A 57,671-nucleotide genomic window follows, 5' to 3' on the forward strand; every position below is an offset into this window, starting at 1 on the left:
GCGGCCTGTCATCCAGGACACCGATCTCGCCGCCATCTTCGCCTATCATGCCCGCCTTCGTGACGTGTGCGACAGCCTCGAAGCCTGTGCCGACGCACTCCCCGATCGACCCTCGGACGCAGCGGCGTTGTGGCTGAGCCTGCGCGGTGTGGTCGCCAGTCATGACCGGGAAGAGGCTACGGTAATTGACACGCTGTTCGCGTGCGACCTAGGCGATCCGCTGACCGCGGCGCTGCTTGGGCGAGTGCAGGCGCGGCGCCTGAGCGATGCGATCCATGCGGACGACGTCCTCGCGGCGCTGTCCGAACTATCGACGTCCGAGCGATGGCAGCCCTGTGCGGAAGCGTTCGGCTATATGTTGCGCGGCGTTTTCGACAACTGCCGGCTGACGATGGACTTTACCGAGCTGGCGATCCTGACGCTTGGCACCGGACGGCTCAGCCGCAGCGCACGCGCGATGCTCATCGACGGGCTGTGCGCGCGGCAGGCGAGTTAGGCGGCTTCGGCGCGATCCTGTAGCGCGCGTTCATCGGAAATCGTGACCGCGCGGCCGCCCGGCAGGGCGATGATGCCGGCGATCTTCAGCCGGGTCATCTGGCGGCTGACCGTCTCGATCGTCAGCCCGAGCACGTCGGCGATCTGTCCGCGCGTGAGCGGCAGGTCGAACGTCATCGGTGCGTCCGGCGTCGCGCGGCACCGGCTCGCGGTGGCGCGCGACGCCATGTCGAGGAGGAAGCCCGCGATCTTCTCCTGTGCGGATTGACGCGCGAGCGACGCGATCCGCGTGCGCGCGACACCTAGCGCCGCCAGCGTCCGCTGTAGCAACAGCCGCTCCATCCGCGCGTGATCCTCCAGCACGCGTTCGAACGCGTCGCGTGGGAAGATGCATAGCTCGGCATCGGTCAGCGCGGTGATCGTGAAGTCGGCCTGGCCGGCATAGGGCTGGCCGACGAAATCCGCGGGGTACAACAGCCCGACGATCTGCTCGCGACCATCGGGCGACGCCGCCACCAGCGTGAGGACGCCCGACAACAAATTGGCGCAGATGATACTCTCATCGCCCGCCCAGATCAGCGTCTGGCCGCGCGTGATCGTGCGACGGCGGCCGAGTGTATTCAGCGTCGTCAGCTCGCTGTCGCTGAGACTGCTGCACAGGGCCTGGTCGCGGATCGCGCAATCCGTACAGATATCGATGTGAGCCATCCGCCGGCTATAGTGTACGCGACCCCAAAACCCGCCTGAATTCTTTCGCTGCCGTTACGAGTTTGCGGCTGCATCCGCATCGTCTTCGATCGGCAGGTGGAATTCATGCCAGATGCCATTGAGAATGCCGAAGCCAAGCGCGAGGCCGAGGCCGAGGATCCAGGTGAAATACCACATGATCAGATGTCCTTGATGTTCGGGGTCAGTAGAAGTCGGGGTTGGTCGCGACCTCGTGCGCCGTCACGCGACCGAACATCACCTTGTACGCCCAGGCGGTGTAGGCGAGCACGATCGGCAGGAACACGACGGTGACGACCAGCATGATGCCGAGCGTCCTGGCGCTCGACGATGCGTTCCAGACGGTGAGGCTGGAGTGCGAGTCGATGCTCGACGGCAGGATGAACGGGAACATCGACAGCCCGACGGTCGCGATGATGCCGATCGCCGAGGCGGACGAGCCGGCGAACGCGGCGGTTTCCGACCCGCGGCGAATGCCGAACACGGAGAGCGCTGCGCCGCCGAACCCGAGCAGGGGGGCGATCATCATCCAGGGGTAGAGGCCGTAATTGACGAGCCAGCCGCCGCGTGACGCTTCGCTCGTGGTGTGCAACGGATTGGACGGGCCCGCCGGATCGATCGCGCCGACGATATGGTAGCCGATATCGCCATAGGCGACGAACGCCCAGCCTATCGCGAACAGCACGAGCGAGGCGAGTCCGGCGACCGTCCCGAACGTACGCGCGCGATCATGCACCGCGCCGTGCTCGACCTTGATCGCCAGCCATGCGCTGCCGTGCAGGACGAGCATCGCCACCGACAGCAGCCCGCACAACAGCGTAAACGGCGTGAACAGTCCGAGGAAGCTGCCGTCGAAGAACGTGCGCAGGTCGTTGTCGAGGCGGAAGGGCGCACCCGACAGGACGTTGCCGACCGCCACGCCGAACACGAGCGCAGGCACGAACCCGCCGACGAACAAGGCCCAGTCCCATCGCGACCGCCACGCGGCATCGGGCCGCTTGGACCGGTATTTGAACCCGACCGGACGCAGGATCAGCGCCGCCAGCACGAGGAACATCGCCAGGTAGAAACCCGAGAAGCTGATCGCGTAAACGAACGGCCATGCCGCAAAAATCGCACCGCCCGCGAGGATGAACCACACCTGGTTGCCCTCCCAGGTCGGGCCGATCGCGTTGATCACCATCCGCCGCTCGGCATCGCTGCGCCCGACGAACGGGAGCAGCGCGGCCACCCCGAGATCGAAGCCGTCGGTCAGCGCGAACCCGATCAGCAGCACGCCGAGCAACCCCCACCAGATCAGACGCAGCGTTTCATAATCGAACATCGTCATGTCTCCAGTCAGGCGGTGAGGGCGGGGGCGGCCGCATGTTCGGGCGCATGCTGCGGATCCTCGTCATGCTCGAACGGTCCCTTGCGGATCGTCGCGAGGATCAGCCGCACCTCGATCATCGCGAGCGTGCCGTAGAGCGCAGTGAAGCCGACGATCGTCGCCCACAACACCCCGCGGGTCAGCGACGACGCGGCCAGGAACGTCGGCAGCACGCCCTCGATCGCCCAGGGCTGGCGGCCGATCTCGGCGAGCATCCAGCCAAGTTCGATCGCGATCCAGGGGAACGGGATCGCGATGGCGGCAAGCTTCAGGAACCAGCGAGTCTGCGTGTGCAGCCGGAGCGAGGTCAGCACGAACGCGGTGCCGAACAGCGCGATCATAAAGAAGCCGATGAACGCCATGATCCGGAAGCTCCAGAACATCAGCGGGACGTTGGGCACCACGTCCCACGCGGTCGAGGCGATCAGCCGCGGGCTCGCCGTTCGCGGGTCGGCGACGTGGCGTTTCAGCAGCAGCGCATAACCAAGGTCGCGCTTGTGCGCCTCGAACCGCGCGCGCTGCGCAAGGTCGGTGCGATCGATCTTGAGATGCTCGACCGCGTCATAGGCGATGACGCCCGAGGTGATCCGTTCCTGCGCCTTGAGCACCAGTTCGGACATCCCCATCACTTCCTTGTCGAGGCTGCGGGTGGCGATCAGGCCGAGGACCCAGGGGATCCGGACCTCGTAGCGCGTCTCGCGCGCGGCAACGTCGGGTATTCCGAACAGCGTCAGCCCGGCGGGAGCGGGGGCGGTGTGCCAGGCAGCCTCGATCGCGGCGAGCTTCATCTTCTGGTTGTCGGTGAGTGCGTAACCGCTCTCGTCGCCGAGGACGACGACCGACAGCGATCCGGCAAGGCCGAACGCCGCAGCGACGGTCATCGAACGGCGCGCGACCGCGACGTAGCGTCCGTTGAGCAGCCAGAAGGCGGAGATGCCGAGTACCACGACCGCGGCGCAGACATAGCCCGCGCTGACGGTGTGGACGAACTTGGCCTGCGCGATCGGGTTGAACAGCACCGCGCCGAAATCGCTGACTTCCATCCGCATCGTGTCGGTGTTGAACACCGCGCCGGTCGGGTTCTGCATCCAGCCGTTCGCGACCAGGATCCACAGCGCGGACAAATTGGTGCCGAGCGCGACCATGAACGTGACGATCAGGTGGCCGAGCTTCGACAGGCGATCCCAGCCGAAGAACATCAGCCCGACGAACGTCGCTTCGAGGAAGAACGCCATCAGCCCCTCGATCGCGAGCGGCGCGCCGAAGATGTCGCCGACATAATGCGAGAAATACGACCAGTTGGTGCCGAACTGGAATTCCATCGTCAGCCCGGTGGCGACGCCCAGCACGAAATTGATCGCGAAGATGCGCCCCCAGAACCGCGTGATCACGCGCCAGATCGGCCGGTTCGTCATGACGTACACGGCCTCCATGATGACGAGCATCATCGACAGCCCGAGCGTCAGCGGCACGAACAGGAAATGGTACAACGCGGTCAGCGCGAATTGCAGCCGCGACAGATCGATGACCCCGAGGTCCATAGTGATGCTCCCCACATGGCCAAGGAGGTCATGTCCGGAGCGCGATCTAGGCGCCGGCCGCGGCCCGAACATTGACCGCGGTCAAAGACGCGCACGGGCGCCCCATCGATGGCGGCGGACATGACCAGTATCACGAAAGACCGCGCGCGCGTCTCCAGAACCTATCTCAAGGAGATGGTCGCCGACGGCGGGAGCGTCCGGACGTCGACGAGCCTGCTCGTGTTCGACACGGTGGCGGCGATCGGGTTCGCGGCAGGGCTGGCCGGCGGTGTCGTCGCGGTATCGTCCGGCGTTTCGGCGATGCTGCCCTGGGCGGTGCTGGCGGGCGCGTCGGGGATCGGGCGCGGGGCTTGCGCGATGCTGGCGGCACGTGTCGGCGCGGGCGGTGCGTGCCGGGCGAAGACCCGGTTGCGGCGGCGGATCGTCACCGCGGCGCTCCACCGATCGCCCGGATCGGACGCCACGACGGGCACGCTGATGAGCGCCGCGGTCGACGAGGTCGATGCGATCGACGGCTATGTCGCGCGCTTCCTGCCCGCGCGGATCGCGGCGTCGATCGCGCCGCTGATCGTGCTCGCCGCGACCGCAGTCGCCAGCCCGATCGCGGCGGCGATCCTTGTCGCGACGTTCTTCCCGTTCGTCGGGGCGATGATCCTAGCGGGCGGCGCCGCGGCGGACGCATCGCGCCGCCAGTTCGTCGCACTCGCGCGTCTGTCGGGGGTGTTTGCCGACCGGATCGGGGCGCTGCCGATCGTGCTCGCGTTTCGCGCGGAAGCGCGCGAGGCGCGTGCGCTTGGCGAGGCATCCGAGGATCTCGCGCGGCGAACGCTCGGCGTGCTGCGTGTCGCCTTCCTGTCGTCGGGGGCGCTCGAGTTCTTCGCGGCGCTGTCGGTCGCGCTGGTCGCGGTCTATGCCGGGTTCAACCTGCTGGGTCTGCTGCCGTTCCCGGTTCCGGAGACGCTGACGCTCGGCCGCGCGTTCTTCGTACTCGCGCTTGCGCCCGAATTCTACGCGCCGATGCGGCGACTGGCGGCGGCCTATCACGATCGGCGGGCGGCGGAGACCGCGGCCGAGCGGTTGGCGGCGGTCGAGCAGGCGAGCGTGGCATCCGCGACGGTCGTGCCGACATGGCCGGAGGCGCTTCCGTCGATCCGCTTCGACTCCGTGTCGGTCCGCTATGACGGGCAGGACCGTGCCGCCGTGTCGGACGTCTCGTTCGAGGTCCGCGCTGGGACGATCGTCGCGCTGGTCGGCCCCTCGGGAAGCGGCAAGAGCAGCCTGCTGCATCTGCTGCTGGGCCTCGCCCCCTTGTCCGGGGGGCGTGTTTCGATCGGCGACCACGACCTTGCCGAGATCGGCAGCATCGCGCCAATCGCCGCGTGGGCGGGCCAGTCGCCGCTGATCCTGCCGGGGACGATCGGCTCGAACATCGCGCTCGCCGATCCGACTGCGTCGGCCGAGCGGATCGCCGAGGTTGCGCGGATCGCCGGGCTGTCGCCGATGCTGTTGGCGCGCGGCGGGCTGGGCGCGACGATCGATGTGCGGGGTGGTAGGATATCGGGCGGCGAGCGGCGCCGGATCGCGCTTGCGCGCGCGCTGTTGAAGCCCGCGCCCGTCATGCTGCTCGACGAGCCGACCGCGCATCTCGATGCGGACGCCGAGGCGCGCCTGATCGAGGTGATCGCGCACGCCTGCGCCGGGCGTACCACGATCATCGCGACGCATAGTGCGCGGCTGGCCGCGATCGCCGATGTCGTCGTCGATCTGGGAGCGGTCGCATGACGGCGTTCGATACGCTGATCGCCGGCGAGCGGCGTCGTCAGCGTCGTCGTCTGTGGCGCGCGAGCGGCTATGCCGCGGTCGTCGCGCTGGCCTCGGTCGTGCTGCTGGGGCTGTCGGGATGGTTCATCACCGCCGCCGCGGTTGCGGGGCTCGCGGGCACGATCGCTGCGCAGGGGTTCAACTACGTGCTGCCTAGCGCGGGGATCCGCCTGCTCGCGATCCTGCGGACCGCCGGGCGCTATGGCGAGCGGCTCGCCAGCCACGACGCGGCGTTCGGCGCGCTCGCCCGCATCCGCCCCGCTTTGTTCCTCGGTTTCGCAGCGGGCCCGGCGGACCATGCTCTGGCGCTGACGCAGGGCGAGGCGACCGCACGCATCGTTCAGGACGTGTCGGTCGTCGAGGCGCAGTTCGTCCGGCTGTCCGCCGTGCCGGGGATGATCACGGCACTGTCGAGTGGTCTGCTCTTGTGCGCGCTCGGGGGCTGGCGTCCCGCGCTGGCGCTTGGCGTGTGCCTCGCCGGAGTGCTGGCCCTCGCGACCGTCCTTGCCCGACGTCTCGAAGCGCCGGGACGCGAGGTGCAGCGCGCGAGCGGCGCGCTCAAGGACGCGTTCGCCGGCGTGGCCGATGCGGCCGCGGAACTGCGCTGCTATGGCGCCGAGGCGGCGGCGTTGGCGGCGGTCGATGCCTGCAGCCTGCGTCTCGCCGAGGCCCAGCGCGCGCAGGCGGGCGTCTCGGGCTGGTTCGACTTCATCCAGGCGGTGGCCCTCGGCGTGGCGGGCGTGTCGGCGTTGCTGCTTGCAGGCCCGTCGGGTGCGCCGATCGCCGCCTTGTGCGCATTGGCGGCGGTGATGACGGTCGACGGCGCAGGACCGGTCCTGCGCAGCCTCGCTCAGCGCAGCGCGGTGCGCGAGGCGACCGCGCGGCTCAACGAGCTGCTGCCTGACGCGGTGGCGGAGGCGCAAGTGGCCAATTGCGGTGCCGCGCCGTCGCTCGCTCTGCTCGGCACGCATTTGCCCGCAGGCGCGCGTGTCGCGCTGATCGGCGCATCGGGGACGGGCAAGACGACGCTCGTCGAAAGCCTGCTCGGTTTGCGCGCGGTGACGGCGGGGACGGCGTTCATCGACGGGACCGACATTGCCGCCATCCCGCTCGCTATCCGGCGCGCGACGTTCGGCTGGGCGCCACAGGATGCTGCGCTGCTGGCCGGCACCGTGCGCGATACGCTCGCGCTCGGCGATCCGCTCGCCGACGAGGCCGCGATGTGGGCGGCGCTTGCCGATGTCGCGCTTGCCGACGTGGTCGCGGCGATGCCGCACGGCCTCGACAGCTGGGTTGGCGAGCATGGCGTGCGGCTGTCGGGCGGCGAACGTCGGCGGCTGGCGCTGGCGCGTGCCTATCTCGTCCCGGCCCCATGGCTATTGCTCGACGAACCGACCGAGGGGCTCGATGCCGCCACCGAGCGACGGGTTGCCGACGGTCTGGCCGCGCGCCTCGAAAGGACGAGGCAGGGGCTGGTCATGGTCAGCCATCGTCCGGCGATGGTGGCGCTGTGCGACCGGCACTGCCCGATCGTGGCGGCACCGGGTTTGGTCGTCACGCTACCCACGGCTACCGAGCCGCAACCGCGTCGCTCTCGCCGACGGTGATGACCGCCGGAGTTTGCCGGCGGTCGGACGGGCGGCCAGAGGCGGGATTCTCCACCGCCGGGTTGTCCGGCGGGAGGAGGGCCGCTCCCCCTCGCCGCGGTTACAGCCGGATGCCGAGCCCAACGCCCAGCACCAGCGGATCGAGGCTGATCGCGACGTGCTGCGTGCCCGCCGCGGTCGTCCGCAGGCGCGCGGTCGTGTCGATGTCGATATATTTGACGTCGAGGTTGAGGAAGACCTTTGGCGTGATGTCGATGTCGACGCCGGCCTGCGCCGCCCAGCCAAGGCTGTCCTTCATGTGGACGTCGGTCGCGCCGACGGCCTTGACGAGCCCGTCGGACGCCCTCTCGTTCCAGAAGATCGTGTAGTTTACGCCCGCGCCGATATAGGGGCGGACCTTGCCCGTCGGGTTCAGATGATATTGCGCGGTCAGCGTCGGCGGCAGGACCCAGGTCGAGGCGAGCTTGCCGATCGATCCGGTCGTGCCGGTGCGGCCGTCGGCGTGATGCTTGGTGGTCGCGGCGATCAGCTCGAAGCCGATGTTATTGGTCGCCATATAGGTGACGTCGACCTCGGGCATGACGCTGTTGTTCACGCGGACACGCTCGCCGGGAAACGCGGGCAGGACGCTGCCGGATTTCTCGTTCGGCGCGACCAGGATGGTCCGGACGCGCAGCAGCACGTCGCCGGCGGCGATGCCCTGGCGCGGGGCCGCGTCGGCTCGCGCCAGCGCGGGGGTGGCCATGGCCATCCCGGCAAGCGCCGCAACGATGGCTAGGCTAGTGTTCGACGATGTCATGGTCCGGCTCCTGCAATCCAAGGCCATCGGGCTAGGCGCAGGGGGCAGCAGTGGCGTTGACCGCGGACAAGGATCGGGTTGACCGCGGTCAAAGACGGCGCGTGGTTCGCAACCGCAGGGCTAGAACGCCGTCACGTGCCCGATGCCAGGATGCAGTACACAAGTACTGGCACGCCAACCAACAGGATCAGGAAGAAAAGATTGAGCTCCATCAGCCGGTTGAGCCAATTCGGCGTTACGTCATGCCCGTCATGGGCATCGGCCTTCGAATAGTGCTGGACGATCGGCTGATCGAATTTCCCGGGAAACGCGTGGCCCGGCCTGGATCCCGAGACTGGTATGGCCGGAGCGGGCTTGGCCTGCTGTCCGGTGTCGGCTGAAGCATGCGCGTCGAATTTGGAGATAGGGTCTGCCACGACAGGGTTTCCGCTTACTCGAGAACATGGGTGTGCAGAGCACATCACAAAGGTCAGATCGAATAATGCCCGAACTCAAACGGCTATTGGCCGCGAGCTCGGGCTAACCCCGTGCGGCGAGTTGGCCGGCGTGGTCGATAAAACGCTTATGTGTCGCGGGAGCGTACATGCGAATACAATCGGGGAACCGCCGCGTGTTGTCAACATCGGACGGATTTGCGCCGCCGGACTTGATCTCCACTGATGAAGCATTAGGTTGATACTGCGGGCCGGGCCCCTCTGGCGTTCGTCTTGGGACGAGCGTGATGTCGGACCGCATCGGGTGAGCCCGGTGGTAAGGCCTGGCCTGATTGCCTCTTGTCATCGCGGCTGATCCGATCTTCCAATCGTCGATCGGAGCGCGGCTATGACCATTTTCTCGTACAAACTGACACAGTTGCACAAGCGGCTGGACGACCAGATCCGGGCCGAGATGAAAGTGCGCATGCCCGATACGCTGCGCCTCCTGCGGCTCAAACGGTTGCGTCTGAGCGTGAAGGATCAGCTGCACGCACGCGCCCTGCGCCAGCAGGTCTGCTGACGCGACGGGTCGACAGGTCGGCATCGACCATCGTCCACACAGATGAGCGTTACCGGTCACGATGGACCGGAAAGGCAAAAGAAGGAGAGCGAACATGGCCTATTATCTACTCGCCGGATTGGCGCTCGCCGCCACGGGCACCGCACTCGGGCTGACAGTGGATCATCAGAACCAGGTGGATCATCATAGCGGTCCGGTCGCGGTCCAGTATCGCGGCGATGTCGCGATCACGCACAAACAGGTCGGCGCGGTTGCGCCTGGGGGAAGGGCGTCGTCGCTGCGTTGCGACTGGGCGGCGACGATGACGGTCGCGCGCCATGCCGTCGCCTCGTCGGGCACGACGCTGGTCCGTACGATCGACAGCGAACCGCTGGTCTCGGGCACACGGCCTGGCTGGTGCGCGACGAGCCACCGCGCGATCGCCAAGGAAGTCGCGGGCAAGACAGTCGCCATCCGGGATCATCTGGTGGTCGTCGCCGGGCAGGACGAGGCGATGCTGCGTGCCGAGCTGGACCGGATCCACGGCCCGCAGCGCGCCGGATGATCCGGGCATTGAAGCGCGCAGGCGTGCTGGGTGTGGCGACCTGCGGACTTGTGGCGCCCGCGTTTGCACAGACCGCCCGGTCGGCCACTGTCGAGGGCATGACGGACGAGGAACGGCGCGGGCTCAGCTGGAGTGGGGGACGCGCCGCCTTGGCGGGTGACGTTCGTGTGTCGCTGGGGCGGCTGGACGCCTCGGCCCGCGCGGTGACGACGCGCGGCAGCGCGCGGCATGGTGGCGCCGATGCGGTCGTCGACCTCGGCATCGGCACGGGATGGGATCTCGGTGCGATCCGGCTACGCGCGGATGCCATCGGGCATGCGTTCGCCGGTGCGCGCGGGCGGATGGATTATGTCGAGGGCGGCCTGTCGGCGAGTTACGGCTATGGCCCGCTCTACGTGACGCTGGGTGCCATCGGCGCGCCGTCGCAGCGCGCGATCGGCGGCAGCAACGTCTATGCCTATGCCAACGCCAATGCGGGTATCCCGGGGACGCCGTTCACCGTCCTCGCCGAGGTCGGGCATTCGTCCGGCAGTGTCCGCAATCCCAATCATGCCGAGCGCCTCCGACCGGGCGGCGATTACACCAACTGGCGGCTAGGGCTCGAACATCGTCGTGACCGATTGACGGTCGGCGTCGACTATATCGGCACCGATGTCTCGCGCTCCGGTGAAGCCAGCCGGTTTGCGGATCGGCGCAATGCGGCGGACCGGCTCATAGGGCATGTGCAGCTGTCGTTCTGACCGGTGTGCATTTTGTAGAGGGACTTCACGCCTCGCCGAACAATTCCCGTTGGGCCTTGTCCAGTTCATCGGCGTAGCGGCGTCGGACGTAGGATTCCGACAACACGCCGAGCACGGTTCCGTCCCCCGTCACGACGGCCATCTCGTCGGCACCGGCCGCGTCGAAGGCGGCCATGACGGTCGTGATGTCGGCGTCGGGGGCGAGTGTCTCCTGCCGGTTGATCGCAAGCGTCCCGATCGGTTCGCTCGCGACCACCGCCTCGGCAAACGCGCTCGCGGTCTGCACGATGCCGGCATAATGCTCCGCGCCGTCGACCAGCACGATCCGGCTCGTCGACCCTAGCGGGAACAGCCGCCGAAACTCGGTCACGCTGATGGCTGCGGGCGTCGCGCGCTCGACCCGGCGCATCATCTGCCCAGCGGTCAGCGTGCGGACCCAGCCAATGTCCCGCGCGCTCTTGATCGTCTCGCCACGCAAATGGAGCCGCCAGGTCGAGAAGGAATAGCCGAACGTTTCGCGAACGATCGTCGAGGAGACCAGCGCCGCAGCGATCGTCGCCCCCGCGAGCGAGAAATCATGCGTCGCCTCGAGCACCAGCATCGCCATCGTCATGGGACCGCCGACGACCGCGACCGCCAACGCCGCCATGCCGACCAGCGCGGCGTTCTGGGGATCGACCAGCGGTTGCCCTGCGATCCACGCCAGTCCGCCCGCATAGAGCTGTCCGAGCAGGCTGCCGAGGAACAGCGAGGCGAAGAACAGCCCGCCGCGAAAGCCGAAGCCGAGCGAGACGACTGAGGCCGCGCACTTGATGATGAAGATTGCCGCAAGAAAGGTCAGCGGTACGGCGAAGGCGAGGTCGAGGTGGAGAGCGCCGTGCCCGGCCGACAAGACCTGCGGCGTCAGCCATGCGAGCGGGACGAGCAGCGCGCCGCCGACGACAGGACGCCATGTCGTCCGGATCGGCAGGCGGCGGGTCAGTGCCTCGACGTCCGCGACCGCGCGCATCAGCAGAATCCCGACCCCGGCTGCGACCGCGCCGAGCCCGGCATAGATGAGGTAGTGATGAGTCTGGACCTGCTCGCTGACCATGGCGTCGACCAGATAGGGCTCGGCGCCGAACGCCTGCGCGACGAGCACCCCCGACAGCGACGCCGCGGCGACGGGGGCGATCGCGGCGGGGGTATAGGCGCCGATGACGATCTCGAACGCGTAGAAGGCCCCCGCCAGCGGCGCGCCGAACGCGCCTGCGATCGCGGCGCCCGTGCCCGCCCCGACCAGGATCCGCAGGTCCGCACGCCGCAGCCTGAACCACCCGCCCGCGATTGATGCGATGACCCCGCCGAGCTGGGCATAGGCGGCCTCGAGTCCGACCGAGGCGCCAAAGCCGTTCGAGATGATCGTCTGCCCTGAAATGACGATGCTGTCGCTCCACGACATCCGGCCGCCGTGCAGTGCATTGGCTTCGACCGCATCGACCATTTGCCGGTTCCGCGCCTTCGTCGCCCAGGAGAATAGCACCAGTGCGAGGCCCCCGACCGGCAGCGCGACGAGGACCAGCACGGGGATCGCGGGCGTCGCGCTGAGCCGCTGTCCGATCGGCAGGCCGAAGAGCAGATGCTGAATCGTCCGCGCAATGGCACCCTGCGCGACGCTCAGCAGGCCGGCACCCCCACCGATCGCCACCGCCAGCAGGATCAGCACCGCCTCGCTCGCGCGCAGGCGGCGGCGCAACCACGACGTCGCCGATCGGATGGCGGCGATGTTCAGCGTCACGCGACCTTCGTCCGCACCACCGTGCGACGGCGCGTGGTCGGCGGCGGTGCAAGGGCAGGGGAGCGAGGAGGGCGCATGGCTCCGGTTAAACCCAACGCTGCATCCGGGCTATGCCAATCTTGCCGGTGGCGGCTTGCCGGCGTCGCTGCGCCGAGCGGAGTGTGTCGCACGGCGAAGTCCCTGCGCGCCGGTTCCGCTCCGGGCGCAGGCGCTTACAAGACCTGAAAAGGGAAGTGTCGTTGCCATTTGAATCGCTGTTTCGTCGCATCGGCATCGTTGCCGGTCTGTCCGGTCTCGCGGCCTGCGTCCCCGCCGGGCGCGAGACGCTGTCGCCCGCAGCGCTGCCGATCACGGTGCAAACGACCACGCCCGCGCGCACGCCGCCGACGCTTCCCGCGAGGCGATCGCAGCCATCGGCCGACCTGCTCAACGCGGTGCAGGCGCTGGGCGCGGGGTTCGATGGCGCGGTCGGCATCAGCGTCCGCGATATCGACGAGGGCTGGGTCGTCGCGTGGGAAGGCGATACACCGCGTCCGCAGCAAAGCGTCAGCAAGCTGTGGGTCGCGATCGCGGTCATGGATGCGGTCGATCGCGGCCAGATGTCGCTCGCCGATCCGGTGACCGTCACGCGGTCCGATCTCACCGTCTTCCACCAGCCGATCCGGGCGCTCGTCGGGCCCGACGGCTACAGGACGACCATCGGCGCGTTGCTGAGCGGTGCGATGACGCGCAGCGACAACACGTGCAACGACGTGCTGCTCTGGCGCGTCGGCGGACCGGTTGCGATCAACCGGATGCTTGCGGCGAAAGGCATCGCGGGCGTCACGTTCGGCCCCGGCGAGCGCCACCTGCAAGCCCGCACCGCAGGCCTCGAATGGCGATCCGAATGGGCCGGCGGCTGGGGGTTTCTGCAGGCACGCGCCGCGATGACCTACGAGGCACGAGACAGAGCCTTGCGCCGCTATCTCGCCGCGCCGATCGATGGCGCGTCGAGCAATGGCGTCACGCTCGGGCTATCGTTGCTCGCGCAGGGCAAGCTGCTGAGCGCGCGCTCGACCACGTCGCTGCTAACGTTGATGCGTTCAAGCAAGACCGGCCCGCTCCGCCTCAAATCGGGGCTTCGGCCTGGCTGGACGCTCGCGCACAAGACGGGGACGGGGCAGGAGCTCGGCACCCTGTCGACCGGGTATAACGATGTCGGATTGCTCGTCGCGCCCGATGGGCACCGCTATGCGATTGCCGTGATGATCGCCAGCACGCGCAAGCCTATCCCTGCGCGGATGCGGCTGATGGGCGACCTCACGCGAGCCGTCGTCGCGGCGGCGGATCGGTAACATCACAATCATGTCGTGATTGGAGATCCGCGTGCGAGCCGGGAAGCTCGCACGCGTGAACGTCACGGCTGGCCGCTACCGCCCGCGGCGCCATAGATCTGGCCATTGGCATAACTCGCGTCCGCCGCGGCGAGCTGGACGTAGATCGAGCCCAGTTCGGCCGGCTGCCCGGGGCGGCCGAGCGGGGTATTGCCGCCGAACTGCTGCAGCTTCTCCATCGTCGCGCCGCCCGAGACCTGGAGCGGCGTCCAGATCGGTCCAGGGGCCACGCCGTTGACCCGGATACCCTTCGGCCCGAGCTGCTTGGCCAGCGACTTCGTGAAGTTCATCATCGCCGCCTTGGTCATCGCATAGTCGACCAGATCCTTTGATGGATCATAAGCCTGTTCCGACGTCGTCTGGATGATCGCGGAGCCGGGCTTCAGATGCGGCAGCGCGGCCTTGGTGACGTAGAACATGCCGTACAGGTTGGTCTTCATCGTCGCGTCGAAATCCTCGTCGGTGATATCGAGCAACGACTGCTTCTGCTGCTGCCGGCTGGCATTGTTGACGAGAATGTCGAGGCCGCCGAGCTGCTTCACCGCGGTATCGACGAGCTGCATGCAATAGGCACGGTCGCGCAGATCGCCCGGGATCGCGACCGCCTTGCGCCCAGCCTGCCGGATCAGTGCGACGACTTCGCGCGCGTCGGGTTCCTCCGCGGGGAGGTACGCGATCGCGACATCGGCGCCTTCCCGCGCGAACGCGATCGCCGCCGCGCGGCCCATGCCGGAATCACCGCCGGTAATTAGTGCTTTGCGTCCCTTGAGCCGGCCCGAGCCCTTGTAGCTGGTCTCGCCGTGATCGGGGCGCGGGGTCATCTTGCTCGCAAGCCCCGGAAACGGCTGCGACTGGCGTGCGAATGGGGGCTTGGGATATTGCGTGGTCGGATCGGTCAGCGGCGTATCGGACACAGCCGCTGCGCCCTGGCCGAACGCGGGGACGGCAGCAGCCGCGAGGCCGACCGCCGCGCCGCCGACGAGACCGCGCCGGCTCACATGGTCGGACCCGCTCACGACTTGGCGCTGCCCGGCTCGGCCATCTTGCGATGCTGTTCGGCGAGCACCGATCCGGGGATGACGTTGGCCAGCACCCCCTGGACCTTGGTCATCAGCCCCGAGAACACCGACGGCTTGCCGCTCATCAGCGCATCCCAACCGTCCTTGGCGACATCGGCCGCGTCGCGCTTGTTCGGATCGGTGCCGACCGAGGTGTCGTTCATGTCGGCGCGGTCGAAGAATTCGGTGTCGACCGGGCCGGGCATCAGCGTCGTCAATGTGACGCCGTCCGCCTCCTTGATCTCGTTGCGCAGCGCTTCGGTGAAGCTGTCGATGAACGCCTTCGAGCCGTTATAGACCGCCTGGAAGGCACCGGGGATATAGCCTGCGACCGATCCGGTCACGAGCACCTTGCCGTCGTTGCGCGCGACCATCGCGGGCAGCACCTTCTGGACGAGGTAGAGCGTGCCGGTGATGTTGGTATCCACCACGTTGCGCCAGTCGGCGAGCGCCTGGTCGAGGAAGCCGTGGCCGAGCCCTTGGCCGGCGTTCGCGCAAAGCACGTCGACCTTGCGGCCGTTGGTGGCGGCGAGCAGCGCGTCGACGCCCTCGATCGTCGAGAGGTCCGCCTCGACCGCGGTGACGTCGGTGCCGAACTGTTTGAAGTCGGCGGCGGCGGCCTGGATCAGCGCTTCGTTGGCGACGACGAGGATGTCGTAGCCATCCTTTGCGGCGAGCGTGGCAAGTTCGAAGCCGATACCCGTCGAGGCACCGGTGATGATTGCGAATTTATCGGCCATGTCGTCAAATCCTCTCAATTGAAGCCGGGTTTCAGCACGACTTTGGTCACTTCGTCCTGGTTGTTCTTGAACATGTCATAGCCCTTGGGGGCGTCCTCCAAGTCCATCCGGTGCGAGATCAGGAAGGTCGTGTCGATCTTGCCTTCCATGATCGCGTTGAGCAGCGCGGGCATGTAATGCTGGACATGCGTCTGGCCGGTCTTGAGCGTCAGGCCCTTTTCCATGAGCGCGCCGAGCGGGAACTTGTCGATGAACCCGCCATAGACCGCCGGCATCGACACGCGCCCGCCCTTGCGGCAGGCGATGATCGCCTGGCGGATCGAATGCGCACGATCGGTACCGAGGAAGGTCGACGCCTTGATCTGGTCGAGCACGTTGTCGACGAAGAACCCGTGTGCCTCCAGCCCGACGCTGTCGATCACCGCGTCGGGGCCGATCCCGCCGGTCATCACCATCAGCGCCTCGTAGACCGCGCTTTCCTCGTAATTGATCGTTTCGGCGCCGAACTTCTTCGCGAGTTCGAGGCGGTGCGGGAAATGGTCAATCGCGATGACGCGCTCGGCGCCCATCAGGAATGCCGACTGGACCGCGAACAGACCGACCGGGCCGCAGCCCCAGACCGCGACCGTGTCGCCGGGCTCGATCTGCGCATTCTCCGCCGCCATCCAGCCGGTCGGCAGGATGTCCGAGAGGAACAGCACCTTCTCGTCGTCGACGCCGTCCGGGATCACGATCGGCCCGACATCGCTGAACGGCACGCGGACATATTCCGCCTGACCGCCGGCATAGCCGCCGGTCATGTGGCTGTAGCCGAACAGCCCCGCCATCGGCTGGCCGTACAGTTCCTGCGCGATGTCCTGATTGTCGGCGGGAAGGCCGTTGTCGCATGCCGAATATTGATGCTTGCTGCAGTGATAGCAGCTGCCGCACGCGATCGTGAACGGCACGACGACCTTCTGGCCCTTCTTCAGCGTCGACTTCGCGCCGACCTCGACGACCTCGCCCATGAACTCGTGGCCGAGGATGTCGCCGGCCCGCATCGTCGGGATATAATTGTCGTAGAGATGCAGGTCGGAGCCGCAGATCGCGGTCGCGGTGACCTTGATGATGCAGTCGCGTGGGTTGATGATCTCGGGGTCGTCGACGGTATCGACGCGGACGTCATGCTTACCGTGCCATGCCACAGCGCGCATCAGGCCATCTCCTCTTCGTGCTGCTTGCGGGTCATCGCGGCGGTCGCGATCTCGCCGGTTTCCATCAGTTGCTTGAAGCGCCGCAGGTCGCGGCGCGCCTGGATCGCGGGTTCGCGCTGGAACAGCTTGGCGATCAGTTTGCCGACGATTCCGCCGGGCGGATCATAAGCAATCGTCGCGGTGACGACGGTGCCGCGCGCGCCGGCGTCGCGAAACTCGACCCGGCCGCTGTTCGCGACATCGGCGCCGGGCTCGGACGTCCAGGCGATGACGCTGTCCTGCGCTTCCTCGGTCACCACGGCGTCCCACTCGACCGTCTTGCCAGCAGGGGCCTTCACGACCCAGTGCGACCTTTTCGCGTCGAGAATGTCGATCCGCTCGACATTTTCCATGAACGTCGGCAGGTTCGCAAAGTCGCGGAAATAGGCGAAGACTTCACCGACCGGCCGATTGATCGTAACCGCGCGCGCAACCAGAGAGTTTCCCTGCTCACCGGGGATTGCGGACTCCGCCAGAGCATCGCCTTTCTTCCACGTCGTCGGTGGGGCGTCGTCGGTATGATCGGTTTTCCTATCCGTCATGTCGGTTGATCCTCTGTTTGGTGAGCGACGATCAAATCAAGATCTGACTTCGTCACGATGCTATTTTTGCAGCTGTTACTCTGGTGAACGGCGGAACCTTTAGGACTTCGCTATGTGCGCAGTGGCCGGTTCGACCGACTTCCCCGCAGGGAAGCGCGCCGTCGTTATTTGGTATTTACCATGTTTCTCCACCGCGAGTAGAACAGCGGGAATTGTTGTTCGTTCCGCTCGTCCGCAGATAACAAAATTGTATTGATCGAGGTTGTGAGCGTCTTGCCTCAGGGCGAGCAATCGGATTGCTGTGCGATCAAAATACGCAGCGCGCGGCCAGCCCGCTTCCCGGCACGCAGCCTGCAGGCGCCACGTTGCTCAAGGACGCCGTTCGGCATAACAGAACTCATGGAACGGCGGGCGGCCACCGGCACCGCCCCGCGTTCCAGCGAACGGGGCAAGGAATTCGAAGGCAATGCGGTTGGGGGTAACGAGGCACTGGTCGATCGCGATCGCGCTGACGGCATCTCTTGCGTCAGCGGCCAATGGCCAGACCGCGCAGACCGGACCGACCGCGCTGAGCTTCGACGCGGCGCAATTGCGGTTCGATCGTAGCTCGCGCGCGATCAGTGCGGCCGATCACGGCGTCGATGCGGCGAAGGCTGGGGCGGATGCGGTGCGGACGCTGCACCGGCCGATCGTCACCGCGTCCGCGCAATATCTGGTTTACCAGAAGACTCTGTCGGTCGACGTGACCGGAGAGAAGAGCGCGGCGCTAGGCAACACGCAGGACTTCCTCGCCGCGTTTCCCGGGAGCGTACCGCCCGCGTTCCAGCAGATCGCGAGCGAGATCAGCGGCCGTCTCTCGCAGGCGCTGCCGGGACTGTTCGATGCGATCCCCGATCAGCTCAGCTACCGCTTCCGCGACGAGGTGTTTCGGCCGACCGTGCAGGCCGCACTGCCGATCTATACTGGCGGCGCGATCCCCGCGGTCCAGCGCGCCGCGAAAGGCGGCGTCGCGATGGCGGAAGGGCGTCGTGCGCAGGTCGTCGATCTCGCGCGGCTCAACCTGATCCGCGCGTATTTCGGGCAGCAGGCCGCCGCCGGACTGCTGGAGGCGGCCCGGCGGAGCCGCGACGCGCTGGACAAGATCGCGTCGGATTCACGCAAGCTGGAGGCGGCGGGCGTGATCCCGCACGCGCGCACGCTGGAGGTGCAGGTCGCACGCGACACCGCCGAGCGGACCTATCAGCGTGCCGAGCTGTCGAGCGCGACTGCGCGCGACGAACTGGCGCGGCTGCTCGATCTCGACACGGTGGTGCCGACGACAGCCTTGTTCGTGCAGACCCGCCCCCTCGCGCCGGTCGAGACGTTCCTCGGCAGCGAGGGCAGCGCGCCCGAAGCACGGACCGCGGATGCCGGGCGCCAGATCGCCGATGCCGGCGTCGCGCTCGCCCGCTCCAGGCGTCTGCCGCAGGCCTATGCGTTCGGGGAATATAATCTCAACCGCTCGAACGCATTGCCGATCGAGCCCGACTGGATCGCCGGCGTCGGCGTCCGCTACACGATCCTGTCCAACATCGATCGCAGGCGTACCGAAGATGCCGCGCGCGCGCAGGCTGCGGCGGCGGCCGACACCGCCGCGGAGGCCCGTCGTATCGCCACCAGCGCGACGATCCGCGCGTATAATCTCGTCGAGGGCGCGCGGCGGTCGTTCGTCCTGCTCGACAGCAGCATCGCCGCGGCGCGCGAGAATGTGCGAGTCCAGTCGGTCGCGTTTCGCGAAGGCGAGGGGACCGCGACGCCGGTGATCGCCGCGCAGGCCGCGCTCGATACCGCGGAGGCGCAGCGGATCGCGGTCGCCTATGAATATGATCTCGCGCTCGCCGGGCTGCTCGCCTCGGCCAGCCGGCTCGACGCGTTCGGCAGCCACTTCGCGCGCGCCGACCAGCGCCTCGTCTACGGAACCGGACAATGAGTGATCCCACCGCACCCCCCACACGCCGCGCACGCATCCTTCTCTATGTCGGCCTCGTCGTCGTCGTGGCGATCGTTGGCGTAGGATTATGGCTGGCCAGCCGCCCGGCGCCCGAACAGATCCAGGGCATGGTCGAGGCGGACAGCGTCAACGTCGCGACCAAGGCGCTGGCGCGGGTCGACCGGCTGCTCGTCGACGAGGGCGCGCGCGTGAAGGCGGGGCAGGTGCTGGCGACGCTGTCGAGCCCCGAGCTGGGCAATGCCGAACGTCAGGCGCAGGGCGCGCTCGACACTGCGCGCGCGCTGGACGCGGTCGCGCGTGCGGGGGCCCGCAGCGAGGATGTCGGGTCGCTCCGCGCGATCTGGCAGTCGGCGCAGGCCGCCGCGACGCTCGGTGCGACGTCGAGCCGCCGCGCCGACACGCTCTATGCCGAGGGCGTCATCGCGGCGCAGCGGCGCGACGAGGCACATGCCGCGCGCGACAGCAGCCAGCGGTCGGCGGAGGCCGCGCGGCTGCAATATGAAAAAGCGCTGGCGGGCACGCGGAGCGAGGACAAGCAGGCCGCCGCCGCGCAGGTCCGGATCGCGCAGGCGGGGCTGTCGACCGCACAGTCGCTGATGAACGAGACCAGGCTGGTGTCGCCGATCGCCGGCGAGGTCTCGCGCAAATTGCTCCAGCCCGGCGAGATCGTCAGCCCGGTGCTACCCGCCTATCAGGTGATCGACATCGATCATCCGCGCGTCGAGATTACAGTGCGGGAGAGCCACTATGCCGGGATCCACCCCGGCGGGATCCTGATCGGCCATGTTCCCGCGCTGGCGCGCGACATCCGGTTCCGCGTCTTCCGGATCGCGCCGGAGGCCGAATTCGCGACCGTCCGCGCGACGCGTCAGTCGAGCGGCTACGACGTGCGCGCCTTTGGCGTGCAACTGCGACCGGTCGAGCGCGTGGCCGATCTGCGGCCGGGTATGAGCGTGCTGTTCGACTGGCCACGATGACCGCGTTCCGCGCCGCGCTGGTCGAGGAGCTCGCGCATCTGTGGCGCGACCGGTTCGATCTCGCGCTGCTGACTCTGGTCCCGTTGGTCTGCTTGCTCGTTATGGGTGGGATGATGTCGCAGGGGTCGCCGCGCGGGCTCGGCGTGGTGATCGTCGACCAGGATCGCAGCACCGCGTCACGCGCGATCGTACACGCCGTCAGTTCGGTGGCTACGCTGAGCGTGATCGATAGCGTATCGACGCCGTCGGAAGCGTTCGCGGCGATCCGTCGCGAACGCGCGGTCGCGGTCGTCGTCCTGCCACGCGGTCTTGGCAGCGCCCGGCGTGCGGCGACCCCGCCCACGGTCGAGATCTTCTACCAGACCGCGTTCCTGTCGACCGGCGCGCTGACCTCGGCACTGCTCCAGGCGACGATCACCGCGGAGCTCGCCCGACAGGCGCCGTCGCAATCCGGGCTGGCGGGGGTGGCACTGCTCCGCGTGCCGTTGCCGGGGGTGGAGGTGACGTTGCTCGGCAACGCGTCGGCGAGCCTCGAATGGTATCTCGGCCTGTTGATCGGTCCGGCGGTCCTGCATCTGCTGATCGCGGTGACTGCGGCTGCATCGCTCGGGCGCGAGCTGGTCGACGGTTCGCTCGGGGGCTGGGCGGCGCGGGTCGGTTCGCCGGTGCTCGCCGTCGCCGGGCGTCTGGTGCCGCATGTCGCGATCGGTACCGCCTGGCTGTGCCTCTGGCTGGTGTGGCTCACGCTGGGGCAGGGCTTTGCGTTCACCGGCGCGATCGGGCTCGTCGCGATCGGCGGGCTGCTGCTGTTCGTGGCAAGCGCGGCGATCGCGGCGCTGCTGATCCTGCTGACCGGCGAGGTCGCTACCAGCCTGTCCGCCAGCGTGATCTATGCCGGCTCCGCGCTCGCCTATTCGGGAGCGTCGCTGCCGATCACCGGCGGCCTTGCTTTCGCCCGGATCTGGAGCGCGATCCTGCCGCTCACCCATTATGTCACGCTCGAAATGGATCAGGCGATCGGCGTCGATCTCGCGGTCTGGGCGAAACAGGCGGCAATCCTCCTCCTCGCCGCGCTCATCGCGGGCGGCGGCGCGGCGCTGCTGCTGCGGCGCCAGGCGCGGAAGGCGGCATGACCTTCCGCCACGCCTTCGAGGGCGCGCTGCTCGAGATCCTGCGGACGCGCGATCTGGTCGCAGTCGCGGTGGTCTCCGTGCTGTTCTACGCCTTCTACTATCCGGCGCCCTATGCGCATCAGGTCGTCGAGCGGTTGCCGATCGCGGTCGTCGATGCCGATCGCAGCCCGCTGTCGCGCGCGATCATCCGCAACCTGGAGGCGGCGCACGAGGTCGAGATCGCCGCATATGCCCCCGACATGCTGGCGGCGCGCGCGCTCGTCCGCAGCCGGCAGGTCGAGGGTATCCTGCTGATACCGCACGATGTCGGCGCGTCGGTGGCCAAGGGGCGGCCGGGCGCGGGGATCGCGGTCTGGCTCAATGGCGCGTATCTTCTGCGCGCGGAGGCGGTCGGCAAGACGATCGCGACCGCGATCGGCGCCACGCTGGAGGCCCGCGCGCCGGGCGTGGCGACACCGGGCCTGACGCCGGTCGTCACGCGGCCGTTGTTCAACACGACGCAAGGGTATCGCGATTATATTTTCCCGGCGGTCGCCAATATCATCCTGCAACAGACCTTGCTGTTCGCGGCCGCGCGCTTCGTGGCCGAGCGGCGGCGCACCGGCCGGTGGCAGCACCATCGGCGCGCGGTGCTGGGCGTTTGGGCCGCCTGCGCCACGATCGGCACGCTGAGCACGCTCTTCTATTTCGGCCTTGTCTACTGGCTTCAGGACATTCCGCACGGCGGCAACATACCGGCGTTGCTGCTGACCGTCCCGCTGTTCGCCGCGACTGTCGCCGCCGCGGCGCTGATGGTCGGCAGCATGGTGCGGAGCGGCGACGACGCGCTGAAGCTGCTCATTCCCACTTCGATCCCGTTCGTCTTCCTGTCGGGGTTCGCATGGCCGCTCGTCGCGATGCCCGGCTGGGTGCAGGCGATCGCCTGGACGATACCGGCCACGCCCGCGATGCACATCTTCATTCCGCTCAACCAGATGGGCGCATCGCTCGGCGAGGTCCGCGGCGCGCTCGCGATCCTCGTCGTGCAGCTGGCGGTATTCGGATCGGTGGCGGGCTATAGGCTGACCCGACGAGCGCGCGTGCGATCGGCACCCGTCGGACCCTGATCAGCTCGGCGCCTGCCGAGATTGCCTCCGACTATCCCAGCCGCTCGCGGGCGACCTTCTCCAGGACCGTGAGCGGCATCGCGCCCATCGTCAGCAACCGGTGGAACGCCTTGGGATCCCAGTTCGCACCGGCCTTGCGCTTGGCCTCGTCGCGCAGCCGCACCCAGACGGTGTGGCCGATCTTGTAGCTGCACGCCTGGCCTGGCCAGACCGTATAGCGGTCGATCTCGCCCTGGCTGCGCCCGCGCGCGATCCCCGTGGTGGCGATGAGATAGTCGGTCGCCTTCTCGCGGCTCCAGCGCTTGGCATGCATGCCGGAGTCGACCACCAGGCGCGTCGCGCGGAACAGCAGCGATTGCAGATAGCCGATCTGCCCGAGCGGATCGCCGTCATAGACGCCCATCTCGTCGGCGAGCTGCTCGGCGTAGAGCGCCCATCCCTCGGAATAGCCCGAGTAGAACCCGCGACGACGGATCAGCGGAATGTCCTCGCTTTCGAGCGCGGACATGACCTGGAGATGATGGCCCGGCACCGCCTCATGGTAGCTAAGCGTCGCCAAACCGAATTTTGGCCGGTCGAACGTATCGCGCAGGTTGATGAAGTAAATCGCGGGCCGCGTCCCATCGAGCGAGGCGGACTGGTAATAGCCGCCGGGCGACCCTGCCTGAATGGCCTCGGGGACGCGGCGGACCTCGACCGGCGCCCGTGGCAGGACGGCGAACTGCTCGGGCAGCCGCTTCGTCATGGCGGCGATCTGACCGCGGAGCTGCTCGAGCAGTTGCTCGCGACCGGCATCGGTGTTGGGATAGAGCTGATCGGGGCGCTTGTTCATGGCCACCAGCCGCTCGCCGACGCTGCCTTGCGTCAGCCCCTGCGACTGGAGGAGGCGGTCGACGCGTGCGCCGATCTCCGCCACCTGCGCCAGCCCGAGCCGGTGAACCTCGTCACCGGTCATCTCAACCGTGGTCGCGGCGCTGGCCGCCGCCGCATAATAGGCGTCGCCATCCTTCAGACGCCAGACGCCCGCATCGTGCCCGGCGCGCCCGCGCAGCTCGGTGACAAGCGCACGCTGCCGGTCCAGCGCCGGAAACACCTGATCGGCCATAAGGCGGGCCACGACCGCCGCGCGCTCGGGCGGCAGACCGGCGGCCTTGAGCTTGGCCGACAGATCGGTCACCGGGCCACTTACACCAGGCGCCTTGTCGCGGACCGCCGCGAGTTGCTTGAGCGTGGTATCCAGGATGTAGTCCGGGGCAAACACGCCCCGCGCAGCGTCCTCGCGCTGGCGGTCGGTTTCCGCGTCGATCGCACCAGCGAACGCCTGCACCCGCGCGACATAGGCGTCGGCGTCGGCGGCATTCCGGATGCTGTGCTGGTTGGCCAGAAAGTCTGGCACGTTGCGATAGGCACCCGTCAGCTGCGACAGGACATAGGGCGCGTACCGACCTGCGCTGGCACCGAACGCATAGCGCTGTCCCGCGATAACCCGTTCCAGGCTATACTGCACGACATCGTAATCCAGCTGCGCCGTTGGGCTCAGTGCGTCGCGTCGCACGCTCTTCAGCGCCGCCAGCTCCTGCGTGGCCCGCGCAAACTGTTTCGCCTCGCCGGCGCGGGACGTGTCGTCCAGCCGCGACTTCAGCCCCGCTCGCGCGCCCGTATCGAGACCGAGCGATGTCGCCTGCTCGGGGCTATCCTGCAACCGTTCGTAGAAGAACCGATCGAGCATCGCGCGAAAATCAGCGTCGCGGGACCGCGACGCGGCGCTAACCGCCCCCGGCAGGGCGACGGCCGCGGACAAGAGACTGGTGGAGGCGAGAAATTGACGGCGATGCATGGAACACTCCCGGTGATCTATGCCCGACTGTCTACCGGAGCCCGGTGCGGTCGCAACCGAATTGCAGGCGCTGTACGCTTTGGTTCATCAATCCTCGGCCCAGCGCCGCAGGAGATTGGACTGGGTCTTCGCCAGCAGGTCGAGCTCCGGCGTCTTGCCGAGGCGTTCGAACAGCGCGTGGCGGGCGGTTTCCAGATCGAAGAGCAGTTCGCGGGACTCTGCATCGCGGATCAGGCTGCGGACCCAGGTGACCGCGGCCAACCGTTCGCCGGATGTCACCGGCGCGACGCGGTGGAGCGCGGTCGTCGGATAAACGACCGCATCGCCCGCGGCCAGCTTCACGTCCTGTTCGCCCGCCGCGGACTCGATGACCAGTTCGCCGCCTTCGTACGTGGCGGGATCGGAGAGGAACACGGTAACCGACACGTCGGTCCGCATGCCCCCCATGATCGCGTCGTCGACATGGCTGCCATAGGCCATGCCCGGCTCGTAGCGGCTGAACAGCGGTGGGCGAACCACGTGCGGTCGCGTCGCCATCCGGAACAGCGGGTTGGCGAGCAGGCGGTCGACGACAAGGTCCTGCATCTCCACCAGCCGCGGGTCGGCGCGGTCGACCTGCTCGTTGCGCTTGACCGGGCTGGCTTCGCGGCCCGCCGTCTGGCGTCCGTCGACATAGCGGGTCGCCGCGAGATTATCTCGCAGCGACTGGAGATTGTCGGCGTCGAGAACGTTGGCAATCATGATCAGCATTAGGAATCCCGTGGCATCGGCATGACGTCGGAACGCGCGGCCTAACAGTTTGACTCCAGGCAGCAACCGCCAGGTGAGTAAAGGGACAGAGTATGCGTACGAAATTGTGGATGGGCGTCGGCGCCTTCGTGGTCGCGCAGTCGGGCCAGGCGATGCTGACCGAAGCCACCGCCAAGCCGTTGGCGACGTCGGTCGACCAGATCGGTGAAGGCGGCGAAAGCGAGCGCGGCGAGGGGGAAGGCGAAGGCGAGGGACGGCAGGTCGTCCGCCCGACCAAGTCGCGCCACGTCGTTCGCAATCCGCGCCGCGCGCGCGCTGCGCAACAGCATGCCGGCCAGCGTGGCGAAGGCGAATATGAAGGTGGCGAAAACGAGCGCGGCGAAGGCGGCGAGGGCGAACGCTGATCCCACGAGGCGTCCCCGCGTACGCGCGCGGGACGCCTCAGGGAACCGAGATCAGGTCTCCCGCCCTGGCAAAGACGGACGGGTCCTTAGCCTCTGTCCCGTCCAGATGGAGATACGCCGCGCTGAATTGCGCGAGCGACTTCAGGCGAGCCGGATTCGCGATGGTCAACGTCCGGCTGCGTAGCTCGATCAGCCCATCCTCGCGGAACCTCTGAAGGACGCGGTTGACGTGCGACGGAGTCATCCCCGTGGCATCGGCAAGGTCTGTCTGGGTGATCGGAAAGTCGATCGCGTTGGTCTCGGTCGCCCCGCTGACCCTATAGCGTACCAGCATTTCGTAGAGCAGATGCGCAAGCCGCTCCGTCGCGTCGCGCCGGCCTTGATCGATGATCCGTTCGCGCAATACCCCGAGATCCGTCATCGTACCCCACCACAGGGCTTCGGAAATGGGTGACGCCTCGCGCAGCAGCGTCCTCATTTCGCTCGAATGGATCATCGCGGTCGTGCTGGCGGTCAGCGTCCCGACCGCGTGATCCATCTTCTTCAGGATGAAGATCTCCGCATCGCAAAGATCGCCCGGGACAAGGAACGCCATGATCTGCCGTTCGCCGTCGGGCAGGATCTTGTACCGGCAGGCAAGTCCGGTGAGCAGGACATGGCAGTAATCCGAGTGTGCGCCATCCGCGATGATGTCTTCCTGCGCCTGAAATGCCTGCTGCCTCGACGCCAGCACCGTATCGAGACGCGTGCGTTCGTCCGCGGTGAACGCGGTGAACTGCTCCATCTTCGTAGCCCAGGGATTGCGCATTGTCGTCCGATCTGGTCGAGGCGAAATGCCAACCACTCTCACTCAACGCACGGGCGGCGGCGATGGGCAACGCGCGACATGTCATCCGTTGGGTTGCGATCAACGCTTCGTGGTCGGTAATTAAATTACGAACACTGTGATCTAGCGCAGAGAATTACCGCATAACATCGTTTAAAACTCCTGATGCAGCCAATAATTGAACTGCATGGGTTGCGCGTTACCGCAACGGTGTAACCGCGATGTCTCTGATAGCAGACGATATTCTTGCGCCGGCGTTAAAAAGACTTGAGCGGCGATCGGCATTGTCGGCAGGCGATCGCTCTGCATTTCTAAGAATGCCGTTCTATGTAAAGCAGATGGTGCCTTCGGCGTACATCATCCGGGAGCAGGATCTGACGAAGACCTGTTCTATCCTGCTGTCCGGCTTTGCATTTCGAAGCAAGGTCCTCGGCAATGGCGGTCGGCAAATCCTGTCGGTCGACATCCCCGGAGAAATTCTCGATCTTCAGCACGCGTTCCTCGGCAAGGCCGACCACAGCATTCAGATGCTGACGGCGGGGACTGTCGCCTTTGTCGCCGCGGACGCTGTACGGGACATTGCCTTTGCACACCCGGCGATCGGTCGGGCGATGTGGCGCGAAACGCTTGTGGAGGGGTCGATCTCGCGCGAATGGATCGCCAATATCGGCCGGCGCGATGCGCGGACGCGCGTCGCGCACCTGCTCTGCGAGATCGCCGTCCGCCTCCATGCCGCCGGGCTGATCACCGGAAACCGCTACGAACTGGCGATGACGCAGGAGCAGCTGGGCGATGCGACGGGCCTCACCCCCGTCCACGTCAATCGCACGCTGCAGAAGTTGCGCGCCGATGGGCTGATCACGCGCGACAAGCGCTCGATCACGATTGAGGACTGGAAGGCGCTGTCGGCGGTCGGCGATTTCGTCACCGACTATCTGCACCTCGAGACGGAACATGGCCCGTCCTCGATCCTGAACGGCGGCTATCATGCCTGACGTGATCGCGCCGACCGATCCGGATCGACTTGGGCAGAGTCATCATCGAGCGCAACATGCCCGCGCATGCACCTGATGGCGTCCGCAAGGCGGATCCTGTTTCCCAGCCGCTGAACGGCCTCGCCGTATTGCTGGTCGAGGACAATATGATCGTCGCGCTGACCGTCGAGAACTTCCTCGAGGACTTCGGCGCACGCCGCATCTGGACCGCATCGCATGTCGAGAGCGCCAGCAAGATCCTCGACCGCGAGACGGTCGAGATCGCGATCCTCGACATCAATCTCGGCGAGGATACGAGCCTGGGCATCGCCCGGCGGCTGCGCGCTGAGTCGATCCCGTTCTTCTTCGCAAGCGGCTATGGCACGGATGCAGGGCTGAGCGCCGATCTCGACGCCAGCCTCGTCGTGCGCAAACCTTACGGCAAACGCGATCTGCAAAAGGCGATCATCTCCGTCCTGGGAATGTAACGTCCGATCCCGCACGTCCGATACTGCCGGGGAGGTGCCGCAACCCGCCCCGTCGATGCGACGCACTGTGCATCGATACGACGCCGAACGAATTGGTCATGCAGAAATAGCCTGACGGCACCCCATGGTATCGCACCCACCGTGGCAAACCCCTGAAATTGGCCATGCCGGAAGGCCTTGACTCGGTCACCGCACGCCGTAAGATAGCGCTATCAATAGCCTGCTACAGACGGGCGTGATCGGGGGGTTGGATGGTTTTGGCGCTTCAGTTTTGTTCGATCACCATGCCGCGACGCCTTGTGCTTCGCGACGCCTGACGCGTCTCCAGACACCCACCAAAACATGCTTTCTCGCCGCAACGACGGCGAGGTTTCAGAGAGGATCCTGATCGTGGTACCTTATAAGACGGCACCTGGCCTGACACGCGCGGCCTTGTTGTGTGCGACGACATTGGCGGCGCTTTGCGCGACGATGGCAACGGCGCAGACCATCCCGCCGACGCAGGATCCATCGCCCCCCGTGGCGCAGGACGGCGCACCCGCCGCCGCCACACCCAGCGATGCGCCGCCCGCCGCGAGCTTGCCCGATGCCGATCAGAGCCCCGGTGCGATCGACGCCGCGAGCAGCAACGACATCGTCGTCACCGGCTATCGCTCCAGCCTCGCCAAGTCGACGAATGCCAAGCGCGCGTCGACCGGCTTCACCGATTCGATCTTCGCCGAAGATATCGGCAAGTTCCCCGACACAAACATTGCCGAATCCTTCAACCGCATCCCCGGCATCACGATCACGCGCGACGTGACCGGCGAAGGCACCAACGTCGCGATCCGCGGACTTGGATCGAACTTCACCAACGTGACGCTCAACGGCGCGACGATCGCGGTGGCCTCGTCGGGCGCGACCGATGCGCAGGGCACCGATCGATCGGTCGATCTGAGCTTCTTCCCGACCGACCTGTTCACCAAGCTGACCGTCAACAAGAGCTACACCGCCGATCTTCTCGAAGGCGGCGCGGCGGGCAATATCGACCTGCGCTCGGCACGGCCGTTCGATCGGGCGACCTCGTTCCTGGCCTATAACGTGCAGGGCACCAAGCAGTCGCCCGAGGACCGGATCGGCGCGCGCGGGTCACTGATCGGCAGCTGGCGCAACGACAAGGTCGGCATCCTCGCCGGCGTGTCGGCGCAGCGGCTTTTCACCGACACGCGAGGGTTCGAGACGATTGGCTATACCAATCCGGCCCTGTCGACCCCCAACAGCATCGCCGGTACAACCAACGGCGTCCAAAACACCCCTACCGCTGCACAGACACTTGCCGCCCAGTGCCGTGCCAACAACACGAGCTGCAATAGCACCAGCGGCGGTAACTGGACCATCCCCGGACTGGTCCCGGCCGGCGCTGGCGCCGGGTTGGTCGCCGGCACGGTGATTAATCAGGATTTCCTGCTCGCGAACAATCCGGGTGCGACGATCCAGCAGATCGACAACGCGCTGCTCCCGCGGCTCGGGCGTTCGACCAGCATCCGCGGACCGCGAGATCGTCTCAACGCGATCGTCAGTGCAGAGTGGCAGCCGACCGACACGCTGCATTTCTACATCGACGGCCTGTACGGCTACAAGAAGAACGAGCTGATCCGCGAGAACGTGGCGTGGATCGTCCGCAACGGCGCGATCATCCCGACCAACCTGACGTTCGACAAGGCGGATTGCACGGTCGGCTGCGTCGTCACCGGCGGTACCTTCGCCAATGCGCAGTTCTTCAACGAATTCCGTCCCTATACCGAGACGACGAAGCTGTTCAGCATCAATCCGGGCGGCGAGTGGGACATCTCCGACAAGCTCAAGCTTAACCTGCAGGGCAATTACGCGCGCTCGACCTTCCATCGCGAAAGCCCGTCGGTCGGCCTGACGACTCCGCTCGGCGTCGGCAACACCGTCACCTATACCAATAGCGGCAACGGCATTCCGACGATCCAGAGCGGGCTCGACCTCAACGATCCGGCGAATTTCGGCTGGAACGCGGGCAGCCGCGTGAACATTCAGGACGAGCGCCGCCTCAACAAGAGCAAGGGCGCGCGCGGTGACCTGACCTGGGGCGGCACGGGGCTCAACCTGAAGGTCGGCGGCGCGTTCGACGACGTGTCGCGCCGGATCACCGGCTTTGACAACAGCCAGGCGTGGCAGAATGCGGTCTGCGGCAACAACCCCAGCGTCTTTGTCGGCTCGCCCAACTCGCAGCCGCCGTGCGCCGGCCTGAACGCACCGGGCGCGGCACCCGCCGGCTATCCGACCTATCCGGGCTATGGCACCGGGGCGACCGCCGGCATGACGGGGCCGGTGACCTATGGTGGCTCGCTGATCCCCAATTCGGCGGTGCCGGGCTATCTCAGCCCCGGTCCGGCAGGGTTCGTGACGGTCGACTGGCCGAAGTTCGCGGCCGCCAGCAACTATGATTTCTACCACGACAACGCGCCCGAAACCGGTGCGGCGAACACCGGCGCGAGCGGCGGTGCGATCCGCGAAGTCGTCAAATCGGCGTTCGCAACGCTGAATGGCGCGCAGGAACTCGGCGGCAACATGCTGCGGTTCAACGTCGGCGTGCGTTACGTCAACACGATCCAGACGATCACCGGACGCGTGTCGTTGCCCGATCCGCGCAACACGACGTCGACCGGCGCGGCGCTGCCCGATGGCAGCCGCTATCCGAACCTGGTCAGCAACGTGTCGACGCGCAACGAATATGCCAAGTGGCTGCCCGCAGCGACGTTCGCCTATGACGTCAGCGAGCATGCCGTGGTCCGCGTCGCGGGATCGCGGACGATGACCCGTCCCGATCCGTCCGCGCAGCTGCCTGGCGTCAACTTTGGTGCGCCGTCGGCGGATCAGGCATCGATCGGCAATCCGGCGCTCAAGCCGTACATGTCGACCAACCTCGACCTGGGCTTTGAATATTATACCGGCCGCGAAGGCGTCGTCAGCTTTAACGCGTTCCGCAAGTCGATCGAGGGGTTCACCAACACCGCCATCGCCACCGTGCCATTCTCGAACCTGGCGCAATATGGCATCACTTACGACACGCTGAACCCAACGCAGCAGATCGCGCTCAACTCGCGCGGCGGCCCGACCGTCGCGCAGGTGCAGGTCACCTCGCAGGTCAACGTCCCCAACAAGCTGACGATCAACGGCCTCGAATTCCAGTGGGTCCAGCCGCTCGACTTCCTGACCAAGCACATCGGCATCACCGGTTTCGGCTTCAACGCCAACGCCACGATCGTCGACCAGCGCAGCGACGGTCCGGCACAGGCGTTCGGCGTGGCGCCGTTCACCTACAACATCACCGGCTATTATGAGAAGCATGGCGTGATGCTCCGCGTGTCGACGACGTCGCGCGAAGGATCGCAGAACAGCGGTACGGCGCAGAACGGCATCCCGGCCGCGGCACTGTTCGGCACCGACTATACGACCTACGACTTCTCGTCGTCGTTCGATCTCGACAAGATCTTCGGCCTGAAGAACGCGCCACAGCTGACGATCAACGTCGCGAACTTCACCAACGCGACGCTGCGGTCGTACTTCCAGTTCGAGAACGCGACCTTCACGCAGTACAAGCCGGGTCGTCAGTTCCTGATCGGTCTGCGCGGGACCTTCTAGGACGATCGGCGGGGCGGTCGCGATGCGGCCGCCCCGACGGCACGATGCGCCCGAGGGTCGCGCGACGAGGTGGTCAAAGCTCAGCCTCGGTCGTCGCGCCGTGCGACGATGGCCTTTCCAGGCGGCCGCGTCCTGTAGTAGCATCTGCAGCAATTTGAGATTGGTAAGTCCGATGGCGAAAGCTGCATCACGCACCATTGTATCTGCGAACGGCCCCTACGACGCGCCGGCCAATCATCGCCTGTACCAGCGGATCGCGCGGCGGCTGGTCGAGGAACTGACCGGCGGAACCTATGCGATTGGCGATCGCCTGCCCGCGGAACGTGAACTCGCGACCGAATACGGCGCGAGCCGGCCCGCCGTCCGCGAGGCGCTTATCGCGTTGGAAGTGCAGGGTTTCATCGAGGTTCGCGTCGGCTCCGGGGCGTATGTCTCCAGGCTTCCGGGGCAGGGGGAGGAGCCCGGCTTCGCGATCACCGCGTTCGAATTGACCGAGGCGCGGATCCTGTTCGAGGGCGAGGCGGCGGCGTTGGCAGCGGCGCAGATCACCGATGCGGAGGTGGCGCACCTCGACGCGCTGGTCGAGGCGATGACGACCGAAAACCTGCTCGCCGAAGTCACCGAAGTCGCCGATCGCGACTTTCACATGGCGATCGCGAAGGCGACGCGGAACGCCGGTGTCGTACGCACGATCGAGGATCTGTGGCATTTGCGGTCGACATCCCCCGAATGCGCGCTGCTTCACGCCAAGGCGCGCAATGCGAAGGTCCGCCCGGTAGTCGCCGAACATGCGGTGATCGTCGAGGCCTTGCGCGCGCGCGATGCGGCCGGCGCGCGCGCGGCAATGCGTGCGCACCTGACGTCGGTCATGGATCACCTGCTGTTCCAGACCGAGGAAATGGCGATGGAACAGGCCCGGCTCGCACTGGCCGAAACGCGGCAACGCTATGGCAGCGGCACCGGCGCGTAGCGCTAACGTCAGCCAGGACTTGCAACATGTCAGACCAATTCTATAGCTTGGGTCGACACGGTGGATCGTGCGTCAGGCGCGCGACGACTTGATACGGGGATAGGCGGCACATGATGATGACCCAGACCATGCGCTGGTTTGGCCCGAACGATCCGGTGCCGCTGCATGCCATCCGCCAGGCCGGTGCGACCGGGATCGTCACCGCGCTGCACGAGGTCGCCAATGGCGAGGTCTGGACCGCAGACGCGATCGCCGTACGACGCCGGATCGTCGAGGACGCCGGGCTCGAGTGGAAAGTGGTCGAGAGCCTGCCCGTCGCGGAGGCGCTGAAGACCCGGTCGCCGGACTGGGATCGGTTGATCGAGGCCTATGTCGCCAGCCTGCGCAACCTGGCGGGGCAGGGCGTCGAGGTGGTCACCTATAATTTCATGCCGCTGCTCGACTGGACCCGGACCGACCTGAGCTGGGCCTTGCCCGACGGCGCACGCGCGCTGCGGTTCGAGCTTCGCGCGCTTGCGGTGTACGACATCCACATCCTGCGTCGCCCCGGTGCCGAGCGGGACTATGCGCCGGACGTCGTCGCGGCGGCGGCGGAACGCTTTGCGGGCATGGACGACGCAGCGCGGACGACGCTTGAGCGGACGATCATCGCCGGGCTGCCGGGCAGCGAGGAGAGCTTCAGTTCACCGCAGCTGCTCGCGCAGATCGAGACCTATGCCGATGTCGATGCGGCGCGGCTTCGGGCCAACCACGTCGCGTTCCTCGAGGCGGTGTGCCCGGTCGCGGAGGCCGAGGGCATCCGGCTGGTGGTGCATCCCGATGATCCGCCCTTTCCGATCTTCGGTCTGCCGCGCGTCGTCAGCACCGAGGCCGATGTGAGCGCGCTGTTCGCGGCGGTGCCCTCCGTCGCCAACGGGCTGTGCTTTTGCAGCGGATCGTTCGGCGTGCGCGCGGACAACGACCTGCCCGGCATGGTGCGACGCCTCGGTGACCGCATCGGCTTTGTCCATCTGCGCTCCGTCCAGCGCGAACTCGACGGCGCGTTCCACGAGGCGGCGCATCTGGAGGGCGACGCCGACATGCCCGCAATCATGGCCGAACTTGTCGCGTTGCAGGCGCGCACCGGGCAATCGCTGCCGATGCGTCCCGATCACGGTCACCAGATGGCGGACGATCTCAACCGGCACACCAATCCGGGCTATTCGCTGATCGGGCGGTTACGCGGACTGGCGGAGTTGCGCGGGTTGGAAACGGGGCTCCGCTACGCACGCGGCGCGGCTTCGTCATAGGCAACGCTATCTAGCGGTCACACGCGTTCGAGCAGCAACGCGATCCCCTGGCCGACGCCGATGCACATGAACGCCATCGCATAGCGGCCGCCGGTACGGTGGAGCTCCTCGACGGCGCTCATCGTGATCCGTGCGCCGGACATGCCGAGCGGATGGCCGAGTGCGATCGCGCCGCCGTTGCGATTGACGCGCGGATCGTCGAACGGATCGATGTCGAGGTCGCGCAGCGTCGCGATCGCCTGGCTGGCGAACGCTTCGTTCAGTTCGATCACGTCGAGCTGGTCGAGCGTGATGCCGCCGATCCGCATCAGCTTGCGCGCCGCCTCAATCGGGCCGACGCCCATGACCCGCGGCGCGACACCCGCTGCCGCCATCGCGACTATCCGCGCGCGCGGCGTCAGGCCGTGGCGCGCGGCGGCCGCCTCGGACGCGATGAGCGTCGCTGCGGCACCGTCGTTGAGGCCCGATGCGTTGCCCGCGGTGACGGTGCCGTCGGCGCGGACCACCGGTTTCAACGACGCCAGCGCCGCCAGGCTGGTGCCGCGCAGATGCTCGTCTGCGGCGAACAGGATCGGGTCGCCCTTCTTCTGCGCGAGCGTGACGGGCACGATCTCCGCGGCGAAGCGACCGCTCGCCTGCGCAGCGGCGGCCTTTTGCTGGCTGGCCAGCGCGAACCGGTCCTGATCTTCGCGACTGACCTGCCATTGCTCGGCGACGTTTTCGGCAGTCTGCGGCATGGTATCGACGCCGTATGCCGCCTGCATCGCCGGATTGACGAAGCGCCAGCCGAGCGTCGTGTCCTCCAGCTTCTGTGCGCGATCGAACGGGGCCTGCGCCTTGCCCATGACATAGGGCGCGCGCGTCATGCTCTCGACGCCGCCTGCGATCATGAACGTCGCATCGCCGCTGCGGATCGCGCGTGCGGCCGATCCGATCGCGTCGAGACCGGATCCGCAGAGCCGGTTGATCGTCGATCCCGAAACCGCCTCGGGCAGTCCGGACAGCAGGACGGCCATCCGCGCGACGTTGCGATTGTCCTCGCCCGACTGGTTCGCGCATCCCAGGATCGTGTCGTCCACCGCCGCCCAGTCGACGCTCGGATTGCGCGCGATCAGCGCCTTGATCGGCAGTGCGGCCAGATCGTCCGCGCGGACCTGCGCGAGCGATCCGTTGAGGCGGCCAATGGGGGTACGGATCGCGTCGCAGAGAAAGGCGTCGGCCATGATGTCAGTCCTGTACGATGGCGGAATCGAGTTCGGCGATGATCTTGCCCGCCTCGGCAAAGGCGGTGTTGGCCGCAGGCACGCCGGCATAGATTGCCGACTGCATCAGGACTTCCTTCAACTCGTCGCGCGTGAAGCCGTCGCGCATCAGTCCGGTCCGGACATGCAGCGCGAATTCTTCCCAGCGGCCGAGCGCGACCGTGATCGCCAGCACGATGAAGCGGCGGCTGCGGTCGTCGAGCCCCGGGCGCCCCCAGATCTCGTTCCACGCGATCCGCGTGATCATCGCCTGGAAGTCGGCGGTAAAGGCGGTGCGCTTGGCGAGCGAAGCATCGACCCAAGCGTCGCCCAGCACGCGGCGCCGGTTGAGAAGCCCTGCCTCGAACAGGGTATCCGCCGCATCCCGCTTGGCGTCGTTCGGCGCGAGGAAGCCGCGCACCCTCGCGGCGAGCGCAGCCGGGGTTTCGATCGGCGCCAGATGTGCAGCATCGAGATGGACGACCGTTGCGCCCGGGATCGCTGCCGCGATATGCTCGCCATGCCCGGCGAACGGCGTCGAGGTGTCGCGGTCGCCGGCGACGACCAGCGTCGGTACCGCAATACCGGGCAGCCGCTCGATCACCGCCATGTCGCGGATCGCCGCGCCGCATCCGGCATAGCCGTCATCCGCCATCGCGATCAGCCCGGCGCGCACGCTCTGCGTCGCACCGACATGCGTTTCGGCAAATTTCGGCGACAGGAACCGCCCCATGGCCAGGTCGGCGATCGCGACCGTGCCCTCGGTGCGGACCTTGGCGATGCGCGCCTGCCACGCGGCTGCATCCATCGTCGCCGACGTGCAGATCAGCGCGAGCGCTGTGACTCGCGTCGGGTGCCGCAACGCCAGCTCCATCGCGATCATGCCGCCGAGCGACACGCCCGCAATCGCGGCGTTCGTCACGCCCGCCGCGTCCATCACCGCGACGACATCGTCGGCGAGCATCGCGAGCGTATAATCGCCCGCCGGCGCATCCGATGCACCATGCCCGCGCGTATCGATCCGCAACAGGCGGAACGCGGGCAGGAGGTGCGGGACGCTCGTGTCCCACAGCGCCATGTCGGTGCCGATCGAGTTAAGCAGGACGAGCACCGGCAGATCCGGCGCGCCGTCGAGCTTCCAATAGAGGCGCACCGCCTCGCGGACTGCAAATGGCATGACCTTATCCTTGTTGGCGGGTGATCAGCGCGCGCACGATCGCGGCGCTGTCGCCGATGTCGGTGCCGATCCCCGCGGCGGCGAGGTTGCGGGCGATGGCAGGCGCGTCGATCTCCAACCCCTCCGCGATATCCGCCATCGCCGCGGCGGATCCCGCGGCCAGCAGGAACAGGTCGGCGAGGACCGGTGTCTCCGCCTGCCATCCGCCGAGCCCGCGCTCCTCTTCCTGCGGCAGACCGCCGAGCAGCGAGGTGGCAAGACCGGGCGCCCTGATCGCCGCCGACAGCGCGACCTGGCACCCCGTCGGATTACGCTTGTGCGCCATCGCCGATGATCCGCCGCGTCCTGCGACGGCGGGCTCTCGCGCCTCGCCGACCGCGTTCTGCGACAGCAACGCGACGTCGCGCGCCATCTTGCCGAGCGCGCCGATCGCCATCGCCAGGCTGGTGCCGATCGCCGCGACGCCGATCCGGCGCGCATGCCACGGGGCTCCTGTGCCGAGTCCGAGCATGTGCGCCATGTGCGCCGCCACGGCCTCGCCCGTTCCGTTCAGGCCGGCGCGGGACCCGGCTGCACCGCCGAGCTGGAGGAGTGCGTGATCCGCGACATCGCGCCGTAACCGCGTCGCCGCATCCTCGATCCCCGCCATCCAGTGCGCGATCCGCAAGCCGAACGCGACGGGCAGCGCGTCCTGCAACAAGGTGCGGCCGATCGCGGGCGTCTCGGCATGTCGTGCGGCCAGATCCGCCAGCGCGACCGTCGCGCGGGCAAGATCCGCGAGTACCAGATCCGCCGCCGCACGGGCTTGCAGCATCAGCACGGTGTCGGCGACGTCCTGGCTCGTCGCGCCCTTGTGCACCGCCGCCGCGGCCTCGCCGCCGACCGCTGCCCGCAGACGCGCGACCAGCGGTATCGCCAGCGTGCCCGCGAGCGCCGCTTCGTCGGCGAGCTCGGCGGGATCGATGACGAGGTTCGCACAGGCGTCGGCGATCGCCTGCGCGACATCGGGCGGGATCACGCCGGTCCCGACCTGCGCCTGCGACAGCGCGGACTCGAACGCCAGCGCGTGCGCGATCGTCGTGCGATCGGAGAAGACCGCCAGCATCGCGGGCGTCGTCACCGGCCGGGTGCGCAACAGATCGGTCATGCGGCTATCGGTCATGATGCGGGCGGTCTTCAGCGATCACAGCGCAAAGAACACGGTTTCCCGGTCGCCTTGCAGATGGATGTCGAACCACCAGCGACCGTCGGCCTGTTGTCGCGCGATCAGCGTGTGCCGTCGCGCCTCGGGGACTGCACAGAGTACGGGATCGACGTCATTCCCGTCGCCGCCATCGAAATAGAGCCGCGTCGCGAGACGTTTGAGGATCCCGCGCCCGAAGACCGATACGGCGAGATGCGGCGCCTGGAGCGTATTGCCGGGGCCAGATACGCGACCCGGCCGGATCGTCCGGAACCGGTAGACGCCATCGGCATCGACCGAAGCACGCCCGAAGCCGATGAAATGGGGATCGAGCGGTGCGTCGTCGCGCGCGTCGTCGACGCTCGCATAGCGGCCGGCGGCATTGGCCTGCCAGATCTCGATCATCGCATCGAGGATCGGCACGCCCTTCGCATCGAACACCTGCCCGGCAAGTTCGATCACCGCGCCATCGGGCGTGCCGGTCGAGGACGGCCGGTTGAGCACATAATGCTCGCCGCCGAACAGGTCCGGCCGCGCGCCCATGTCGGACGTGCCGACCAGATCCGCGCCACCCTTCCACGGCAGGCCGTAGTGGAAGAACGGGCCGACCGTCTGCCACGGCGTCTGCCCGAAGATCGACGGATCCTGGTTGTCGAGCCGCGGCGCGGACTCGCGGTCCTCGACGGCAATCTCAGTGGTCATGGTGATCGTCCTCGAACGGCGTCTCGTCGCGGCCCTTCAGCACCACGTCGAACAGATAGCCGAGCGCCCAGGCGGGCTTGGTCGTCTTGATATCGAACCGCCCGACCATCCGCTGCCGCGCGGGCATCGGCACGGCGTTGGCGATCGGATCGATCTCGATCAGCGGATCGTCGGGGAAATACATCTGCGTCACCAGCCGGGTCGCGAATGCCGGGCCCAGCAGCGAGAGATGGATATGCCCCGGTCGCCACGCATTCTTGTGATTGCCCCAGGGATACGCGCCGGGCCGGATCGTCACATAGCTGTAGCGACCTTCGGCGTCGGTGACGACACGGCCCGCGCCCGTGAAGTTCGGATCGAGCGGCGCGTCCCAGCTATCGGCCGAATGGATATAGCGCCCGGCGGCATTGGCCTGCCAGATCTCGAGGACGGTATTGGGCACCGCACGCCCGCGATCGTCGAGCACGCGGCCTGACACGATGATCCGCTGGCCCTGCGGTACGCCCTTGTGCTGCGCGGTCAGGTCGAGGCCCTGGGGGCCGACCATCAGCCGGTCCCATTGGTCTGGACCGGTCGTCTCGGTCAGCGTCGGCGGGATCGCGATCAGCTGCTGGCGCGGGCTGCGATCGACGGTCGACCGATAGTCCGGCACCAGCGAGGGCGGCATGCCGTCGTCGTCGCGCGCATAGGCAATCGGGTCGCGGCGGGCGGCGCTCATGCCGCCACGCTTTCGACGACCGCGCCCGCATCGAACTTGGCGCCGGTCTTGGCGCGAACCTCGTCCAGCGTCACGCCGGGTGCCAGTTCGATCAGCGTGAGGCCGCCCGCTTTCTTGTCGCACGCCAGCACGCACAGATCGGTGACGATCAGGTCGACGACGCGCTTGCCGGTCAGCGGCAGCGTGCATGCCTCCAGGATCTTGGGTTCGCCTGCCTTGTTCGCATGGTCCATCACGACGACGACCTTGCGCACGCCCGCGACCAGATCCATCGCGCCGCCCATGCCCTTCACCATCTTGCCGGGGATCGTCCAGTTGGCGATGTCGCCATTGGCAGCCACCTCCATCGCGCCCAGCACCGCCATGTCGATATGGCCGCCGCGGATCATCGCGAAGCTGTCCGCGCTCGAGAAGAAGCTCGAGGTGGGCAACGCGGTGATCGTCTGCTTGCCCGCGTTGATCAGGTCTGGGTCCGCCTCGCCTTCGAACGGGAAGGGGCCCATGCCGAGCATCCCGTTCTCGGACTGCAACGTGACGTCGACGCCGTCGGGGATGTAGTTGGCGACGAGAGTCGGGATGCCGATGCCCAGATTGACGTAATAGCCGTCCTGCAGCTCGCGCGCGGCGCGCGCCGCCATCTGCTCGCGCGTCCAGCCCTTCGAAGTCATGCCCGTTTCGACCATGGCCATCATGCCGCCTCCCGCCGACGCTCGGTCAGCTTTTCGATACGCTTCTCGTTGATCGTCGACAGCACGATCCGGTCGACATAGATGCCGGGGACGTGGATGCAGTCGGCATCGAACGTCCCCGCCTCGACGATCTCCTCGACCTCGACGACGGTCACCGTGCCCGCGGTCGCCATGTTGGGATTGAAGTTGCGCGCGGTCTTGCGGAACATCAGGTTGCCGGCCGGATCGGCGCGCCACGCCTTGATGATCGACAGATCCGCCTTCAGCCAGGTCTCGCGGACATAGTCTTCGCCGTCGAACGTCTCGACCGGCTTGCCCTCGGCGACGACGGTGCCGACGCCGGTCTTGGTGTAGAAGGCGGGGATCCCCGCGCCGCCGGCGCGGATGCGTTCGGCGAGCGTACCCTGCGGTGTCAGCTCCAGCTCGAGTTCGCCGCTGAGATATTGCTGCTCGAACAGCTTGTTCTCACCGACATAGCTCGAGACCATCTTGGCGATCTGCCGGCTTTCCAGCAGCATCCACAGGCCGAAACCGTCGGCGCCCGCATTGTTGGAGATCACGGTCAGCCCGGTCACCCCCGCCGCGCGGATTTCCGGGATCAGGCTTTCGGGATTGCCCGACAGACCGAAACCGCCCGACATGATCGTCATGCCGTCGAACACCACGCCCGCCAGCGCCGCCTTGGGCGAGGGGAATATCTTGCTTTTCATGCTGCCTCCAGGGGAAGTCCGACATAGTTCTCCGCCAGCGTCTTCTGCGCGGCGGGCGAGCCCTTGATATACTCCAGCTCGGCCATCTGCAGCCGACGCGCGAACCCGTCCATCTCGGGAAATCGGTGCGTGATCGAGGTGAACCACCACGAGAACCGCTCCGCCTTCCAGACGCGGGCCAGCGCGCGCGCGGAATAGCCGTCGATCCCCGCGGTCGAGCCCGACCCGTAATACTCGGCCAGCGCCTCGCCCAACATCGTCACGTCCGATACCGCGAGGTTCATGCCCTTCGCGCCGGTCGGCGGCACGATATGCGCGGCATCGCCAGTCAGGAACAGGCGGCCCCAGCGCATCGGTTCGGAGACGAACGACCGGAGCGGCGCGATGGATTTTTCGAACGAGGGCCCGCGCACGACCTTGGCTGCGGTTGCCGGCCCGAGACGCAGGCACAGCTCGTCCCAGAAGCGGTCGTCGGGCCAGTCCTCGATCTTCTCGTCGAGCGCGCACTGGATATAATAACGGCTGCGCGACGCCGACCGCATCGAGGCGAGCGCGAAGCCGCGTTCGTGATTGGCGTAGATCAGCTCGTGCTCGGCGGGCGGGACGTCGGCCAGGATGCCGAGCCAGCCGAACGGATAGACGCGTTCGAATGTCTTGAGCACATCGTCGGGGATGCTCGCGCGGCTGACGCCGTGATAGCCATCACAGCCGGCGATGAAGTCGCAGTCGAGCCGCATCGGTTCGCCATCCGGCGTCGTCCACGTGACCGACGGCGAGTCGCTGTCGACATCGTGCAGCGCGACATCCTGCGCGTTCCAGACGATGTCGACTCCGCGGGGGCCGGCGGCGTCGAACAGGTCCTTCATCACTTCCTGCTGGCCATAGACCGTCACGGTCGATCCGCCGGTCAGCGCCGCCATGTCGATATGGAACAGCTCGCCGTCGAGCGACAGGTTGGTGCCGCCGTGGATCAGCCCCTCCGCGACGAGCCGGTCGGCGATCCCGAGACGGTGCATCAGGTCGACCGTGACCTGTTCGAGCACGCCCGCGCGGACCCGTCCCTCGACATAGTCGCGGTCGCGACGTTCGATCACGCGCGCGTCAATCCCGGCGGCGGCCAGCATATGTCCCAGGAACATGCCGGCAGGGCCGGCTCCGATGATGGCGACTTTTGTCCGCACGATCACGATCCTCTTCAACTATGTCTGACGATCTTGGCCGTCATGCGCCAGAAGCTACCGCAAGCGGGCAAATACGCTATGGACGCAGCGGGCGAATAGGTGGACTATTCGACAGGTATATGAGTCCCCCACTGGGAAGGGTGCCGTTCGATGGATACGCCGGTTCCGCGCTTTTATCTGTACGGCGAAGCGCACCGCGTGGCGGATCGCCGTTTCGTGCATCTCGAGGCGCTCGACGACCGATCGCGCCCGAGCGAATGGACGATCCGGCCGCACGCGCATGCCGATCTCCACCATATCTTCCACATCCGCGGCGGCGGCGGGGCGATGCGCGCGGAGGCGGCGATCCTGGCGTTCGAGGCGCCGTGCCTGATCGTCGTGCCGGCGGGCGTCGTCCACGGCTTCAGCTGGCAAAGCGAGTCGAACGGCAGCGTGTTGACCGTCTCCAGCGCCTATGTCGATCTGCTCCGCCAACGTAACGAGGAGCTTCGCGGCGTCTTCGCGCTGGCGCAGGTCGCACGTCTCGACATGGCGGGTTCGACGGGGTTCGCCACCGCGTGCGACGCGTTGCTGGAGGAATTGTCCTGGAACGCGCCGGGCCACCGCGCCGCGGCCGAGGCCGGGCTGCTCGGGTTGATTGTCCGGACGATGCGCGCGACGCACGGACGCGAGGCGGACCTGTTCACGCCGCCAGGGCGACAGGCGGCGCTCGTCGCGCGCTACCGCGAGCGGGTCGAGACGCATTTTCGCGCGCGCGAACCGGTCGGCGTATACGCCGCCGCGCTCGGCACCACCGAAAGCCGGTTGCGCGCGGCGTGCCAGGCCGCCGCCGGCCAGACCCCGACGCAGATCCTCGACCAGCGCGCGTTCGTCGAGGCGCAGCGCGCGCTGCTCTATTCCAACCTGTCGGTGGCCGAGATCGCGAACACGCTGGGGTTCGACGACGCGCATTATTTCTCGCGCTATTTCCGGCGCTGTGCGGGATGTTCACCGCGGTCGTATCGCGCTGCGCACGCCGATACGGCGCTGGCCGACGACTGATCGGGGGTCAGGCCTTGCCGAGCGTCAGCGTTGCTTCCAACCCGCCATCGGGATGATTCGCGAGGCTGATATGTCCGCCGATTGCGGTGGCCTGCGCGCGCGCGATGGTCAGCCCGATACCCGTCCCGTCACCACTCGATCGCGACGTATCCGCGCGCACGAACGGGTCGAACGCCTGCGCGAGCATCGCGGCGGGAATACCGGGACCATGATCGCGCACCGTGATGATCACTGTGCCGCGCGTGCGGCGCGATGCGATATCGGCATCGCCGCCATGCTTGATCGCGTTGTCGATCAGGTTGGACAGGCACCGGGTGAGCGCATCCGGCCGCACGCGGACGAGCGCGCCGCAGCCCTGCGTGAAGCGGACGGCATGACCGAATTCGGCGGCATTGTCGGCCAGGCTCGACAGCACCGAATCGAGATCGACCGTCGACCAGTCCTCCGCGCTGTCGCCGCTGCGCGCGAGATCAAGGCCGCGCTTCATCATCGCAAGCGTCGCCGACAGATCCGCGACGAGCCGGTCGCGCAACGCCTCGTCCTCGACCTGTTCGAGACGCAGCCGCAACCGGGTCAGCGGGGTCTGGAGGTCGTGGCTGATGGCGGCAAGGATCCGCGTGCGCTCGATCAACCCGGCACGAACGCGTTCCTGCATGAGGTTGAAGGTCGCGAGCGCCGCGCGGACGTCGGTGGGACCCGTTTCCAGCACCGGTTCGGCATCGATCGACCGGGCGAACGCGTCCGCGGCTGCGGACAGGCGACGCAGCGGTGCCGTCGCGAGCCGCGCGACGATCAGCGAGAGCGCCAGCGCCGCCGCCAGCACGAGGAACAGGAACAGCCGGTCGGTGGTCCAGCTCGGCGGTGCGGGCAGTTGCGGGAGATCGATCGCGACCGCGAGCGACCGGCCGTCGACCCGCGCGGTCATCAGCCAGCAGTCGGGCAGCATCATCGGTTCGATTCCCGCGGCGCGTGGGCGTTCGCGGATGGGATCGCTCGCCTGGCAGATGGTCGTCGGCGCGCGCGCGATGCTCGGTCGCGCGGGCACGTCGGTACGGCTGGCGAGCATGCTCGTGAGCAGCGCGTCCTCGACGACGGGAACCGCGTCCTGGCGTTCGACGAAATGCGCCCCGACCAACCGGCCGTCGCGCAGATTGGCGATCGTGGCGGCCGGGTTGCGGTGGAGCCGGTCGAGAACGTCGAGCGCACTGGCGATCACGCGCTCGTCACGGATCCGCATGAACTCGCCGCGCCGGCCCTGTTCCGCGATCAGCAGCGCGCCGACCGACGCGATCAGGATGCCGACGGCGAGGATCAGCGCGATCCGGCCGGTCAGCGAACCCAGGAACCGCACCAGCCGGGCGATCAACCGCCTCATTCGAACCGTGTGGTCGCAGCGAGCATATAGCCCTGGCCGCGGACCGTGAGGATCAGCTCTTCGCCGTCGGGCTTGAGCTTCTGGCGCAGTCGGCTGATCTGGTTGTCGATCGTCCGGTCGTGCGAGGCGGTGGCGGCGCGCGCTGGCACGAGCGCCTCGCGCGAGAGCGGCCGGCCGGCGGCGTTGACGAGGCGCGAGAGCATGTCGAACTCGGCGGTCGACAGCATCACGACGCTGTTGCCGGGCGCGAGCAGGCGCCGCTTGACGAGATCGAGCCGCCACCGCCCGAAGATCGCGACCCGCGCGGGCGTTGCCGCGCCGACATCGCGCGCGCCCCGGCGGAGCAGGTTGCGCACGCGCGCGGTCAGCTCGCGCGGCTCGAACGGCTTGGTGAGATAATCGTCCGCGCCGAGTTCGAGGCCGAGCACGCGGTCGATCGCGCTGTCGCGTGCGGTACCCGACCGCTGCCCTGTCCACGCAGCATCGATTCAGTAGCGGAAGCTGACGATCATTCCGAACGTCCGTGGATCGCTGAGCGCCGCGCGGTCGGTGCTCACCTGCAGCGGACCGCCCGGGGTCATGCTCGGCGTGACGCTGCCGATCGCCCAGCCGTCCGGCAGGAACCGGTTGTCGGTGAGATTGCGGACATAGCCGGTGATCGAGAATTGCGGGTTGATGATCAGCGTCGCGTTAAAGTCGGCAAGCGCCTGCGAATTGACATGGCCGTACGGACCGGCGCCAAGATCTGCCCATTCCTGCGTCAGCCGCGACCGGTCGTGCGCGGTGAAGAAGCGGACCACGCCGCGCAGCGCCAGCGTCGCTTCGCCGCCCAGCGGAATCCGGTGGTCATAGGCCACGTTGCCCTGGAGCGGGGGCACGCCTGATACCTTCTGCGTCGAGAAATAGGTCTTGTAGATGCCGAAATCGCCGTAGCGCGCATTGGTGTAGGACGCGTTCAGGCTGAACGTGCCGTTCGCCCAGGGACGCGCCTGCACCTCGAGCTCCGCGCCATAGGACCGCAACGGCACGGTGATCGTGCGGAATGTCGGATTGCCGGGATTTTCGGGCGTAAGGTTGATCTGCGCGGTCTGGTAACCGGCATAATCATAGTAAAAGAGCGCGCCGTTGATCTGCAGCCGGTCGTTGAGGAAGCGGTTCTTCGATCCGACCTCATAGGCCGTCAGCGTCTCGGCCTCGAGCGTCTGCACCACGGGCTGGAAATCCTGCCCGGTGGTCAGCGTGATGTCGCCCGGCGAGAACCCGGTCGAGATCGATGCGTAGACCAGGTTCCGCGGTGCCAGATCATGCTCGATCCGCGCCTTGTAGGTCACGTTGTTGAATTTGCGGACGCCCTGGTCGCCGCGCAGCGTCGCGGTCGTGCCGATCACGCTGGTATAGTCCTGCGTCACGGCGACCTTGGTATAATCATAGCGGACGCCCGCGGTCAGGCGCGTGGTCGGCGCGAACGCATAGATACCCTCGGCGAACACGCCGGCGGCGGTCGTCGTCTTGTCGGTAGTATCCTTGAACAGGAACCGACCAAGATCGAGATTGTACAGGTTGTTCACGGTATTCAGCGTGTTGCGGTAATACATCGCTCCGGTCTGCCAGCTGAACTTCGAATCGTTCGGCGCGCTGTGGATCCGCAGTTCGTGAGTCACGAACTTGTCGTCGGGCGTCACGATGGTCTGGTCCGCGTTGAACACCGTCCCCCGCGCGACGATCGTCGCATTCTGATACCAGGTGCGCACCGCGGGGATATACGTTACCTCCACCGGCCCCAGGTCGAGTTTGAAATTCGCCCAATATTGCCGGAAATGGTTCCTGCCGGTCCCGACCTCCTGCGGCGTGTAGATGAAGTCGGTCGGTGAATCGCCCTGCCGGATCGAGACGCCACCCGAGTGCGTGACGTTGAATTCCTGCGCATAGCCGATCAACGCGGAGAAATTGTCGGTCGGGGTGAACAGCGCCTTCACGCGGAAGGCTTCGCTCGAGACGGCGCCGCCCTGGGCCGAATAATAGCCATCACGCTTGTACAGGTTTCCCGACGCGCGCACCGCCAGCTTGTCCTGGATGATCGGGATGTTCACGTCGCCGGTCAGGTGGCGGAGCGCGAAGTTCCCGACCTCCCCGGTTCCCGACATGCTGATCGCGGACGCATCCGGCGCGCCGGTCTGGATCGCCACCACGCCCGATGTCGCGCTGCGGCCGTACAGCGTGCCCTGCGGCCCGCGGAGCACCTCGACCCGGTCGATGTCGTAGTTGCCACCGATGCCGTTATAGACGTCATCGACATAGATCGCCGCGGTCGACGACGTCGACGTCGCGCTGCCGCCGGCGCCCGAATTGGGCTGGACGCCGCGAATGACCAGGCCTGCCGCGGGGTTGTCCGTGCCGCTGCCCTGCGACGTCGCCACGGTCGAGGCGGCGCCGCCGACCACGCCGGGAACGTCTTCGAGGATGTTCTTGAGTTCATAGCGTCCCTGGCGAAGCATTTCCGCGCCCGGTCGCACGCTGATCGCCGCCGCGGTCTTCTGCGCGGTGTTGAAGCGGCGCTCCGCGGTGACGATGATGTCCTGCAGCGCCGCCCCATCGACGGGCGTCTGGCCGTCGGGCGCGCGCGCAGCCTGGGCGGGGCTCGCCGATGCCGGCGCCGCGTCGTCCTGCGGACTGGCCGCGGGCGTCTCGGCGGCGGCGGGAACGTCCTGCGCGAACGCGGGCGCGGCGGCGGCAAAGCATGCCAGCAGCGATGTCGATAGAAGCAGACTGAACTTGGACATTATCTTCCTCCCCAACTGCCCAATATTACTTGGGTCGGTTACCGCGTCGTGCAAATGGCTTGGCCGGGCTCTTGATGGCTTGCAGATCGCGATTTGATTTCAGGCGTGTGTCAGTGCATCCCCGTGGTTCATAAAGTCCTGTTGCTGGTGTCGAATTCGGTACTGGATGGGCGCACGACGATGCTGATATCGGACAGTAACACCGCGGGATGGGCCAGCTAGGTGTCTGAATTCCCCGTATCGCGACGGAGAGGCGCGGTCCGACAAACTCAAAAGCGGACAGGATCTGCCGACGAGCATGGTGGCCGAAGCGGCGCGCGCACCGATAATCACCGGGTGCAATGCGGCATGAACCGATCATGTTTTTAGAACGCGACGCCGCGCTTAATTTTTCATTTTACCGACGTTAAGCGGCGTATACCTAGCCTGCATCGTGCTGAGCGGGCACGAGCTACTGTTGGCCTATATGACCCAGATAGCGGGGAACAGTATGGCTCACATTGCCCGAGAATTGGGCTTGGACGTGCTGCCACCGGGCATTTGGTCTCGCGGAATCCAGCAGGAAGGCGTGGACATCAGGGGCATAGGCCGGGATCAGCGCGATCGCCGCAGGTCCCTCGACATGGATGACTTGGACACGGCGCTCATGCGGTTCGAGCGCCGCCACCGAATCGGACTCTGCCGGGTCGATATGCGTTACGATCTGCACAATTGACGGGTTGATCGCGCGGATATGCGGCGAAATCGCCGCGGCCGTCGGTGACTGGCCGCGTCGTCCGAGCTCCTGCGCCCATATTCGCCCGTGGAGCGTTTCCCGGCTGCCGATGATTGGATCGCGTAAGTTGCTGTAAAGCGGCAAACATGACCTCGTCACCGACGGCGCCGAATTGTCGGCAACGCTTATTGCGAGGATATTGCATGCACCGGATCAAAAGCCTGGCCCTGATGGGCGCCGCACTGACGCTGGTCGCCGGATGCTCCGGCACCGGGACCGGCAGCGACGCGACCGCCAACGACACCGCTGCGACCGCCGCCGCCTCGACTGGCCGCGTGCGCGGCACCGTGCAGGCGGTGACCGCCAATGCGCTGACGGTGCAGACCTATGACGGCAAGACCGTCACGGTGCCGATCGACGCCAAGACCGGCTATGCCTGGGTGGTGCCATCGAGCCTCTCGTCGCTGAAGGATGGCGACTTCATCGGCACCGCGACCACCGGCCCCAAGACCGCGCTCCGCGCCGTCGAAGTGGTGATCTTCCCGGAATCGATGCGCGGCACTGGTGAGGGGCATTATGCGTGGGACGTCCCCGGTGTCGTGGCGGCCAATGGTGGCGATTCGGCGGGATCGAGCGCGATGACCAACGGCACCGTCGATGCGCAGAGTGCGATGACCAATGGCACGGTCGAGCCGCAGAGCGCGATGACTAACGGTACGGTGACCGGTGGTGCCACGCCCGGCGGCGGGGCGTCGTCGACCGATCGGGTGCTCTCGGTGTCGTACAAGGGCGGCAAGGTGAAGGTCGCGGTACCCGCCGGGGTGCCGATCGTCCGGTTCGACCCGACGCAGAAAACGGTCCTGGCAAAGGGCCAGAAGGTGTTCGCGGTCACCCCGCCGGGCGCTAGCGCGGCAAAGTCGGTCGCGATCGGCAAGGACGGCCTGACACCACCGATGTAAACCGGCCGGCCGGGCTGCTGCCCGGCCGCCTTCGCCGCCAGTCGGCCGTTGCGTCGACGCGGTGAACGTACGTCGCGTTGATCATAATCAGTTGCGTGGTGGCCCTTGAACAGGCCGATTCTTCCACCCTGCGAACGATAACGGCAATTTCGCTTGACGTCTCCGAGCGCTTGCCGAACGTCCGTTCGACTTGTTTCGAGCGCGAAACGGCGCGCGTCGACTTGGTGGATGCCAGTAGAAACCATCTTCGGATCTAGGCGCGCCACTATAGGTGCGTGTTTTTATTGCGAACCTTGCTGGACAACGTCCCTCTTGTTCCGTTAGGCCGCTGACTGAAATTGGGGGATGCTACATGGTTGGAAGTATGTCGTCGGCGCGGCGTGTGCGCGCGCGTGCGTTGCAGACGAGCGCTCTGGTAATGACGCTGACGCTGGCGGCACCCGCTGTTGCTCAATGCGCGCCCGACCCTACCCAGACGAACGGTACGACGATCTGCTCGGGTACCGACGTCAACGGCTTGGTGGTGACGACGTACGGAACCAGCGTCAGCGTCCCGACCGGAGCCACCGTGCTGGGCGGTGGCCAAGCCGGGATTGCCGTGCAGTTGCCATCCACTTCGGGCGGATCCGCGGTGAACGTCTCGGTCGCCGGGCGTGTCGACGGCGTGGCGCAGTCGGGCGTGAGCGTGTTGTGGCAGCCCGCGGCGAACAACCAGGGCTATGCGACCGCCAACCTTCTCCTGACGGTCGCGCAGGGCGGCACGGCAACGGGCGCCAATGCGGTCGTGGTCGGCCAGGCCGGCACCGGCTACGGCAATGCCTATGCGACGATCGACAATGCGGGCACGCTGACCGGCACCGGCGGCATCGCGCTGCTGTCGACGACGCCCAATTATGCCGGCTTTTCGTCGATCACCAACCGCGCGACCGGCACGATCGGCGCGATCAGCGGACCGGTCGGAACGCTCAGCAACGCAGGGATGATCGACGGCGGCTCGCGGAGCGCGGTCGACTGGGGCGTGGGCTATCTGCTGTTCGGCAACGTCACCAATTCGGGCACCATCACGTCGGCGAGCACGACCGCTACGCTGGCCAATCTTGGTTCGTCGCGCGCCGTCGCCAACACCGGCCTCATCGCCAACACTGGCACGGGCACCGCGCTGGCGGGCGACTTCATGATGGTGACGAACGCGATCGGCGGGCGGATCACGAGCGGCGGCGCGACCGCGATCCAGGCCAATACATCGCTGTCGCTGACCAATGCCGGCACCATCACCGGCAATGTCGTCACCGCCGCGCAGCCTGCCTACACCACCAACAGCACCATTGATTCCACTGCGGGGACGATCACGGGGTCGGTCACGTTCGGGGCGGGTAACGATACGCTCGTCGCCGGCTGGAACGGCAACGGGCTGGTTACCGGCATTACCGGCGCGATCAACGGTGGTTCGGGCACAGATACCGTGCGCGTGCGCATCGCGGCCGATACGACGCTCGCCAACGCCGCAGCGCTTCCCACCGCCTTTGAGCAACTCTCGATCGCGCCGGACGCAAACGTCACGGTGACGCTCGTCGACGGGTTTGCCGCGCCCGGACCGCTGGGGATCGCCGGCAGCGGCACCATCGTCAACCGCACGACCCTGACCGGCGCCACGCAGGCGGTGGTCGCGAACGACTTTTTCTCGTCCGGCTATCCGACGTTCATCAATGCGGGGACGATCCGGACGACCGCGGGCACCGGCGGCGTGTTCGCCGCGGCGCTGGGGTTCAACGTCAACCGGTTTGAGAATAGCGGGACGATCGCCGCGACCGGCGACGGCGTGTCGTTCAGTTCTCAGGGCGAATTCGTCAACAGCGGTACCATCACCGCCGCAGGCACGGGCGTATCGCTGTTCGGGCCGAGCTTCGCCAATAGCGGCACGATCCGCTCGACCGGCGGTATCGGCGTCATCCTGTCGGGGTCGTACGGCTCGAACTGGACGAACAGCGGGCTGATCGAGGGGGCGACGGCGGGTGCGCGCGTCAGCAGCACGCTGGTGAACACGGGAACGATCACATCGGCAGAAACCGGCGTGCAGATCAGTTATTACGGTGTGCTCGACAACCGCGCGGGCGGCGTCGTGACCGGCGGCCTTGCGGGGATCGCCGGCACGTCCGATTCGCTTTTCAACGCCACGATTGCCAATGCCGGCACGATCAATGGCAATGTGCGCCTGATCGGAAACTCGGGCAGCAGCTATAGCGGCAACCGCTATTTCGCGTTGGCAGGCGGCGTGCTGAACGGCAGCCTGACGCTCGGCAATGGCGATACGCTGATCTCCGAATTCGCCAATGACGACGCCGGCGCGTTCGCGGGTATCACGGGCACGGTGACGGCGTCGGGAACGCTGCTGCGCTACCGCGTGCGCGCCGACGCGGCGGCGATGCTCGACCGGCCCGCGGGGTTTGCCGGCGTGGGCTATGACCTGTACGACGGTGCGACGCTCACGCTCACGGGTACCGCGACGCAGTCGGCGCCGACCTTCTACGCGGCGCCGCTGTCGCTGGCCGGCAATGGTATCGTCGACGTCGACGGCACGATCACCGCGACAAGCCAGCCTGCGATCCAGGTCACCTCGCTCGCAATTGCACCGGGCGAGACCGTACCGACCATCAGTGGTCTGGCCATCACCAGCCGGGGATCGCTGACCCTCGATCATCCGAACGATGCGACCTATGCCTATGCGGCGGTCACGCTCGGCGGTAGCGACAGCTTCACCAACGCCGGCACGATCACCGTACGCGATCGCGCAACGACGATCTACAGCCCGATCTACGCGATCGCCGGCGGCAATGATGTCGTTAACACCGGTACGATCACACTCGCCGCCGCTGGCGGCGTGAGCGGTGCACGGAGTTTCACGAACTCCGGCGCGATCGTCCAGACCGGTGCGGCGGCGTCCACAGCCGTGATCAGCGGGGTTGCCGCAGTAACGAACACGGGAACGATCGACGCGGCGGGTACTGCCATCCTGCTGAGCTATGGTAATTCGATCGTGAATTCGGGACGGATCGCAAGCTCTGGCGCCGCAGCGATCGCGACGTCGGATTACTACACCGCGTACGGCGCGACGATCACCAATCAGGCTGGTGGCACGATTGCGGGGGCGAACGGCCAGGCAGCGATCCGGATTTCCGGCGGCACGCTATCCAATGCCGGGACGATCACCGGGTCGGTCGATCTGGGCTATTCGACCTATGGTCAAACGTACCTGCCGGCCACCTACATCGCCAACGGCGGCACGCTCGCGGGGGATCTGCGCTTCGGTGCGGGCGATGACGTGTTCGTCGCGGTCGACGATGTGAACGGGGTCAGCGGAACGATCGACGGCGGGGAAGGGACGGACACCTACACCCATGCCCGCACGACCAGCGGCACGGTCACGCTCGGCGCCCTCCTGCCAATCAGCTTCGAGCGGGAAGGCGTGCGTGCGCTCGGCACCGCAACCGTCGCGACGATCGCCGCGGCGACGCCGTTCGCGGCCGATGTCATCGTTTCGGGCGATGGCGCGATCGTTAACACCGCGGTGCTTCTGGGCCAGGTTTCGACCGAGTCACCGAGCTTCGGCCAGACCAGCGGCTCGGGACGCCTTGCATCGTTTACGAACAGCGGCAGCATCGCGCTGGGATTCACCGGCGCGGCGGACAGCTTCGTCAATGCCGGCGCGATAGGCACGGATGCCCTTGGGGGCACGGCCGTGGCCATGTATCAGGACAGCCCGCTAACGTTCGCCAACAGCGGAACCATCGCCAGCAACGGCAGTGCGAACACGATGTATCTGGGCGGCCCGGGCATCAGCTTCGCCAATAGCGGCACGATCACCAATAGTGGGACTGGCCTCGCCGCATCGCTGTTCAGCTATTATGGCGGGACGATCGCTGCGACGAACAGCGGCAACCTCTCGGGTGGCTTCGACGCGTCGTCGTACAGCTATTATGGCCCAGATACCGAGACACCGGCAACCGCATCGGTATCGCTCGCCAACAGTGGCACGATCACGCGGGCCGACGGTACCGCCGTCGAACTCTATGTCTATCCTGGCGCGGCGGCCGCCAGTGTCTCGTTGAACAATTCGGGCATGATCGAAGCGACCGGCGCCGATGGCGTCGGCGCAATTGCTACCGTCGCCGGCTATGCAAACGATGCCGCACAGACCATCAACGTGGTCAATTCGGGAACCATCCGTGCAACCGGCAGCGGCGGCGTCGCGCTGCTTCTCAACGGCGATGCTTCAGTCACGGCGACGGTGGTCAACGCCAGCGCCGGGCTGATCGAAGCCATGGGAGCGAACGCCACAGCCCTGCTATCCTATGATGCGGGCGTCGATCTCACGAACGCGGGCGTCATCCGCGGCAACGCCGGCCGCACGATCGAGGCCGACGATCCCTTCGCGGACTATCTCGGCACGACCTATGTCGCCGGCGCGATCCAGACCGGCGGCAGCGCCGACGACCGGATCGTCAATACCGGCTCGATCATCGGATCGGTCGCGCTGGGCGCCGGCAACGACGCCATCGAGAATCGCGGCCGGATCGAGGGCGACGTTTTCCTCGGGTCCGGCGACGACAGCTTCCTGCAACTGGCGAGCGCGACGCTGATCGGCACCGTCGACGGCGGCACCGGGACCGACGACCTGATCGTCGACGCGACCGGCGGCGGTGCGGTCAATGGCGACCAGTTCATCAACTTCGAACGCTTCAGCCAGATCGGCCAGGGCAGCGTCGCCTATTCGGGCAATTTCCGCTTCGATACGATCGGCGTATCGCTGGGGACTGTCACGGTCGCCGCGGGCGAGACGCTCGCCAGCAACGGACCTGTCACGCTGACGGGGTCGGACTCGGCCGAGACCGTGATCAACAACGGCACCATCGCGGGGTCGGTCCTGCTGCTCGGCGGCAATGACCGCTTCGTCAACGCAGGGCAGGTCGGCGGTGCCGTGTCGCTCGGCGATGGCGATGATGCATTCGTCGAACAGGCCGGCAGCCGTGTCGTCGGCGGCGTCGATGGTGGCGCGGGCAATGATCTCTACACGATCGTCCTTGCCGGCGATCATGCGGGCCTTGGCGCGCGGACCGGGTTCGAGCGGCTTGGCGTCACTGGCTCGGGCACGCTGTCGCTGACGCTCGACCAGGACTTCGATCAGATCGCGCTGGCCGGTACTGGGCTGAACCTTGCCCTCGCCGGCTACACTGTCGGCGCCGTGACCGGATCGGCGGCGACTGAAACGCTGAGCGTCGACGGCGATTTCGCCAGCGTCTCGCTCGATGCCGGCGACGATAGCCTTACGCTGGGCACGACGCGCGCCACGGGCCGCTACGATGGCGGCGCGGGTACCGATACGCTGCGCTTCGGCGCGCTGGCGCCGGTCACGCTCGCGGGTACCGCGACGGGCTTCGAACAGGTCGTGCTCGGAGGCGGTGCGCTGACCGTGACGGGCACGCTCGGCACTGCCGGGGCAGCGCTGGCGTTTGGCGCCGGCGACCAGCGGATCACCGTCGCCAACGGTGGCACGCTTGCCGGCACGATCGATCTCGGCGCGGGCAATGACGGTTTCCGCCTCGCCGCGGCCGGGACTCTCAACGGGACCGTTGCCGGCGGAGCCGGAACCGACACCGCGACGATCGAGCTGGCGGGCAATCGCACGATCGGCGCGGTGCTGACCGGGTTCGAGACGCTCGCCACCGAAGGCGCCGGCACGTTGTCGCTGACCGGCACACAGGCCTATGACCGCGTACTCGCAAGCGGCGACCTGACGATTGCGGCAGGCGCATCGCTGGTCGCACCGCAGGTCGTGTTCGCCGAGGGTAACAACCGCTTCACGATCGCCGGCATCTTCGCAGGGTCGGTGGATGGCGGTGCAGGCAGCGACACGATCGCCGTGTCGGGGGGCAGCCAGACCACGCCGGTCGCGTTCGGCTCGGTCGCCAATGTCGAATCCTTCGCGATGTCGGGCGGCTTTGCGACGGTGTCGGGCACGGCGGCGTTCGGCGCCGTCGATCTGACCGGAGGGCGTCTGGTCGGTCTTGCGGGTTCGACGATCGGCGCGTCGCAGATCTTCGTCCGCCAAGGCGCGACCTTCGGGTCGGCCGGCACGGTCAACGCCAACCTGACGGTCGCGGGCACGCTCAGCCCCGGCGCGTCGCCCGGCACGATGACGGTGAACGGCAATGTCGCGCTCCAGTCGGGGTCGGTCTCGCTGTTCGAGATCACCCCGACGGTGTCGGACAAGCTGCTCGTCAACGGTACGCTGACGATCGCATCGGGTGCGACGCTGCAGCTTGCGCCGAGCGGCACGCTGCGCCCCGGTACATCCTACGACCTGATCATCGCGAGCGGCGGGATCACCGGCAGCTATTCGACGATCGTCAAGCCGGACACGCTGTTCGGGTTCGTCGTCCAGCGCGCCGATCGGATCCAGCTGCTTGGCCAGTTCCTCGGCGATCCGGCCTTCTCGCCGCAGGTCTCGCGCAGCATCGCCTATGCCAATGCGACGCTCGCAGCGGTGCCGGCGACGAGCACGCTGTTCAACGCGCTGCCGTCGTTGCTAACGGCCAATGGCGCATCGAATCCGGTGGCCTTCGCGCAGATCACGCCCGAGGCCTATGCCTCGGCAACGCAGATCGGCGTCGACAACGCGCTTGCCCTGTCGGGTGTCGCGCGGGGTGCGGCATTCGGTACCGCGGGAGACGATACGCACGCCTACACCTTCGCGCAGACGCTGGGCGGTTGGCACCGGCTGGGCGGAGACCCCGCCACGGGCACCGCGATGGCGCAGAGCCGTAGCTACGGCTTCCTGGGCGGCATCGGTGTCGGCAACGCACGCTGGAGCGTCGGCGGGTTTGCAGGCTATCTCAACGATCGCCAGCAGATCGACGCACTTGGCGCGCGGACCAAGCTCGACGGTGTCGTCGCGGGCGTCCATGGCCGCTATCTCACCCCGGGTGGGTTCGGCGTGACCGCATCGGTCCTCTACGATGGTGGCAAGGCCCGGACCGACCGCGCTTTGCCGGGGGTGGCGTCCGCCAACGGGCGCTATGACCTCCACAGCTGGGTCAGCGACGTCTCGGTCAGCTACGAACTCGACATGGCGTCGGACTGGACGCTTCGCCCTCGCGCGGGTGTCACCTATGTCCGCACCACGCGCGACGGCGTGGCGGAAACGGGCGGCAGTCCGTTCGCACTGACCGTCGCGCGCGACCGGCATGTCGCGGGCTTCGCCGATGCCGGCCTGTCGTTTGCACGGCCCGAAGTGTCGACGAACCCCTTCCGGCCGTTCGTGTCGCTCGGCGCGCGGTACCAGATCGAGGGGACTCGGACCGATGCGGTCGCCGGCTATGCTGGCGGCGGCCTGGGCCTCGAGGCGCTCGGTGCGCAGCGGGCCCGGCTGGTCGGCACGGCGGCGGCGGGCATCGCCTATCGCCTGCCGAGCGGACTCGACCTGTTCAGCTCGGTCGGTTCGCAGACCGGCCGTGACGATCACCAGGAGAGCCTGACCGCGGGGTTGCGCCTGCGGTTCTGATGTCGGTGTCCGGGGCAACCGCGGCGGTCTTAGGCCCGCGGTCGCCCCGGACTACTGACTACAGCCGGACAGCCACATCGTGGGTTAACTTGGCGGACCAGTACAGAGTAGGGCAGGGGGATGCGTCCCACCGCGCCCCTCCATGACTAGAAAGCCTGCATGCTCCGCCTGATTCACACCGCCGACTGGCAACTCGGCAAACCCTATGGCCGCTTCGCCAGCGATGTCCGTGCGGCGCTCGGCGAGGCGCGGTTCGACGCGATCGACGCGATCGGCAAGGCCGCGGCCGAGCATGGTGCCGCGCACGTCCTGGTCGCAGGCGACGTGTTCGATACCGAGGGACCGGAGGATCGCGTCATCGTGCAGGCGGTATCGCGGATGCAGCGCTATGCGTGCACCTGGTGGCTGCTCCCCGGCAATCACGACTTCGCGCGCAACAGCGGCCTGTGGGACCGCGTCCGCGCCAAGGGGGCGGCGAACATCCGCGTCGTTACCGAAGCCGTGCCGTGCGAGCTCGAACCCGGCCACTGGCTCCTTCCGGCCCCGTTGACGCACCGGCATAATCTGGACGACCCGACCGCCGTGTTCGACACGATGGAGACGCCGGGCGCGACGCTCCGCATCGGCTTGGCGCATGGGTCGATCCGCGACTTCTCGTCACGCGGCGAAGCGCAGAACCAGATCGCGCCCGATCGCGCCCAGCGCTCCCACCTCGACTATCTGGCGCTCGGCGACTGGCATGGCGCGCTGCGCGTCGATGCCCGAACCTGGTATTCGGGCACGCCCGAAACCGATCGGTTTCAGCGCGACGAGCCGGGCTACGCGCTGCTCGTGACGCTCGAGCCGGGCGTCGAGCCGGTCGTGGCACCGATCCGGACAGGGCGGTTCCAGTGGCTGATGCGCGACTGGACGATCCCGGACGCGGACGGCTTTGCCGCGGCGTGCGACCGGCTGCTCGGACCGATCGAACCATCGGCGACGCTGCTGCAACTGTCGCTTGCCGGGATCGTCAGCCTGTCCGACCGGATCGCGATCCTCGGCAAGCTCGACAATGACCTGCGCCATCGCCTGCGCCATCTCGCGGTTGCGGCGGACGATCTGGTCGGTCGGCCGAGCGAGCAGGATCTCGCCGATCTTCGCGTGGAGGGCATGATCGGCACCGCCGCGGCGAAGCTGATGACGATCATCGAGGCCGGGGGCAGCGACGCCGTCACCGCCAAGCGGGCGCTCGAGCGCCTGTTCGTCGAATGTCAGCGCGGACAGGACGCAGCATGAGCCTCAAGATCCGGCGCGTCGCGCTGAACAACTTCCGCAAGTTCCGCGATCCGTTCGTGCTCGACGGGCTGACCGACGGCTTGAACGTCATTATCGAGCCCAACGAGACGGGTAAGTCGACGCTGCTCGAAGCGATGCGCGCGGCGTTCTTCATCCGTCACAATACCGCCAACCGACTGGCGCGCAGCTATGCCCCACATGGCGAAGCCGTCGCGCCGCAGATCGAGATCGATTTCGAGGCGCGGGGCGAGGACTGGCACGTCAGCAAGCGCTTCCTGAAAAGTGCGTCGGTCGAGGTCCGTGGACCCAATGGTCGCGCGCAGGGCGAAGATGCCGAAGCCCAGCTACAGGCGTTGCTCGGCGCGCGTCGCGACACCAGCCAGGCGGGCGATGCGGCCGCGCACGGCGCGCTCGGCTTGCTCTGGGTCGGCCAGGCCCAGGCGCTCGACGTCACGCCGCCCGGCGAGATCGTCCGCGACAGCGTCCGTGCGACGCTCGAGGCCGAGGTCGGCACGATCATGGGTGGTGCCGCCTATCAGCGTGTCCGGCCCCGGATCGACAGCCAGTTCGCCGACTATTGGACCAACACCGGTCGTCCGAGTGTTCGGCAAT

At 67.1% G+C, this 57,671-nt stretch carries 47 protein-coding genes and 1 pseudogene (2 of these 48 cut by a window edge); 22 read left to right on the top strand and 26 right to left on the bottom strand.

Features of this window, described 5'->3' with window-relative positions:
• Positions 1–496, top strand: the 3' portion of a protein-coding gene (locus ASE79_RS07660; RefSeq protein ID WP_162237016.1) for a hypothetical protein. The gene continues 71 nt to the left of window position 1, outside the view; the window shows 496 of its 567 coding nt (coding positions 72–567); the start codon falls outside the window, past its left edge; it ends in the stop codon at positions 494–496.
• Here ASE79_RS07660 and ASE79_RS07665 read toward each other — a convergent pair.
• Genes ASE79_RS07665 through ASE79_RS07675 form a run of 4 tightly spaced genes read right to left on the bottom strand, consistent with a single transcriptional unit; the run spans position 493 to position 4,131 of the window.
• Positions 493–1,203: a Crp/Fnr family transcriptional regulator gene (locus ASE79_RS07665; RefSeq protein WP_056414285.1), complete on the bottom strand. Its 711-nt coding sequence runs from the start codon at positions 1,201–1,203 to the stop codon at positions 493–495. The genes ASE79_RS07660 and ASE79_RS07665 overlap by 4 nt on opposite strands.
• A 54-nt stretch (positions 1,204–1,257) precedes the next feature.
• Positions 1,258–1,380 (bottom strand): cytochrome bd-I oxidase subunit CydX, encoded by a 123-nt coding sequence (gene cydX, locus ASE79_RS20295; RefSeq protein WP_082445165.1) that lies wholly within the window; start codon positions 1,378–1,380, stop codon positions 1,258–1,260.
• A 25-nt stretch (positions 1,381–1,405) separates the two neighbouring features.
• Complete coding sequence (gene cydB, locus ASE79_RS07670) at positions 1,406–2,545, bottom strand: cytochrome d ubiquinol oxidase subunit II (RefSeq protein ID WP_416354508.1); 1,140 nt, start codon at positions 2,543–2,545, stop codon at positions 1,406–1,408.
• A gap of 14 nt (positions 2,546–2,559) precedes the next feature.
• Positions 2,560–4,131 (bottom strand): cytochrome ubiquinol oxidase subunit I, encoded by a 1,572-nt coding sequence (locus ASE79_RS07675; protein ID WP_056414290.1) that lies wholly within the window; start codon positions 4,129–4,131, stop codon positions 2,560–2,562.
• A 120-nt stretch (positions 4,132–4,251) separates the two neighbouring features.
• On the opposite strand from ASE79_RS07675, the gene cydD reads away from it, so the two are divergent.
• Together cydD and ASE79_RS07685 are read left to right on the top strand one after the other, a co-directional pair.
• Positions 4,252–5,913, top strand: coding sequence for a thiol reductant ABC exporter subunit CydD (gene cydD, locus ASE79_RS07680; protein ID WP_056415693.1), 1,662 nt, complete (start codon positions 4,252–4,254; stop codon positions 5,911–5,913).
• On the top strand, positions 5,910–7,559 hold the full coding sequence (locus ASE79_RS07685; protein WP_082445167.1) for an amino acid ABC transporter ATP-binding/permease protein: 1,650 nt from the start codon (positions 5,910–5,912) through the stop codon (positions 7,557–7,559). Before cydD ends, ASE79_RS07685 begins: the two co-directional genes overlap by 4 nt.
• Positions 7,560–7,659: 100 nt before the next feature.
• Here the strand turns inward: ASE79_RS07685 and ASE79_RS07690 are convergent, their stop codons facing one another.
• Both ASE79_RS07690 and ASE79_RS07695 read right to left on the bottom strand, forming a co-directional pair.
• Positions 7,660–8,310 (bottom strand): OmpW/AlkL family protein, encoded by a 651-nt coding sequence (locus tag ASE79_RS07690; protein WP_056414293.1) that lies wholly within the window; start codon positions 8,308–8,310, stop codon positions 7,660–7,662.
• Between the two features lie 179 nt (positions 8,311–8,489).
• Entirely contained in the window at positions 8,490–8,774 is a 285-nt protein-coding gene (locus ASE79_RS07695) for a hypothetical protein (protein WP_056414295.1), read from the bottom strand.
• 406 nt (positions 8,775–9,180) lie between these two features.
• Between ASE79_RS07695 and ASE79_RS20300 the strand changes: the two genes are divergently transcribed.
• The 3 genes from ASE79_RS20300 (at position 9,181) to ASE79_RS07705 (ending at position 10,638) form a co-directional block, all read left to right on the top strand.
• Complete coding sequence (locus ASE79_RS20300; protein ID WP_082445169.1) at positions 9,181–9,354, top strand: DUF465 domain-containing protein; 174 nt, start codon at positions 9,181–9,183, stop codon at positions 9,352–9,354.
• Between the two features lie 94 nt (positions 9,355–9,448).
• Entirely contained in the window at positions 9,449–9,898 is a 450-nt protein-coding gene (locus ASE79_RS07700) for a hypothetical protein (RefSeq protein ID WP_056414297.1), read from the top strand.
• Entirely contained in the window at positions 9,895–10,638 is a 744-nt protein-coding gene (locus ASE79_RS07705) for a TorF family putative porin (protein WP_056414299.1), read from the top strand. Before ASE79_RS07700 ends, ASE79_RS07705 begins: the two co-directional genes overlap by 4 nt.
• Before the next feature lie 25 nt (positions 10,639–10,663).
• Here the strand turns inward: ASE79_RS07705 and ASE79_RS07710 are convergent, their stop codons facing one another.
• Positions 10,664–12,409, bottom strand: coding sequence for a chloride channel protein (locus ASE79_RS07710; protein WP_416354509.1), 1,746 nt, complete (start codon positions 12,407–12,409; stop codon positions 10,664–10,666).
• Positions 12,410–12,654: 245 nt separating this feature from the next.
• On the opposite strand from ASE79_RS07710, the gene ASE79_RS07715 reads away from it, so the two are divergent.
• Positions 12,655–13,749, top strand: coding sequence for a serine hydrolase (locus ASE79_RS07715; RefSeq protein WP_056415702.1), 1,095 nt, complete (start codon positions 12,655–12,657; stop codon positions 13,747–13,749).
• A 62-nt stretch (positions 13,750–13,811) separates the two neighbouring features.
• On the opposite strand, the gene ASE79_RS07720 is transcribed toward ASE79_RS07715, so the two are convergent.
• From ASE79_RS07720 to ASE79_RS07735, 4 genes are read right to left on the bottom strand one after another with little or no spacing between them, the layout of a single operon-like run.
• Positions 13,812–14,804 (bottom strand): SDR family oxidoreductase, encoded by a 993-nt coding sequence (locus ASE79_RS07720; RefSeq protein WP_056414303.1) that lies wholly within the window; start codon positions 14,802–14,804, stop codon positions 13,812–13,814.
• A complete protein-coding gene (locus ASE79_RS07725) occupies positions 14,801–15,586 on the bottom strand; it encodes an SDR family NAD(P)-dependent oxidoreductase (RefSeq protein ID WP_056414306.1) in 786 nt (261 codons plus the stop codon). The genes ASE79_RS07720 and ASE79_RS07725 overlap by 4 nt, the downstream gene beginning before the upstream one ends.
• Before the next feature lie 14 nt (positions 15,587–15,600).
• Positions 15,601–16,779 carry a zinc-dependent alcohol dehydrogenase gene (locus ASE79_RS07730; RefSeq protein ID WP_056414310.1) on the bottom strand — a complete coding sequence of 393 codons (1,179 nt, stop codon included), beginning with the start codon at positions 16,777–16,779 and terminating at the stop codon, positions 15,601–15,603.
• Positions 16,779–17,360 carry an SRPBCC family protein gene (locus ASE79_RS07735; RefSeq protein ID WP_056414314.1) on the bottom strand — a complete coding sequence of 194 codons (582 nt, stop codon included), beginning with the start codon at positions 17,358–17,360 and terminating at the stop codon, positions 16,779–16,781. The genes ASE79_RS07730 and ASE79_RS07735 overlap by 1 nt, the downstream gene beginning before the upstream one ends.
• A gap of 466 nt (positions 17,361–17,826) precedes the next feature.
• Between ASE79_RS07735 and ASE79_RS07740 the strand changes: the two genes are divergently transcribed.
• From ASE79_RS07740 to ASE79_RS07755, 4 genes are read left to right on the top strand one after another with little or no spacing between them, the layout of a single operon-like run.
• Entirely contained in the window at positions 17,827–19,329 is a 1,503-nt protein-coding gene (locus ASE79_RS07740; protein ID WP_056414317.1) for a TolC family protein, read from the top strand.
• Positions 19,326–20,327, top strand: coding sequence for an HlyD family secretion protein (locus tag ASE79_RS07745; RefSeq protein WP_056414320.1), 1,002 nt, complete (start codon positions 19,326–19,328; stop codon positions 20,325–20,327). Before ASE79_RS07740 ends, ASE79_RS07745 begins: the two co-directional genes overlap by 4 nt.
• On the top strand, positions 20,324–21,460 hold the full coding sequence (locus ASE79_RS07750; RefSeq protein ID WP_056414323.1) for an ABC transporter permease: 1,137 nt from the start codon (positions 20,324–20,326) through the stop codon (positions 21,458–21,460). The genes ASE79_RS07745 and ASE79_RS07750 overlap by 4 nt, the downstream gene beginning before the upstream one ends.
• Positions 21,457–22,566 carry an ABC transporter permease gene (locus ASE79_RS07755; protein WP_056414326.1) on the top strand — a complete coding sequence of 370 codons (1,110 nt, stop codon included), beginning with the start codon at positions 21,457–21,459 and terminating at the stop codon, positions 22,564–22,566. Before ASE79_RS07750 ends, ASE79_RS07755 begins: the two co-directional genes overlap by 4 nt.
• A gap of 31 nt (positions 22,567–22,597) precedes the next feature.
• On the opposite strand, the gene ASE79_RS07760 is transcribed toward ASE79_RS07755, so the two are convergent.
• Together ASE79_RS07760 and ASE79_RS07765 are read right to left on the bottom strand one after the other, a co-directional pair.
• Positions 22,598–24,403, bottom strand: a complete 1,806-nt coding sequence (locus ASE79_RS07760; protein ID WP_056414329.1) for a DUF885 domain-containing protein — start codon at positions 24,401–24,403, stop codon at positions 22,598–22,600.
• Positions 24,404–24,490: 87 nt separating this feature from the next.
• The gene (locus ASE79_RS07765) at positions 24,491–25,153 is read right to left on the bottom strand and encodes a Fe2+-dependent dioxygenase (RefSeq protein WP_056414332.1); all 663 of its coding nucleotides are present in this window, start codon (positions 25,151–25,153) and stop codon (positions 24,491–24,493) included.
• Positions 25,154–25,245: 92 nt separating this feature from the next.
• Here ASE79_RS07765 and ASE79_RS07770 point away from each other — a divergent pair, with 92 nt between their 5' ends.
• Positions 25,246–25,557 (top strand): hypothetical protein, encoded by a 312-nt coding sequence (locus ASE79_RS07770; RefSeq protein ID WP_156359599.1) that lies wholly within the window; start codon positions 25,246–25,248, stop codon positions 25,555–25,557.
• Positions 25,558–25,594: 37 nt separating this feature from the next.
• On the opposite strand, the gene ASE79_RS07775 is transcribed toward ASE79_RS07770, so the two are convergent.
• Entirely contained in the window at positions 25,595–26,365 is a 771-nt protein-coding gene (locus ASE79_RS07775) for a Crp/Fnr family transcriptional regulator (RefSeq protein ID WP_082445170.1), read from the bottom strand.
• A gap of 335 nt (positions 26,366–26,700) precedes the next feature.
• Between ASE79_RS07775 and ASE79_RS07780 the strand changes: the two genes are divergently transcribed.
• From ASE79_RS07780 to uxuA, 5 genes are all read left to right on the top strand, one after another.
• Positions 26,701–27,378, top strand: coding sequence for a Crp/Fnr family transcriptional regulator (locus tag ASE79_RS07780; protein ID WP_235516803.1), 678 nt, complete (start codon positions 26,701–26,703; stop codon positions 27,376–27,378).
• A 29-nt stretch (positions 27,379–27,407) separates the two neighbouring features.
• A complete protein-coding gene (locus tag ASE79_RS07785; RefSeq protein WP_056414339.1) occupies positions 27,408–27,845 on the top strand; it encodes a response regulator in 438 nt (145 codons plus the stop codon).
• A gap of 471 nt (positions 27,846–28,316) precedes the next feature.
• Positions 28,317–31,496 (top strand): TonB-dependent receptor, encoded by a 3,180-nt coding sequence (locus tag ASE79_RS07790; RefSeq protein ID WP_200910353.1) that lies wholly within the window; start codon positions 28,317–28,319, stop codon positions 31,494–31,496.
• 172 nt (positions 31,497–31,668) lie between these two features.
• A complete protein-coding gene (locus ASE79_RS07795) occupies positions 31,669–32,466 on the top strand; it encodes a FadR/GntR family transcriptional regulator (RefSeq protein ID WP_082445172.1) in 798 nt (265 codons plus the stop codon).
• Positions 32,467–32,579: 113 nt separating this feature from the next.
• Positions 32,580–33,755: a mannonate dehydratase gene (gene uxuA / locus ASE79_RS07800; RefSeq protein ID WP_235516804.1), complete on the top strand. Its 1,176-nt coding sequence runs from the start codon at positions 32,580–32,582 to the stop codon at positions 33,753–33,755.
• 17 nt (positions 33,756–33,772) lie between these two features.
• Here the strand turns inward: uxuA and pcaF are convergent, their stop codons facing one another.
• From pcaF to pobA, 8 genes are read right to left on the bottom strand one after another with little or no spacing between them, the layout of a single operon-like run.
• Positions 33,773–34,978 carry a 3-oxoadipyl-CoA thiolase gene (gene pcaF / locus ASE79_RS07805; protein WP_056414346.1) on the bottom strand — a complete coding sequence of 402 codons (1,206 nt, stop codon included), beginning with the start codon at positions 34,976–34,978 and terminating at the stop codon, positions 33,773–33,775.
• Positions 34,979–34,982: 4 nt separating this feature from the next.
• Positions 34,983–36,173, bottom strand: a complete 1,191-nt coding sequence (gene pcaD / locus ASE79_RS07810) for a 3-oxoadipate enol-lactonase (RefSeq protein WP_056414349.1) — start codon at positions 36,171–36,173, stop codon at positions 34,983–34,985.
• Positions 36,174–36,177: 4 nt separating this feature from the next.
• Positions 36,178–37,335 carry a 3-carboxy-cis,cis-muconate cycloisomerase gene (gene pcaB, locus ASE79_RS07815; RefSeq protein WP_235516805.1) on the bottom strand — a complete coding sequence of 386 codons (1,158 nt, stop codon included), beginning with the start codon at positions 37,333–37,335 and terminating at the stop codon, positions 36,178–36,180.
• A 21-nt stretch (positions 37,336–37,356) separates the two neighbouring features.
• Entirely contained in the window at positions 37,357–38,058 is a 702-nt protein-coding gene (gene pcaG / locus ASE79_RS07820; RefSeq protein ID WP_056414352.1) for a protocatechuate 3,4-dioxygenase subunit alpha, read from the bottom strand.
• Positions 38,048–38,776, bottom strand: coding sequence for a protocatechuate 3,4-dioxygenase subunit beta (pcaH, locus tag ASE79_RS07825; protein ID WP_056414355.1), 729 nt, complete (start codon positions 38,774–38,776; stop codon positions 38,048–38,050). Before pcaH ends, pcaG begins: the two co-directional genes overlap by 11 nt.
• Positions 38,773–39,468 carry a 3-oxoacid CoA-transferase subunit B gene (locus ASE79_RS07830; protein ID WP_321163327.1) on the bottom strand — a complete coding sequence of 232 codons (696 nt, stop codon included), beginning with the start codon at positions 39,466–39,468 and terminating at the stop codon, positions 38,773–38,775. The genes pcaH and ASE79_RS07830 overlap by 4 nt, the downstream gene beginning before the upstream one ends.
• On the bottom strand, positions 39,465–40,175 hold the full coding sequence (locus ASE79_RS07835; protein WP_056414359.1) for a CoA transferase subunit A: 711 nt from the start codon (positions 40,173–40,175) through the stop codon (positions 39,465–39,467). Before ASE79_RS07835 ends, ASE79_RS07830 begins: the two co-directional genes overlap by 4 nt.
• Entirely contained in the window at positions 40,172–41,356 is a 1,185-nt protein-coding gene (gene pobA / locus ASE79_RS07840; RefSeq protein ID WP_056415714.1) for a 4-hydroxybenzoate 3-monooxygenase, read from the bottom strand. The genes ASE79_RS07835 and pobA overlap by 4 nt, the downstream gene beginning before the upstream one ends.
• Before the next feature lie 150 nt (positions 41,357–41,506).
• Here pobA and ASE79_RS07845 point away from each other — a divergent pair, with 150 nt between their 5' ends.
• Complete coding sequence (locus tag ASE79_RS07845; RefSeq protein ID WP_056414362.1) at positions 41,507–42,397, top strand: helix-turn-helix domain-containing protein; 891 nt, start codon at positions 41,507–41,509, stop codon at positions 42,395–42,397.
• A gap of 7 nt (positions 42,398–42,404) precedes the next feature.
• Here the strand turns inward: ASE79_RS07845 and ASE79_RS07850 are convergent, their stop codons facing one another.
• The 4 genes and pseudogenes from ASE79_RS07850 to ASE79_RS21410 form a co-directional block, all read right to left on the bottom strand.
• Positions 42,405–43,772 carry an ATP-binding protein gene (locus ASE79_RS07850; RefSeq protein ID WP_056414365.1) on the bottom strand — a complete coding sequence of 456 codons (1,368 nt, stop codon included), beginning with the start codon at positions 43,770–43,772 and terminating at the stop codon, positions 42,405–42,407.
• A pseudogene (locus ASE79_RS07855) lies at positions 43,769–44,209 on the bottom strand (winged helix-turn-helix domain-containing protein); the annotation flags it as partial. The gene ASE79_RS07850 and the pseudogene ASE79_RS07855, both read right to left, overlap by 4 nt.
• 51 nt (positions 44,210–44,260) lie before the next feature.
• Positions 44,261–46,552, bottom strand: a complete 2,292-nt coding sequence (locus ASE79_RS07860; RefSeq protein ID WP_056414372.1) for a TonB-dependent receptor — start codon at positions 46,550–46,552, stop codon at positions 44,261–44,263.
• Between the two features lie 451 nt (positions 46,553–47,003).
• Entirely contained in the window at positions 47,004–47,426 is a 423-nt protein-coding gene (locus tag ASE79_RS21410) for a hypothetical protein (protein WP_235516806.1), read from the bottom strand.
• A gap of 44 nt (positions 47,427–47,470) precedes the next feature.
• On the opposite strand from ASE79_RS21410, the gene ASE79_RS07870 reads away from it, so the two are divergent.
• From ASE79_RS07870 to ASE79_RS07885, 4 genes are all read left to right on the top strand, one after another.
• Positions 47,471–48,226: a hypothetical protein gene (locus ASE79_RS07870; RefSeq protein ID WP_200910341.1), complete on the top strand. Its 756-nt coding sequence runs from the start codon at positions 47,471–47,473 to the stop codon at positions 48,224–48,226.
• Positions 48,227–48,578: 352 nt separating this feature from the next.
• Positions 48,579–55,784, top strand: coding sequence for an autotransporter outer membrane beta-barrel domain-containing protein (locus ASE79_RS07875; RefSeq protein ID WP_056414380.1), 7,206 nt, complete (start codon positions 48,579–48,581; stop codon positions 55,782–55,784).
• Between the two features lie 159 nt (positions 55,785–55,943).
• Positions 55,944–57,059, top strand: coding sequence for a metallophosphoesterase family protein (locus ASE79_RS07880; protein WP_056414384.1), 1,116 nt, complete (start codon positions 55,944–55,946; stop codon positions 57,057–57,059).
• Positions 57,056–57,671, top strand: the 5' portion of a protein-coding gene (locus tag ASE79_RS07885) for an AAA family ATPase (protein WP_056414387.1). The gene runs 2,018 nt beyond the window's last position; the window shows 616 of its 2,634 coding nt (coding positions 1–616); its start codon is at positions 57,056–57,058; its stop codon lies off the right edge, out of view. Before ASE79_RS07880 ends, ASE79_RS07885 begins: the two co-directional genes overlap by 4 nt.

It is taken from the genome of Sphingomonas sp. Leaf28, assembly GCF_001421685.1.
In the GTDB taxonomy this organism is placed as follows: domain Bacteria; phylum Pseudomonadota; class Alphaproteobacteria; order Sphingomonadales; family Sphingomonadaceae; genus Sphingomonas; species Sphingomonas aurantiaca.

Excerpts from the sequence above, each read along its gene's own strand:
- ASE79_RS07665 (WP_056414285.1), bottom strand. The coding sequence starts at position 1,203 with ATGGCTCACATCGATATCTGTACGGATTGCGCGATCCGCGACCAGGCC.
- cydX (WP_082445165.1), bottom strand. The coding sequence starts at position 1,380 with ATGTGGTATTTCACCTGGATCCTCGGCCTCGGCCTCGCGCTTGGCTTC.
- cydB (WP_416354508.1), bottom strand. The coding sequence starts at position 2,545 with ATGTTCGATTATGAAACGCTGCGTCTGATCTGGTGGGGGTTGCTCGGC.
- ASE79_RS07675 (WP_056414290.1), bottom strand. The coding sequence starts at position 4,131 with ATGGACCTCGGGGTCATCGATCTGTCGCGGCTGCAATTCGCGCTGACC.
- cydD (WP_056415693.1), top strand. The coding sequence starts at position 4,252 with ATGACCAGTATCACGAAAGACCGCGCGCGCGTCTCCAGAACCTATCTC.
- ASE79_RS07685 (WP_082445167.1), top strand. The coding sequence starts at position 5,910 with ATGACGGCGTTCGATACGCTGATCGCCGGCGAGCGGCGTCGTCAGCGT.
- ASE79_RS07690 (WP_056414293.1), bottom strand. The coding sequence starts at position 8,310 with ATGGCCATGGCCACCCCCGCGCTGGCGCGAGCCGACGCGGCCCCGCGC.
- ASE79_RS20300 (WP_082445169.1), top strand. The coding sequence starts at position 9,181 with ATGACCATTTTCTCGTACAAACTGACACAGTTGCACAAGCGGCTGGAC.
- ASE79_RS07700 (WP_056414297.1), top strand. The coding sequence starts at position 9,449 with ATGGCCTATTATCTACTCGCCGGATTGGCGCTCGCCGCCACGGGCACC.
- ASE79_RS07705 (WP_056414299.1), top strand. The coding sequence starts at position 9,895 with ATGATCCGGGCATTGAAGCGCGCAGGCGTGCTGGGTGTGGCGACCTGC.
- ASE79_RS07725 (WP_056414306.1), bottom strand. The coding sequence starts at position 15,586 with ATGGCCGATAAATTCGCAATCATCACCGGTGCCTCGACGGGTATCGGC.
- ASE79_RS07730 (WP_056414310.1), bottom strand. The coding sequence starts at position 16,779 with ATGCGCGCTGTGGCATGGCACGGTAAGCATGACGTCCGCGTCGATACC.
- ASE79_RS07735 (WP_056414314.1), bottom strand. The coding sequence starts at position 17,360 with ATGACGGATAGGAAAACCGATCATACCGACGACGCCCCACCGACGACG.
- ASE79_RS07740 (WP_056414317.1), top strand. The coding sequence starts at position 17,827 with ATGCGGTTGGGGGTAACGAGGCACTGGTCGATCGCGATCGCGCTGACG.
- ASE79_RS07745 (WP_056414320.1), top strand. The coding sequence starts at position 19,326 with ATGAGTGATCCCACCGCACCCCCCACACGCCGCGCACGCATCCTTCTC.
- ASE79_RS07750 (WP_056414323.1), top strand. The coding sequence starts at position 20,324 with ATGACCGCGTTCCGCGCCGCGCTGGTCGAGGAGCTCGCGCATCTGTGG.
- ASE79_RS07755 (WP_056414326.1), top strand. The coding sequence starts at position 21,457 with ATGACCTTCCGCCACGCCTTCGAGGGCGCGCTGCTCGAGATCCTGCGG.
- ASE79_RS07760 (WP_056414329.1), bottom strand. The coding sequence starts at position 24,403 with ATGCATCGCCGTCAATTTCTCGCCTCCACCAGTCTCTTGTCCGCGGCC.
- ASE79_RS07765 (WP_056414332.1), bottom strand. The coding sequence starts at position 25,153 with ATGCTGATCATGATTGCCAACGTTCTCGACGCCGACAATCTCCAGTCG.
- ASE79_RS07770 (WP_156359599.1), top strand. The coding sequence starts at position 25,246 with ATGCGTACGAAATTGTGGATGGGCGTCGGCGCCTTCGTGGTCGCGCAG.
- ASE79_RS07775 (WP_082445170.1), bottom strand. The coding sequence starts at position 26,365 with ATGCGCAATCCCTGGGCTACGAAGATGGAGCAGTTCACCGCGTTCACC.
- ASE79_RS07780 (WP_235516803.1), top strand. The coding sequence starts at position 26,701 with ATGCCGTTCTATGTAAAGCAGATGGTGCCTTCGGCGTACATCATCCGG.
- ASE79_RS07790 (WP_200910353.1), top strand. The coding sequence starts at position 28,317 with ATGGCAACGGCGCAGACCATCCCGCCGACGCAGGATCCATCGCCCCCC.
- ASE79_RS07795 (WP_082445172.1), top strand. The coding sequence starts at position 31,669 with ATGGCGAAAGCTGCATCACGCACCATTGTATCTGCGAACGGCCCCTAC.
- uxuA (WP_235516804.1), top strand. The coding sequence starts at position 32,580 with ATGATGACCCAGACCATGCGCTGGTTTGGCCCGAACGATCCGGTGCCG.
- pcaF (WP_056414346.1), bottom strand. The coding sequence starts at position 34,978 with ATGGCCGACGCCTTTCTCTGCGACGCGATCCGTACCCCCATTGGCCGC.
- pcaD (WP_056414349.1), bottom strand. The coding sequence starts at position 36,173 with ATGCCATTTGCAGTCCGCGAGGCGGTGCGCCTCTATTGGAAGCTCGAC.
- pcaB (WP_235516805.1), bottom strand. The coding sequence starts at position 37,335 with ATGACCGATAGCCGCATGACCGATCTGTTGCGCACCCGGCCGGTGACG.
- pcaG (WP_056414352.1), bottom strand. The coding sequence starts at position 38,058 with ATGACCACTGAGATTGCCGTCGAGGACCGCGAGTCCGCGCCGCGGCTC.
- pcaH (WP_056414355.1), bottom strand. The coding sequence starts at position 38,776 with ATGAGCGCCGCCCGCCGCGACCCGATTGCCTATGCGCGCGACGACGAC.
- ASE79_RS07830 (WP_321163327.1), bottom strand. The coding sequence starts at position 39,468 with ATGATGGCCATGGTCGAAACGGGCATGACTTCGAAGGGCTGGACGCGC.
- ASE79_RS07835 (WP_056414359.1), bottom strand. The coding sequence starts at position 40,175 with ATGAAAAGCAAGATATTCCCCTCGCCCAAGGCGGCGCTGGCGGGCGTG.
- ASE79_RS07845 (WP_056414362.1), top strand. The coding sequence starts at position 41,507 with ATGGATACGCCGGTTCCGCGCTTTTATCTGTACGGCGAAGCGCACCGC.
- ASE79_RS07850 (WP_056414365.1), bottom strand. The coding sequence starts at position 43,772 with ATGAGGCGGTTGATCGCCCGGCTGGTGCGGTTCCTGGGTTCGCTGACC.
- ASE79_RS07860 (WP_056414372.1), bottom strand. The coding sequence starts at position 46,552 with ATGTCCAAGTTCAGTCTGCTTCTATCGACATCGCTGCTGGCATGCTTT.
- ASE79_RS07870 (WP_200910341.1), top strand. The coding sequence starts at position 47,471 with ATGCACCGGATCAAAAGCCTGGCCCTGATGGGCGCCGCACTGACGCTG.
- ASE79_RS07875 (WP_056414380.1), top strand. The coding sequence starts at position 48,579 with ATGGTTGGAAGTATGTCGTCGGCGCGGCGTGTGCGCGCGCGTGCGTTG.
- ASE79_RS07880 (WP_056414384.1), top strand. The coding sequence starts at position 55,944 with ATGCTCCGCCTGATTCACACCGCCGACTGGCAACTCGGCAAACCCTAT.